Origin of the sequence: Rhizobium sp. 3T7 (assembly GCF_020166565.1) — a bacterium.
Taxonomy (GTDB): domain Bacteria; phylum Pseudomonadota; class Alphaproteobacteria; order Rhizobiales; family Rhizobiaceae; genus Rhizobium.
This window is the reverse complement of record NZ_JAIQXS010000006.1, coordinates 57672-113710: the sequence shown is the minus strand read 5'-3', so window position 1 is coordinate 113710 and position 56039 is coordinate 57672. Positions and strand designations below refer to the sequence as shown.

56 protein-coding genes (1 of these 56 only partly in view) are annotated in these 56039 nt (G+C 60.6%); 31 read left to right on the top strand and 25 right to left on the bottom strand.

Annotated elements, in window-relative coordinates:
- Positions 1–162 precede the first annotated feature (162 nt).
- A complete protein-coding gene (locus K9B32_RS11255; RefSeq protein ID WP_224561954.1) occupies positions 163–1167 on the top strand; it encodes an MBL fold metallo-hydrolase in 1005 nt (334 codons plus the stop codon).
- Here K9B32_RS11255 and K9B32_RS11250 read toward each other — a convergent pair whose 3' ends face one another.
- Complete coding sequence (locus K9B32_RS11250) at positions 1168–3126, bottom strand: elongation factor G (RefSeq protein WP_224561952.1); 1959 nt, start codon at positions 3124–3126, stop codon at positions 1168–1170. It lies immediately after the preceding gene.
- A 209-nt stretch (positions 3127–3335) separates the two neighbouring features.
- On the opposite strand from K9B32_RS11250, the gene dapF reads away from it, so the two are divergent.
- The 5 genes from dapF (at position 3336) to K9B32_RS11225 (ending at position 8412) form a co-directional block, all read left to right on the top strand.
- Entirely contained in the window at positions 3336–4241 is a 906-nt protein-coding gene (gene dapF / locus K9B32_RS11245; RefSeq protein ID WP_224562261.1) for a diaminopimelate epimerase, read from the top strand.
- Positions 4238–5512, top strand: a complete 1275-nt coding sequence (mtaB, locus tag K9B32_RS11240; protein WP_224561950.1) for a tRNA (N(6)-L-threonylcarbamoyladenosine(37)-C(2))-methylthiotransferase MtaB — start codon at positions 4238–4240, stop codon at positions 5510–5512. The genes dapF and mtaB overlap by 4 nt, the downstream gene beginning before the upstream one ends.
- 15 nt (positions 5513–5527) lie before the next feature.
- Positions 5528–7120 (top strand): signal recognition particle-docking protein FtsY, encoded by a 1593-nt coding sequence (ftsY, locus tag K9B32_RS11235; RefSeq protein ID WP_224561949.1) that lies wholly within the window; start codon positions 5528–5530, stop codon positions 7118–7120.
- Between the two features lie 63 nt (positions 7121–7183).
- Positions 7184–7828, top strand: a complete 645-nt coding sequence (locus tag K9B32_RS11230) for a septation protein A (protein ID WP_007794344.1) — start codon at positions 7184–7186, stop codon at positions 7826–7828.
- On the top strand, positions 7825–8412 hold the full coding sequence (locus K9B32_RS11225) for a DUF2585 domain-containing protein (protein ID WP_224561948.1): 588 nt from the start codon (positions 7825–7827) through the stop codon (positions 8410–8412). Before K9B32_RS11230 ends, K9B32_RS11225 begins: the two co-directional genes overlap by 4 nt.
- On the opposite strand, the gene K9B32_RS11220 is transcribed toward K9B32_RS11225, so the two are convergent.
- From K9B32_RS11220 to ccmA, 5 genes are read right to left on the bottom strand one after another with little or no spacing between them, the layout of a single operon-like run.
- Complete coding sequence (locus K9B32_RS11220; protein ID WP_224561947.1) at positions 8413–9018, bottom strand: DsbE family thiol:disulfide interchange protein; 606 nt, start codon at positions 9016–9018, stop codon at positions 8413–8415.
- A complete protein-coding gene (ccmD, locus tag K9B32_RS11215) occupies positions 9015–9182 on the bottom strand; it encodes a heme exporter protein CcmD (protein ID WP_007794336.1) in 168 nt (55 codons plus the stop codon). The genes K9B32_RS11220 and ccmD overlap by 4 nt, the downstream gene beginning before the upstream one ends.
- Before the next feature lie 2 nt (positions 9183–9184).
- Positions 9185–9946: a heme ABC transporter permease gene (locus K9B32_RS11210; RefSeq protein ID WP_224561946.1), complete on the bottom strand. Its 762-nt coding sequence runs from the start codon at positions 9944–9946 to the stop codon at positions 9185–9187.
- A 47-nt stretch (positions 9947–9993) separates the two neighbouring features.
- Positions 9994–10653, bottom strand: a complete 660-nt coding sequence (gene ccmB, locus K9B32_RS11205) for a heme exporter protein CcmB (RefSeq protein WP_224561945.1) — start codon at positions 10651–10653, stop codon at positions 9994–9996.
- Positions 10650–11297: a heme ABC exporter ATP-binding protein CcmA gene (gene ccmA / locus K9B32_RS11200; protein WP_224562259.1), complete on the bottom strand. Its 648-nt coding sequence runs from the start codon at positions 11295–11297 to the stop codon at positions 10650–10652. The genes ccmB and ccmA overlap by 4 nt, the downstream gene beginning before the upstream one ends.
- A 258-nt stretch (positions 11298–11555) precedes the next feature.
- Between ccmA and acnA the strand changes: the two genes are divergently transcribed.
- The 3 genes from acnA (at position 11556) to K9B32_RS11185 (ending at position 15982) form a co-directional block, all read left to right on the top strand.
- Positions 11556–14246, top strand: a complete 2691-nt coding sequence (gene acnA / locus K9B32_RS11195; RefSeq protein ID WP_224561943.1) for an aconitate hydratase AcnA — start codon at positions 11556–11558, stop codon at positions 14244–14246.
- 231 nt (positions 14247–14477) lie between these two features.
- Positions 14478–15215: a DUF1223 domain-containing protein gene (locus K9B32_RS11190; protein WP_224561941.1), complete on the top strand. Its 738-nt coding sequence runs from the start codon at positions 14478–14480 to the stop codon at positions 15213–15215.
- Positions 15216–15580: 365 nt separating this feature from the next.
- Positions 15581–15982, top strand: coding sequence for a DUF2794 domain-containing protein (locus K9B32_RS11185; protein ID WP_224561939.1), 402 nt, complete (start codon positions 15581–15583; stop codon positions 15980–15982).
- A 6-nt stretch (positions 15983–15988) separates the two neighbouring features.
- Here the strand turns inward: K9B32_RS11185 and K9B32_RS11180 are convergent, their stop codons facing one another.
- The 4 genes from K9B32_RS11180 to K9B32_RS11165 all read right to left on the bottom strand — a co-directional run bounded on the left by K9B32_RS11180 (position 15989) and on the right by K9B32_RS11165 (position 20811).
- Complete coding sequence (locus K9B32_RS11180; protein ID WP_224561938.1) at positions 15989–16546, bottom strand: GNAT family N-acetyltransferase; 558 nt, start codon at positions 16544–16546, stop codon at positions 15989–15991.
- Between the two features lie 110 nt (positions 16547–16656).
- Entirely contained in the window at positions 16657–17385 is a 729-nt protein-coding gene (locus K9B32_RS11175) for a Bax inhibitor-1/YccA family protein (RefSeq protein ID WP_007794315.1), read from the bottom strand.
- Positions 17386–17563: 178 nt separating this feature from the next.
- Positions 17564–20107, bottom strand: a complete 2544-nt coding sequence (locus tag K9B32_RS11170; protein WP_224561937.1) for an ABC transporter permease — start codon at positions 20105–20107, stop codon at positions 17564–17566.
- Positions 20104–20811, bottom strand: a complete 708-nt coding sequence (locus K9B32_RS11165; RefSeq protein ID WP_224561936.1) for an ABC transporter ATP-binding protein — start codon at positions 20809–20811, stop codon at positions 20104–20106. Before K9B32_RS11165 ends, K9B32_RS11170 begins: the two co-directional genes overlap by 4 nt.
- Positions 20812–20864: 53 nt before the next feature.
- Here K9B32_RS11165 and K9B32_RS11160 point away from each other — a divergent pair, with 53 nt between their 5' ends.
- Together K9B32_RS11160 and thpR are read left to right on the top strand one after the other, a co-directional pair.
- Positions 20865–21509 (top strand): arylesterase, encoded by a 645-nt coding sequence (locus K9B32_RS11160; protein ID WP_007794307.1) that lies wholly within the window; start codon positions 20865–20867, stop codon positions 21507–21509.
- Positions 21510–21577: 68 nt separating this feature from the next.
- Positions 21578–22171, top strand: a complete 594-nt coding sequence (gene thpR, locus K9B32_RS11155; protein ID WP_224561935.1) for an RNA 2',3'-cyclic phosphodiesterase — start codon at positions 21578–21580, stop codon at positions 22169–22171.
- Here thpR and K9B32_RS11150 read toward each other — a convergent pair.
- Complete coding sequence (locus K9B32_RS11150; RefSeq protein WP_224561934.1) at positions 22078–22578, bottom strand: low molecular weight protein-tyrosine-phosphatase; 501 nt, start codon at positions 22576–22578, stop codon at positions 22078–22080. The two genes, thpR and K9B32_RS11150, sit on opposite strands and share 94 nt — an antisense overlap.
- Before the next feature lie 35 nt (positions 22579–22613).
- On the opposite strand from K9B32_RS11150, the gene K9B32_RS11145 reads away from it, so the two are divergent.
- Together K9B32_RS11145 and K9B32_RS11140 are read left to right on the top strand one after the other, a co-directional pair.
- Complete coding sequence (locus K9B32_RS11145) at positions 22614–22919, top strand: 4a-hydroxytetrahydrobiopterin dehydratase (protein WP_007794298.1); 306 nt, start codon at positions 22614–22616, stop codon at positions 22917–22919.
- 50 nt (positions 22920–22969) lie between these two features.
- Positions 22970–23359 carry a YkvA family protein gene (locus K9B32_RS11140; RefSeq protein ID WP_007794295.1) on the top strand — a complete coding sequence of 130 codons (390 nt, stop codon included), beginning with the start codon at positions 22970–22972 and terminating at the stop codon, positions 23357–23359.
- Between the two features lie 5 nt (positions 23360–23364).
- Here K9B32_RS11140 and K9B32_RS11135 read toward each other — a convergent pair whose 3' ends face one another.
- Positions 23365–23925: a sigma-70 family RNA polymerase sigma factor gene (locus K9B32_RS11135; protein WP_224561933.1), complete on the bottom strand. Its 561-nt coding sequence runs from the start codon at positions 23923–23925 to the stop codon at positions 23365–23367.
- A 334-nt stretch (positions 23926–24259) separates the two neighbouring features.
- Here K9B32_RS11135 and K9B32_RS11130 point away from each other — a divergent pair, with 334 nt between their 5' ends.
- The 5 genes from K9B32_RS11130 to K9B32_RS11110 all read left to right on the top strand — a co-directional run bounded on the left by K9B32_RS11130 (position 24260) and on the right by K9B32_RS11110 (position 29128).
- Complete coding sequence (locus K9B32_RS11130) at positions 24260–24823, top strand: invasion associated locus B family protein (RefSeq protein WP_224561932.1); 564 nt, start codon at positions 24260–24262, stop codon at positions 24821–24823.
- A 228-nt stretch (positions 24824–25051) separates the two neighbouring features.
- Positions 25052–26287 carry a 23S rRNA (adenine(2503)-C(2))-methyltransferase RlmN gene (gene rlmN, locus K9B32_RS11125; protein WP_224561931.1) on the top strand — a complete coding sequence of 412 codons (1236 nt, stop codon included), beginning with the start codon at positions 25052–25054 and terminating at the stop codon, positions 26285–26287.
- 94 nt (positions 26288–26381) lie between these two features.
- Positions 26382–27335 carry an ABC transporter substrate-binding protein gene (locus K9B32_RS11120; RefSeq protein WP_224561930.1) on the top strand — a complete coding sequence of 318 codons (954 nt, stop codon included), beginning with the start codon at positions 26382–26384 and terminating at the stop codon, positions 27333–27335.
- 120 nt (positions 27336–27455) lie between these two features.
- Positions 27456–28337 (top strand): ABC transporter permease, encoded by an 882-nt coding sequence (locus K9B32_RS11115; protein WP_224561929.1) that lies wholly within the window; start codon positions 27456–27458, stop codon positions 28335–28337.
- A complete protein-coding gene (locus tag K9B32_RS11110; RefSeq protein WP_224561928.1) occupies positions 28334–29128 on the top strand; it encodes an ABC transporter ATP-binding protein in 795 nt (264 codons plus the stop codon). Before K9B32_RS11115 ends, K9B32_RS11110 begins: the two co-directional genes overlap by 4 nt.
- 13 nt (positions 29129–29141) lie before the next feature.
- Here K9B32_RS11110 and K9B32_RS11105 read toward each other — a convergent pair whose 3' ends face one another.
- Together K9B32_RS11105 and K9B32_RS11100 are read right to left on the bottom strand one after the other, a co-directional pair.
- Complete coding sequence (locus K9B32_RS11105; RefSeq protein ID WP_224561927.1) at positions 29142–29783, bottom strand: LysE family translocator; 642 nt, start codon at positions 29781–29783, stop codon at positions 29142–29144.
- 81 nt (positions 29784–29864) lie between these two features.
- A complete protein-coding gene (locus K9B32_RS11100) occupies positions 29865–30719 on the bottom strand; it encodes an SDR family NAD(P)-dependent oxidoreductase (RefSeq protein ID WP_224561926.1) in 855 nt (284 codons plus the stop codon).
- Between the two features lie 188 nt (positions 30720–30907).
- Between K9B32_RS11100 and K9B32_RS11095 the strand changes: the two genes are divergently transcribed.
- The gene (locus tag K9B32_RS11095) at positions 30908–32131 is read left to right on the top strand and encodes an argininosuccinate synthase (RefSeq protein ID WP_224561925.1); all 1224 of its coding nucleotides are present in this window, start codon (positions 30908–30910) and stop codon (positions 32129–32131) included.
- 49 nt (positions 32132–32180) lie between these two features.
- On the opposite strand, the gene K9B32_RS11090 is transcribed toward K9B32_RS11095, so the two are convergent.
- Complete coding sequence (locus K9B32_RS11090) at positions 32181–33353, bottom strand: multidrug effflux MFS transporter (protein ID WP_224561924.1); 1173 nt, start codon at positions 33351–33353, stop codon at positions 32181–32183.
- Between the two features lie 203 nt (positions 33354–33556).
- On the opposite strand from K9B32_RS11090, the gene K9B32_RS11085 reads away from it, so the two are divergent.
- Positions 33557–34198: a LysE family translocator gene (locus tag K9B32_RS11085; RefSeq protein ID WP_224561923.1), complete on the top strand. Its 642-nt coding sequence runs from the start codon at positions 33557–33559 to the stop codon at positions 34196–34198.
- Between the two features lie 2 nt (positions 34199–34200).
- On the opposite strand, the gene K9B32_RS11080 is transcribed toward K9B32_RS11085, so the two are convergent.
- Positions 34201–34632: a hypothetical protein gene (locus tag K9B32_RS11080; RefSeq protein ID WP_224561922.1), complete on the bottom strand. Its 432-nt coding sequence runs from the start codon at positions 34630–34632 to the stop codon at positions 34201–34203.
- Between the two features lie 211 nt (positions 34633–34843).
- On the opposite strand from K9B32_RS11080, the gene K9B32_RS11075 reads away from it, so the two are divergent.
- The 6 genes from K9B32_RS11075 to ppa all read left to right on the top strand — a co-directional run bounded on the left by K9B32_RS11075 (position 34844) and on the right by ppa (position 44869).
- Positions 34844–36931 (top strand): M3 family metallopeptidase, encoded by a 2088-nt coding sequence (locus K9B32_RS11075; protein ID WP_224561921.1) that lies wholly within the window; start codon positions 34844–34846, stop codon positions 36929–36931.
- A gap of 269 nt (positions 36932–37200) precedes the next feature.
- The gene (locus K9B32_RS11070; protein ID WP_224561920.1) at positions 37201–38778 is read left to right on the top strand and encodes an alkaline phosphatase D family protein; all 1578 of its coding nucleotides are present in this window, start codon (positions 37201–37203) and stop codon (positions 38776–38778) included.
- 125 nt (positions 38779–38903) lie between these two features.
- Positions 38904–40724 carry a translational GTPase TypA gene (gene typA / locus K9B32_RS11065; RefSeq protein ID WP_224561919.1) on the top strand — a complete coding sequence of 607 codons (1821 nt, stop codon included), beginning with the start codon at positions 38904–38906 and terminating at the stop codon, positions 40722–40724.
- A gap of 201 nt (positions 40725–40925) precedes the next feature.
- Positions 40926–41432: a GNAT family N-acetyltransferase gene (locus K9B32_RS11060; protein WP_007794240.1), complete on the top strand. Its 507-nt coding sequence runs from the start codon at positions 40926–40928 to the stop codon at positions 41430–41432.
- A 135-nt stretch (positions 41433–41567) separates the two neighbouring features.
- The gene (locus K9B32_RS11055; RefSeq protein ID WP_224561918.1) at positions 41568–44219 is read left to right on the top strand and encodes an AMP-binding protein; all 2652 of its coding nucleotides are present in this window, start codon (positions 41568–41570) and stop codon (positions 44217–44219) included.
- Positions 44220–44332: 113 nt separating this feature from the next.
- The gene (gene ppa, locus K9B32_RS11050; RefSeq protein WP_007794234.1) at positions 44333–44869 is read left to right on the top strand and encodes an inorganic diphosphatase; all 537 of its coding nucleotides are present in this window, start codon (positions 44333–44335) and stop codon (positions 44867–44869) included.
- Here the strand turns inward: ppa and K9B32_RS11045 are convergent, their stop codons facing one another.
- Both K9B32_RS11045 and K9B32_RS11040 read right to left on the bottom strand, forming a co-directional pair.
- On the bottom strand, positions 44870–45184 hold the full coding sequence (locus K9B32_RS11045) for a DUF167 domain-containing protein (protein WP_224561917.1): 315 nt from the start codon (positions 45182–45184) through the stop codon (positions 44870–44872).
- Positions 45181–45471, bottom strand: coding sequence for a YggT family protein (locus tag K9B32_RS11040; RefSeq protein ID WP_016556606.1), 291 nt, complete (start codon positions 45469–45471; stop codon positions 45181–45183). The genes K9B32_RS11045 and K9B32_RS11040 overlap by 4 nt, the downstream gene beginning before the upstream one ends.
- Positions 45472–45610: 139 nt before the next feature.
- Between K9B32_RS11040 and K9B32_RS11035 the strand changes: the two genes are divergently transcribed.
- Entirely contained in the window at positions 45611–46858 is a 1248-nt protein-coding gene (locus tag K9B32_RS11035) for an MFS transporter (protein ID WP_224561916.1), read from the top strand.
- 6 nt (positions 46859–46864) lie between these two features.
- Here the strand turns inward: K9B32_RS11035 and K9B32_RS11030 are convergent, their stop codons facing one another.
- The 7 genes from K9B32_RS11030 to hemC all read right to left on the bottom strand — a co-directional run bounded on the left by K9B32_RS11030 (position 46865) and on the right by hemC (position 53288).
- Complete coding sequence (locus tag K9B32_RS11030; RefSeq protein ID WP_007794225.1) at positions 46865–47350, bottom strand: RidA family protein; 486 nt, start codon at positions 47348–47350, stop codon at positions 46865–46867.
- Positions 47351–47489: 139 nt separating this feature from the next.
- Positions 47490–48248 carry a glutamine amidotransferase gene (locus K9B32_RS11025; protein WP_224561915.1) on the bottom strand — a complete coding sequence of 253 codons (759 nt, stop codon included), beginning with the start codon at positions 48246–48248 and terminating at the stop codon, positions 47490–47492.
- On the bottom strand, positions 48238–48723 hold the full coding sequence (locus K9B32_RS11020) for a TerB family tellurite resistance protein (protein WP_007794220.1): 486 nt from the start codon (positions 48721–48723) through the stop codon (positions 48238–48240). Before K9B32_RS11020 ends, K9B32_RS11025 begins: the two co-directional genes overlap by 11 nt.
- Before the next feature lie 15 nt (positions 48724–48738).
- The gene (locus tag K9B32_RS11015) at positions 48739–50331 is read right to left on the bottom strand and encodes a heme biosynthesis protein HemY (RefSeq protein WP_224561914.1); all 1593 of its coding nucleotides are present in this window, start codon (positions 50329–50331) and stop codon (positions 48739–48741) included.
- A gap of 3 nt (positions 50332–50334) precedes the next feature.
- Entirely contained in the window at positions 50335–51555 is a 1221-nt protein-coding gene (locus tag K9B32_RS11010) for a COG4223 family protein (protein WP_224561913.1), read from the bottom strand.
- 88 nt (positions 51556–51643) lie between these two features.
- Positions 51644–52351, bottom strand: coding sequence for a uroporphyrinogen-III synthase (locus K9B32_RS11005; RefSeq protein WP_224562258.1), 708 nt, complete (start codon positions 52349–52351; stop codon positions 51644–51646).
- Positions 52352–52358: 7 nt separating this feature from the next.
- On the bottom strand, positions 52359–53288 hold the full coding sequence (gene hemC / locus K9B32_RS11000) for a hydroxymethylbilane synthase (protein ID WP_224561912.1): 930 nt from the start codon (positions 53286–53288) through the stop codon (positions 52359–52361).
- A 73-nt stretch (positions 53289–53361) separates the two neighbouring features.
- Here hemC and tsaD point away from each other — a divergent pair, with 73 nt between their 5' ends.
- The 4 genes in view from tsaD to K9B32_RS10980 are tightly spaced (at most 10 nt apart) and all read left to right on the top strand, a layout consistent with a single transcriptional unit that may run on beyond the window.
- Positions 53362–54459, top strand: a complete 1098-nt coding sequence (tsaD, locus tag K9B32_RS10995; protein ID WP_224561911.1) for a tRNA (adenosine(37)-N6)-threonylcarbamoyltransferase complex transferase subunit TsaD — start codon at positions 53362–53364, stop codon at positions 54457–54459.
- On the top strand, positions 54456–55439 hold the full coding sequence (locus tag K9B32_RS10990; protein ID WP_224561910.1) for an NAD(P)H-dependent glycerol-3-phosphate dehydrogenase: 984 nt from the start codon (positions 54456–54458) through the stop codon (positions 55437–55439). Before tsaD ends, K9B32_RS10990 begins: the two co-directional genes overlap by 4 nt.
- A 10-nt stretch (positions 55440–55449) precedes the next feature.
- Positions 55450–55743, top strand: a complete 294-nt coding sequence (locus tag K9B32_RS10985; RefSeq protein ID WP_224561909.1) for a YciI-like protein — start codon at positions 55450–55452, stop codon at positions 55741–55743.
- Between the two features lie 2 nt (positions 55744–55745).
- Positions 55746–56039, top strand: the 5' portion of a protein-coding gene (locus K9B32_RS10980) for an EVE domain-containing protein (protein ID WP_007794193.1). Its footprint extends 138 nt past the window's final position; the window shows 294 of its 432 coding nt (coding positions 1–294); it begins with the start codon at positions 55746–55748; its stop codon lies beyond the right edge, outside the window.

Below are 56039 nucleotides of genomic sequence, written 5' to 3'. Positions count from 1 at the left end.
CGGTCGGTGGCTCGAGTCTTGAAGCTCGTCGCAGATTGAGCGGCGGTAAACAGGAAAAAGCGCCGGGAGTCAAGGCAACGTCGAGAAAAGATGGCGTTTCGACCTTTCAAAACCGCGCGCCCAATCCCAGATCTGCTTTCCCTTCAACGGAATCGCTGTTGCATGCCCACGGCCAAACGACGCAATCCCTACTATCAGGGGCCTGTCTCCGATCACTTCGACGGCACGCATTTCTTCAATCCGGATGGTATCGAGCCTCTCGGCTTCCGAGACCTGATGCGGTGGCAGTTCGGCGGCGGCCGCGATCGCTGGCCGAAGTCGGTTCCGAGCCCGTTCGCACCAGCAAAACCCGATCTGCGTGTGAATGGTGGCGATCTGCGGGTAACCATGGTCGGTCATGCGACACTGTTGGTGCAGGTCGCGGGACTTAACATCCTCACGGACCCGGTTTGGTCCGAGCGCGCCAGCCCCGTCACCTTTGCCGGCCCGAAGCGCGCCGTTGCACCGGGCATCGCATTCGACGATCTACCCCCGATCGATCTCGTGTTGGTTTCCCACAATCACTACGACCATCTTGATGTCGCGACGCTCGCGCGCTTGCAGGCAAAGCATCGGCCGCATGTCGTGACGCCACTTGGCAACGATACAATCATTCGCCGCGCCGTGCCCGACATACAGGTGACGGCGATGGATTGGGGCGAGCGCATATCCCTTGCGGGTATCGGGATCGATGCCGAGCCGGTGCATCATTGGTCAGCACGCGGCACTGGCGACCGTCGCATGGCGCTGTGGGCGGCCTTCGTCCTGTCGACACCGGCCGGGAAGATCTACCATGTCGGGGACACGGGTTTTCACGGCGGTGTCAACTATGGGGCGGCGCGGCAAAAGCATGGCGCCTTTCGCCTCGCCATCCTGCCTTTCGGGGCATACGAGCCGCGCTGGTTCATGAAGGGCCAGCATCAGAATCCTGCGGAAGCGGTGATGGGCATGCAGTTGGCCAATGCGGCCTATGTGGCCGGGCATCACTTTGCGACGTTCCAGCTGACTGACGAGGCGATCGATGCGCCGCTCAAGGCGTTGGAAGCGGCCATGACCGAGCGCGGCATATCGCCGGAACGGTTCCGACCGCTCAGGGCAGGCGAAGTCTTCGACGTGCCGCGGGCATGATCAGTGCGGCTGAGCCCCTGAGCCGTGCGTGTTGATGATGGTGTCGGCCTCCTTGCCATAAAGCTCCTCGAAGTGATCGAAGGTCTTGGAGAAGTGGCCGATGCCCTGGGTCGCGGATTTCAGCGATCGTGCCAACTCTTCCAACACACCGCCCGGCACTAGCGCTCGGAATATGTCCCAGCCCTTCGCGTTCTCGTCTCGGTCGAAGCCAAGCACCTGTCCTTTGAGAGAGGAGACGAGCGTCACCATACCCCCGGAGTAGACCGAGGGGATATGGATATCGACCCTGATGACAGGCTGCATGAGAACGGCGGATGCCTGCGACAGCGCCTGCTTGACGCCCATCTTCCCCGCTGCACGGAAAGCGAAATCGGAGCTGTCGACCGAGTGATACTGGCCGTCGGTCAATGTCACATCGACATCGATGACCTGGAAACCAAGCGGCCCCTTCTCCATTGCCTCGCGGGCACCGGCCTCGACGGCCGGTATATAGTTTCGCGGCACAGTGCCGCCCTTGACACTTTCGCCGAAGGTAAAGCCTTGGCCGCGTTCGTTCGGCCGGACGCTGAGCTGCACATCGGCGAATTGGCCGGCCCCGCCTGTCTGCTTACGGTGCCGGTAACGCACGTCCGAGGGCTTCGAGATGGTCTCCCGGTAGATCGGGTTCGGCGCGCGGTCCGACACTTCGACGCGGAAGACCTCAGAGAGCGTCTTGCGTAGATCGCGTAGGTGGACTGGTCCCTGTGCGCAGATCAGTGCCGCGCCGGTGCCTTCCTCCTGCATCACCTTCAGGCCGCGATCGGTTTCCGCCAATTTCGCCAGCGTTGCCGAGAGCTTGGTTTCGTCACGTTCGCTGCCGGGAACAAGGATTCTTTCGAGCATGGGTGTCGGCGGTGTCGTCCAGTCGGGCGGTTCGACGCTGGTGGACTGCGTCAGCAGGGCGGGCGCGGGCAGATGGTCCGACTTGAGAGCGGCAAAGATGCCGCCTGCTTGCACGGTGCCGCTGATCGGCTTTCCGCTGCCGGCTTCCTGCAAGGGACCTAGAGTGGCGCCGCCGAGGGAAGCGCCTTGCTTCAAGCCATCGGCAAACGCGCGTATCAGGACTGTCTTGCCGACATTGGCCTTGTGATAGGCGTGGAAACTAACGGCAGAAAGTTCCGTCTCTTGCGCGCCGGAGCTTCCAGCGAGCCTGGTCCGTAGCGCTGCTGCCGGTGGCGCCTCGTGGCGAAGAGCCTTCATCAGGCGCATGATGCCGTTGCTGTGCGAGGCGGCACCGAACAGCACGGGGATGACCCGGTTCTCCTTGAGTATCCGCGAGGAGATGGCAAACAGCGTATCACTTGCCGGCTCACGGTCTTCGATGAGCTCCTCGAGCAGCCAGTCGTCGAACTCCGAAAGCTGCTCGAGCATCTCTGCGCGCGCCTCGTGCTCGCGCTCGACCGCATCCTGCGGCAGTTCGATCAGCGCGGAAGGCTGCCCTTCCCGGTAGCGCCAGGCCCGTTCGGAAATCAGATCGCAGCTGCCGACAATCGTGTCGCCTTCGCGGATCGGGACTTGCCGTAGGACGAACGGATGGTTGGAGTAGGCCTGGAGTGCGGCGATGACATCGCGCAATCGGCCGCGCGGCTCGTCCATCCGATTGATGAAGGCCACGCAGGGCGTTCCCGAGGCCTCGATTGCGCGGAGATAGGGTGCTGCCAGAACGGCTTCATCAGGTGTCGGCGATATGCAGAGAATACAGGCGTCGCTGACGAGGAGGGCGTCCTGCGCCAAGGCCAGGGCCTCGTTTGCCCCGGGGGTGTCGATCGCACACCAAGCTTCGTCCTTGAAATCGAATTCCGTCAGGCTTGATCCATATGGAGAGGCTGACTTTCTGGGCGTTCCCTCGAGCGAGGCCAGCTTTGCGACGAGCGTCGTTTTTCCCGTCTGCGAGGGCCCAAGTACCGTGAAGCAGCGCATCGGCGATCCTCCCTGCCAAAAGCACGCATCCGAAACCAAAGAATGCCTCTAAGCGAAGAAAAGTGCCAGATAGTTGCGATCATTCTTAAATATGAGGCCTCGGTATGGTTCTCCCATGAATGTGTCGCGGTGCTCGGGTCCGTCAAGCCACTGGTAATTCCCCCGCATTTCCGCCATATACAGCCCAAACAGAGACGGACATGACACCTATGAGCGCAACGGTCGAATTCGCAAAGATGAACGGGCTTGGCAACAAGATCCTGGTCGTTGACATGCGCGGCCGTGCCGACAGGGTGACGCCTACAGCTGCAATCGCGCTGAATGCCGAGCCGGACACGCAGTTCGACCAGATCATGGCGATCCATGATCCGAAGGCAGCGGGCACGGATGCCTGGATCGATATTCTGAATTCCGACGGTTCGAAGGCACAGGCTTGCGGCAACGGTACGCGTTGTGTCGTGCAGGCGCTCGCGTCGGAAACCGGCAAGAAGGTTTTCACTTTCCAGACGGTGGCAGGCATCCTCAATGCCGTCGAGCACGCGGATGGGACGATCTCCGTCGATATGGGTAGGCCGGTCTTCGACTGGGACAAGATCCCGCTTGCCGAGGAATTCCACGATACCAGCCGTATCGAGCTGCAGATCGGGCCGATCGACAATCCCGTGCTGCATTCTCCATCCGTCGCTTCCATGGGCAATCCGCACGCGATCTTCTGGGTGGATCGGGATGTGATGTCGTTCGATCTCGGCCGCTTCGGCCCGCTGCTCGAAAACCATCCGATGTTCCCTGAGCGCGCCAACATCACGCTGGCGCAGGTGACCTCTCCGAGTTCGATCACGACGCGCACCTGGGAGCGGGGCGCGGGACTGACGCTTGCTTGCGGTTCTGCCGCCTGTGCCACGGCCGCTTCTGCCGCCCGCACCGGCCGCACGGGGCGCGAAGTCGCGGTGAAGGTCGCAAGCAGCCCCAACCAGGGTGTGCTCACGATCGAATGGCGCGAGCGTGATGGTCACGTCATCATGACAGGCCCTGCGGAATGGGAGTGGTCCGGCACGCTCGATCCGTCGACGGGTGCGTGGTCGCGGGATGCCGCGCAGGGAGCGGAAGCGCGGTGAGCGGCGTTGAGGTCATCACCTTCGGCTGTCGTCTCAACACCTACGAATCCGAAGTGATGCGAGCGGAGGCCGAAAAGGCCGGGCTCAACAATGCCATCCTCGTGAATACCTGTGCCGTTACCGGCGAGGCTGTGCGTCAGGCTCGCCAGGCGATCCGGCGTGTGCGGCGCGACAATCCTCATGCCCGTATCATTGTGACCGGCTGTGCGGCCCAGACGGAAAAAGAAACTTTCGCCGACATGGCCGAGGTCGATGCCGTCCTCGGCAACGAGGAAAAGCTGAAGAGCGCCTCCTATCGCGCCCTGCCGGATTTCGGCGTTTCGGCCGAAGAGAAGCTGCGCGTCAACGACATCATGAGCGTGCGGCAAACGGCGCCGCAGATGGTCAAGCACATCGATGGTCATGTGCGGGCTTTCATCCAGGTTCAGAATGGTTGCGACCACCGCTGCACCTTCTGCATCATTCCCTATGGCCGCGGCAATTCGCGCTCCGTGCCGATGGGGGCAGTCGTCGATCAGGCCCGCAAGCTGGTCGAAAGCGGGTACCGGGAGATTGTGCTGACGGGTGTCGATGCAACCAGCTATGGCGCCGACCTGCCCGGCGAGCCGACGCTCGGCTTGCTTGCCAAGACGCTTCTGAAGCAGGTGCCTGATATTCGCCGTCTGCGGCTTTCATCGATCGACAGCATCGAGGCCGACATGCATCTGCTTGATCTGATTGCCGACGAGGCGCGGTTCATGCCGCATCTGCATCTGTCGCTACAGCATGGTGACGACATGATCCTGAAGCGAATGAAGCGCCGCCATTCGAGCGCGGATGCCCTGGCTTTCGTTAACGACGTGCGCCGCCTACGACCGGACATGAGCTTCGGTGCTGATATGATCGCCGGCTTTCCGACCGAGAGCGAAGAGATGTTCGCCAATGCCATGCGGCTGGCGGAAGAGGCCAATATCGCCCATCTCCACGTGTTCCCTTACAGCCCACGACCGGGAACACCCGCCGCGCGAATGCCACAGCTCGATCGCGCGCTGGTCAAGGAACGGGCGGCGCGACTTCGCGCCACTGGACATCAACTGCATCAGTCCCATCTCGACGGGATGGTGGGAACACAGCAATGGCTGCTGGTGGAAAACAACGGATTGGCGCATACCGAGAACTTCACTCTTGTCGCAGCAGTAGGGCTTGCGCCCCGAAGCTTCGTGCAGGCTGTCATCACCGGGCACAACGGCAAACACCTCGACATGCAATTGACGGCCGCCGACGCGGCCTGAGCTTACGGAATCTTCATGGCGTTCAGTTTCATCAAAAAGGTCTTCACCTTCGGGCCCAAGCCGGAGGAAGAACAGGCGCCGAAGGCGGTCGAGACGAAGGTGCTCGAATCCGAGCCGGAGCCGCATTCGCGCGAGGAAAACCTTCCCGTTGCCGCCGACCCGGTCCTGGCAGAAGAGATGGAGACGGCCGGCGGGCCTGCCAATGACGTAGGCCAAGACGCCGCCATCGAGGAGCTTGCAGAGCAGGCGGAAGCGCTTGCGCCTGATGAGGACGACGTTTCCGAGGTCCTACCGTCGGAGGTGCAGGCGGGCGACATGGGCCTTGTGCCGCTCTCGCTGCTTGAAGCCGAAGCGGAGATCAATGCTCCTGTCGAAAGCGCTGCGGAAGAGCCGCTTCCTGCAGCTTCGCCCCTGCATTCGGAGATCGGCGAGCAGGCAGAAGTGGAAGATGTTGCGGAAGTAGCGTCGGCCAGCGAAACCGAAGAGACGTCCTCGGCTGCAGAGTTTGCGGCGGAAGCCGACGCGGAACAGCAGCCCGTCGCCGATCGGGCCTCTCCCGCCGAACAAGAGACTTCTGCGCCGGCGGAGAATAACGCTTCCGGCGATGCCTCCGCCGCTCCCGTTCTTCCAAAGGGATTTGCCACCGGTCCCGCGGCTTCCGAGGCCGCGCCTCTGGTGCCAGCGCCAAAACTTTCCTGGTTCCAGCGCCTGCGCGCCGGCCTTGCCCGCACTTCGTCGCAGCTCACCGGCCAGATCGCGGCCCTCTTCACCAAGCGCAAGCTCGATGATGATACGCTGCAGGATCTCGAGGATCTGCTGATCCAAGCCGATCTTGGCGTCGAGACGGCCATGCGCGTCACCGATACGCTGGCTTCCGAGCGCTACGGCAAGGACGTCACCGGCGAGGATGTCAGCCGCATCATGGCGAGCGAGATCGCCAAGGTGCTGAAGCCTGTCGCGAAGCCGTTGCAGCTTGATCTCAGCCACAAGCCGCATGTCATCCTGGTCGTCGGCGTCAACGGTACTGGCAAGACCACGACGATCGGCAAGCTGGCGGCCAAGCTTTCTGGCGCCGGGCTAAAGGTTATGGTGGCTGCCGGCGACACCTTCCGTGCCGCTGCCATCGAGCAGTTGAAGATCTGGGCCGACCGCACCAAGTCGGAGTTTATTGGTACCAAGCTCGGTGCCGATGCGGCGGGTCTTGCCTATGACGCCTTCGAGCAGGCCAAGGCGAAGAAGTGCGATGTGCTGATCATCGATACAGCCGGCCGCCTGCAGAACAAGGCGGAGCTGATGGCCGAACTCGAGAAGATCGTTCGTGTTCTCGGCAAGCTCGATCCGGATGCGCCGCATACGGTGCTGCAGACGCTTGACGCGACGACGGGGCAGAACGCCCTGTCGCAGGTGGAGATCTTCCGCAACGTGGCCGGGGTCAACGGGCTGATCATGACAAAGCTCGACGGCACGGCGCGGGGCGGCATTCTCGTGGCGATCTCCGCCAAGCACAAGCTGCCGGTCTATTTCATCGGTGTCGGCGAAGGTGTCGAAGATCTGGAGCCTTTCGAGGCGGAGGATTTTGCCCATGCCATTGCCGGCCTCGGTCAATAATGCCACAGATATGCCGACAAGCGCGGGCAAGCGTCTCGTGTTCACAAACGGATTTGAGATAGCATGACGACAGAGAGCGATATCACCCCAAGCGCGGCCGACCGGCATCACCCGATGCTGAAGCTGGCGCTGGAGCTTGGCCCGCTGCTGATCTTCTTTTTCGCCAACCTGCGCGGCGCGTGGCTGGTCGAGCGGTTTCCGGCTCTGTCGGAGCTCGGCGGACCACTATTCGTGGCAACGGCCCTCTTCATGGCGGCAACCGTGATCTCGCTGATCGTCTCGAAGGTCGTGCTCGGGCATCTGCCGATCATGCCGTTCGTCTCGGGGATCGTGGTCGTCATCTTCGGATCGCTATCGATCTATCTGCAGAACGAAACCTTCATCAAGATGAAGCCGACCATCGTCAACGCGCTGTTCGGCGTTGCGTTGCTTGGCGGCCTAGCTTTCGGCAAATCGTTGCTCGGCTATGTCTTCAACGCGGCCTTCCAGCTTGATGCCGAGGGTTGGCGGAAGCTGACCATCCGCTGGGGCGTCTTTTTCCTTTTCCTCGCGGTGCTGAATGAGGTCATCTGGCGCAATTTCTCTGATGATTTCTGGGTTGCCTTCAAGGTCTGGGGGACAATGCCTATAACCATCATCTTCACGCTTGCGCAGATGCCGTTGATCATGAAGCATACGGTCACACCGGCGGGAGAGACCGAGAGTTGACGACACTGGATACGGCAGACAGAGCGAAGCATCAAACATTCTGGTTCGCTGCGTGCATTGCGGTTCTGCTGATCCAGATCATCGCCGAATACATGATGGGCCGCACCCCCATCTGTACCTGCGGATATGTCAAACTATGGGAAGGCACCGTCAATTCCAGCGGTAACTCCCAGCATATTTCCGATTGGTACACGCCGTCCCACATCATTCACGGCTTCATTTTCTACGGCATCGCGCACCTTGTTCTGCGCGGAAAGCCGATCGCCATGCGGCTGCTTTTTGCGCTGATGATCGAATCCGGCTGGGAACTGCTGGAAAATTCGCCTTTGATCATCGACCGCTATCGAACGGCGACGATCTCGCTCGACTACTATGGCGACAGCATCTTGAACTCGTCGATGGACACAGTCTTCATGGTCGTCGGGTTCTTCTTCGCCTCGCGGGCGCCCGTTGCACTGACGATCGCGATCGCGATTTTCTTCGAGTTGTTCACCGGTTATGTCATTCGCGACAACCTGACACTCAACGTACTGATGCTGATTTGGCCAATTGAGGCGATCAAGACCTGGCAAGGCGGGATCTAGTCAGGACGCCGGCTTGGCCAGCGCCTTCTCCATGGCCGGGAAAAGCCCTTCCTTCAGGCTGACTTCGTCGAACGGGCCGACCCGCTTGTAGAGGATCGTGCCGTCGGGAGCGACGAGATAGCTCTCGGGGATACCGTAGACACCCCAATCGATGGCTGCCTGCCCCTTGAGATCGACACCGATTGCGGCAAAGGGATTGCCAAGTTCGCCGAGGAAGCGAAGTGCGTTGTCGTTTTTGTCCTTGTAGTTGATGGCAACCACGTTGAGGCGGCCGTCCTTTGCCAGCTCCTTCAAGATCGGATGCTCTTCGCGACAGGGAATGCACCACGAGGCGAAAACGTTGACGAGCGTCAGTTTGCCCTTGATGGCACTGTCGGTCAGTGCCGGAAGGTTGGCGCCCTCGAGTGGCGCGAGGTTCAGCGCCGGCGCCTTCGTGCCGATCAGGGCCGACGGGATTTCCGAGATATCCTTGCCGTGGACGTCCTGATCGTAAAGCATCTTTGCTGCGGTGGCTGCGATGCCGGCAAAGACGATCAACGGGATCAAGGCGACGGCGTAGCGCCCAAATCCGCGCTTGGCGCGGCTCGTTTCTGGTGCGGTGCTCATTCGCCGTCCTTTGCGCGCGCCGAGCGGCGACGGATACCGGAGGCTTCGAGGGCTGCCAGTTCCTGACGGCGCGCGCGGCCGTCAGCCCAAGTCCAAAGGGTGGCCGCTGCCGTGACAAGGGCGGCAAAGCCGTAGGCGCCGTAGACATAGAAGGCGTGTGTCATGGCTATCCCTCGCGGCTCGCCAAGCGTGCCGCCATACGACGCTGGGCGATGACGCGGCGGCGCCAGATTTCGTTGCGCATGGCCATGATGTGCAGCGTGAAGAAGAGCGCGGTGAATGCAACGGCCATCACCAGCAGTGGCCGCAGGAACTCCGGATCGATGGCTGGACCGTCGAGGCGCAAAACGCTCGCGGATTGATGCAGGGTGTTCCACCAATCGACCGAGAACTTGATGATCGGGATGTTGACGAAGCCAACGAGGATCAGGATGGCGTTGACGCGGGCCGCCTTCGATGGGTCGTCGATCGCGCGATTGAGGGCGATGAGCCCGAGATACATCAGGAACAGAATGAAGACGGACGTGAGCCGGGCATCCCAGACCCACCAGGTGCCCCACATCGGCTTGCCCCAGAGGGAACCGGTCACAAGGGCAATCAGCGTGAAGGCGGCGCCGAGCGGGGCTGCGGCCTTTGCCGATACATCCGCTAGCGGATGGCGCCAGACCAGTGTGCCGATCGCCGAAATGCTCATGATCGTATAGCCCATCATCGCCAGCCAGGCGGCCGGCACGTGGATATACATGATGCGAACCGTTTCGCCCTGCTGGTAGTCGCCTTCGGTCGTGAAGCTGAGATACAGCCCCACGATAAAACAGAGGGCCGTGAAACCGGCCATCCAGGGAAGGATGCGCACAGCCAGCGCCAGAAACCGCGCAGGGTTGGCGAGGTCGCTGAATTTCGTGATGGCAAGGCTCGTTTCGCTCATGTCGTTTCCTTACCGCGATATGCCTGATGCCGCAATCGAGCGCTCCATCAATCCGACGTGTTGCGCAGCGCCAATGCCGCCGCCGCCGGACCGATGACGGCGAAGAACAGCGTGAGCGCGATCAGGATGAGGAAAGGCGGCAGAAAGGGCGATGGCCCCTCGACCGCCGCATAAGTGGCGCTGACGCCGAAGATCAGCACGGGGATGGTCAGTGGCAGCACCAGGATCGAGACCAGCAGACCACCACGCGGCAGGGCGACGGCAACGGCTGCACCAACCGCGCCGATGAAGGTAATCGCGGGCGAACCAACGAGCAGCGTCAGCATCGTTGCGCCGATTGCCGTCTCGCTCATATTCATGAACAGGCCGAGCAGCGGCGAGGCGATGACCAGCGGCAGGCTGGTGGCGATCCAGTGTGCCAGGCACTTGACCAGCACCGTCAGGACGAGCGGCGTCTCCTGCATCAACATGAGATCGAGCGAGCCATCGTCGCGTTCGGCCTGAAACAGGCGGTCAAGGCCGAGAAGTGCGGCAAGCAGTGCGCCGATCCAGACAATTGCCGGGCCGATGCGGGACAGCAGCGCTAGATCGGGCCCAACACCGAAGGGTATGACTGCGACAACGGTCAGGAAGAAGAGAACGCCGATCAGCGCACCGCCGCCGGCGCGAATGGAGAGGTTGAGATCGCGCAGGAGAAGGGCTGTCATGCCCACACCCCCGGTCCGGCGTGGGCAAATCCCGCCATCCGCAATTCCCGCGCGCCTTCCAGTCCTAACGGCTGGTGGGTCGCCGCGAGCACGATTCCGCCTTTGCGTCGATGCGCTTCGATAAGCTCTGTAAAGAGGCGGTCGCCGTTTGTGTCCAGTGCAGCGGTCGGTTCATCGAGGATCCAGAGCGGCCGGTGGGCGATAAGCAGCTTGGCGAAGGCAAAGCGGCGTTGCTGGCCAGCCGAAAGGTAGCCGAAAGGGAGGTGCGTGATCCCTGCGAGCCCGACGGCCTCGGCAGCCTCGTCTATGGAAACGGCCGAAGCGCCGTGCGTATCTCCAAGAAAGCGGCGCCAGAAGTCGAGGTTTTCGGTGACTGTCAACTCGCTTTTCATCGCATTGCGGTGGCCGAGATAGTGGCTGATTTCGCCGACGCGCCGGAGAGTGTTGCCATGCGAATCAGTGAAGCTCACCGAACCGCTTTCCTGACGCAGCAGACCGGCGACGACACGCAGCAAAGTTGACTTTCCCGATCCATTTTTACCTGTCAAAACTAGCGCTTCGCCTGATTCCAGGCGAAAGGACACGCCCTCGAAAATCAGGTCTTCCCCGCGGCGCGCGGCCAGATTGGCCGCCTCGAGATGCATGACTTTTCCGTGGTTTAATTTTTCAGTCATCGCAATGCAAAAAAATCCGAAATGGGTCACGCACTCTCTGGCACCTTTCTTAGAAATTATCTATAAGACCCGCAACCACGCCAGCGGTCGGCGTGAATTTCATCCTTGCGCCGAACATGGGCTTGGCTCCACGTGCGGACAGCGGAAATGGCCGTACCCGCATCCTGATGTGCATTACGTGCATAGGCGTCCGCACGATTGTGTTCGCTATCAGAAACGGGGTCTCTCGTGTCTAAATCTCTTGACAGCTTCAATTGTCGTTCCACGCTCACCGTGAACGGTAAGGACTACGTCTATTTCAGCCTGCCCAAGGCTGAGGCGAATGGCCTGCCGGGCGTTTCGAAGCTCCCTTACTCGATGAAGGTTCTGCTCGAGAACCTGCTGCGCTTCGAAGACGGTCAGTCAGTGACCAAGGAACACATTCTGGCCGTTGCTGAATGGCTCAATAACAAGGGTGCTGTCGAAAACGAAATCGCCTATCGCCCGGCGCGCGTGCTGATGCAGGACTTCACCGGCGTTCCCGCCGTCGTCGACCTTGCCGCGATGCGTGACGCGATGGTTTCGCTCGGCGGCGATCCCGAGAAGATCAATCCGCTGGTTCCCGTCGACCTCGTCATCGACCACTCCGTCATCGTCGACGAATTCGGCACGCCGCAGGCTTTCGCCAGGAACGTCGAGCTGGAATACCAGCGCAACGGCGAACGCTACCGCTTCCTGAAGTGGGGTCAGCAGGCGTTCAAGAACTTCCGCGTCGTTCCTCCAGGCACCGGGATCTGTCACCAGGTCAACCTCGAATATCTCGGCCAGACCGTCTGGACCAAGGAAGAGGACGGCGAGACGATCGCTTATCCAGATACCTGCGTCGGCACCGACTCGCATACGACGATGATCAATGGTCTCGGCGTTCTCGGCTGGGGCGTCGGCGGTATCGAAGCCGAAGCCGCGATGCTCGGCCAACCGGTCTCGATGCTCCTGCCTGAAGTCATCGGCTTCAAGCTTACCGGCAAGCTCAAGGAAGGCGTCACGGCGACCGACCTCGTGCTGATGGTCGTGCAGATGCTGCGCAAGAAGGGCGTCGTTTCCAAGTTCGTCGAATTCTTCGGCCCGGGCATGGACAACATGCCGCTCGCCGACCGCGCAACGATCGGCAACATGGGTCCGGAGTACGGCGCGACCTGCGGTTTCTTCCCGGTCGATGGCGAAACCATCAACTACCTCAACATGTCGGGCCGCGCCAAGGACCGTATCGCTTTGGTCGAAGCCTATTCGAAGGCGCAGGGCATGTGGCGCGAAGGCGACGGTTCGGACCTCGTCTTCACCGATACGCTGGAACTCGACCTCGGCGACGTCGTGCCTGCCATGGCCGGCCCGAAGCGTCCGGAAGGCCGCATCCCGCTCGAAAATATCGCCTCCGGCTTCGCTGGCTCAATGGACACCGACTACAAGAAGCCCGGCCAGCTTACCAACCGCTACGCGGTGGAAGGCACCGATTTCGACCTCGGCCATGGCGACGTTGCCATTGCGGCTATCACGTCCTGCACCAACACCTCCAACCCGTCGGTTTTGATCGCCGCCGGCCTTCTCGCCCGCAACGCTGTTGCCAAGGGCCTGAAGTCCAAGCCGTGGGTCAAGACCTCGCTTGCACCGGGATCGCAGGTCGTCGGCGAATACCTGGCCAAGTCCGGCCTGCAGGCTGACCTCGACAAGCTTGGCTTCAACCTCGTCGGCTTCGGCTGCACGACCTGCATCGGCAATTCCGGCCCGCTGCCGGCGCCGATCTCGAAGACGATCAACGACAAGGGCCTCATCGTTTCGGGCGTTCTGTCGGGCAACCGCAACTTCGAAGGCCGCATCTCTCCCGACGTTCAGGCGAACTACCTGGCGTCTCCGCCGCTGGTCGTCGCCTACGCGCTTGCCGGCACGGTCCAGAAGGACCTGACCAAGGAGCCGATCGGTGAAGACCAGGACGGCAACCCGGTGTTCCTCAAGGACATCTGGCCGACGTCGCGCGAAGTTCAGGACTTCATCCAGAAGTACGTTACCCGCGAACTCTATGAGACGAAGTACGCTGACGTCTTCAAGGGCGACGAGAACTGGCAGGCGGTGCAGGTTCCTCCGGGCCAGACCTATGCCTGGGACGACAACTCGACCTACGTTCAAAACCCGCCTTACTTCGTCGGCATGGGCAAGAAGGGCACTGGCACTTCGGATATCAAGAATGCCCGTGTTCTCGGCCTCTTCGGTGACAAGATCACAACCGACCATATTTCCCCGGCCGGCTCGATCAAGGCAGCATCGCCTGCGGGTTCCTACCTGCTCGGCAACGGCGTCGCCGTTGCGGACTTCAATCAGTACGGCACGCGTCGCGGCAACCATGAAGTAATGATGCGCGGCACCTTCGCCAACATCCGCATCCGCAACCACATGCTCGGCCCGAACGGCAAGGAAGGCGGTTACACCATCCACTATCCGTCGAAGGAAGAGGAATCGATCTACGACGCGGCCATGCGGTACAAGGCCGAAGGCGTTCCGCTCGTCATCTTCGCCGGCGTCGAGTACGGCAACGGCTCGTCCCGCGACTGGGCTGCAAAGGGCACCAACCTTCTCGGCGTCAAGGCTGTGATCGCCCAGTCCTTCGAGCGTATTCACCGCTCGAACCTGGTCGGTATGGGCGTCATCCCCTTCGTCTTCGAAGAGGGAACGACCTGGGCAAGCCTCGGTCTCAAGGGCGACGAACTCGTCACCATCGAAGGCCTGGAAAACATCAAGCCGCGCGAGAAGAAGATCGCCAAGATCGTCTATGGCGATGGCACCGTGAAGGAAGTTCCGCTGCTGTCGCGTGTCGATACACTCGACGAAGTGATCTACCTCAACAATGGCGGCATCCTGCAGACGGTTCTGCGAGATCTCGCTGCCTGATTGTTAACAGACTTGCATGACAATGACCGCCGGAAAGAGATTTCCGGCGGTTTTTGTTTGAGCGCAAGGTATTGGATGTCTGCTCACGACGATGTGTTTCAGCTTGGCTTCCACGAAGCTTTGCCTCACCCGTTCGTGACTTTCCGTTTCGACCGAGAAACACTATCTCTACGCTCAGACATCGGACCTGCGGCCAAACGTGGCGGTAGGTGCGGAAGAAAAGGTGCATGAATGTCCCCGCGGTTTCTGATTTCTCTGGTTGCAGGTGTGGCGCTTGCCGGCCCACTTTTTGCCCAGGACGCGCCGAAAGGTGTGGTTGAACTTTTTACCTCGCAGGGATGTTCGTCTTGTCCTCCAGCTGATGCAGCTTTCCGTAGGCTCGTCGAGGCCGGGGGCGTTATCGCTCTTGCCTATCACGTTGATTACTGGAACTACATGGGATGGGCCGACACGCTGAGTTCCAAGGAAAATACCGAGCGGCAGTATGGTTATGCGCAGGCGATGGGCCGTGCCAACGTCTATACGCCGCAGGTCATCATCAATGGCCGCGACCACGTAGCAGGCGCCGATCTCGGCGCGATCAATAAGAAGATCGATGGCTATGCAGCTGAAGGTATGGGGTTGTCAGTGCCGGTGAAGGCACAGATGCGCGGCGACCAACTCGAGATTAAGATCGGCGCGGGACAGGGCAAAGCCAATGTCGTCATGGTCTACTTCAACCGTGAGAAAACCATTGATGTCGAGAAGGGCGAAAACAGCGGCAAGAAGATCGCCTACCTAAACAGTGTTGCAGACGTGGAAACCGTCGGCATGTGGGAGGGCAAGGAAACGAGCTTGACGCTGCCGGCAAGCGTGATGCAGAAGCCGGATCTTGAGGGCTGCGCGATTTTGCTTCAATCCTCCACCGCCGATGGCAACCCATCTGCGATCCTCGGAGCGACGGTCGTCATGGCCGGGAAGAACATCTGACCATTTCATCTGCTTGCGCGGATGAAAACGGGGCGGCCCGGCTGATCGTATTCGGGGCTGGGGTTAAGGTCGATACGGTCAGCCGGGCCCTTTGGCGCGCTGGCGCCAAACTCGCACGCAACCTTTTCAGCAGACCGAATCTGGCAAAAAGATCATGCGCAATTCGTGTGCAACGCGGGCCCGAACGGCCCCGCGGCGCAGTCGTGAGGGAATTTCCCTTGCAAATGAGGCGCTGTTTTGACTGAATTGCGGCACTCGGGAGATTGCACAGACTATGATTAATGTGACTGATCGCCTGCTTGCAATTTATAAACGCTAAGGCAAACTGTCATTCACCTGTCACAAGCGGAGGCACAGGGAGACTGATGACAGATCAGCAGGATTTGCGGCACGGCGAGAGCCGGTTAGCCGAGAGCAGTTCCTCAGTCGTCGTAGATCTCAAGGAATATAAGCAGAGTAGGGACCCAGCGCCGGTCACGTTCCACCGACGCGAGCTCGATGCGATTTTGTGGATTTATGGCCGCATGGTTGGCGAGGGTGACTGGCGCGACTATGCGATTGATCACCTGAAAGACCGCGCCATCTTCTCGGTTTTCAAACGATCGGGCGAAATGCCGCTCTTTCGTATCGAGAAGAATCCGAAGCTCGCCGCCAAGCAGGGGGCCTACTCCGTTATCAATACGCACGGTGTCATCTTGAAGCGCGGACACGAGCTGCAGCAGGTTTTGAAGGTCTTCGATAAGGTTCTGAAGCTCGTTGAGAAGTGAACCCTGTTACACCTTGAACAGCGTGCCTGGGTAGACAGAGGGATCGGGGTCGGTGGCCGCGCCTTCGCCCAGAGCGCGCTGCATGATCATTGTGTCAAGCCAACGGCCGTGCTTGTAGCCAGTTCCTTTCAGGCGGCCGGTTTCTTCAAAGCCCAGTGCCCGATGCAAGGCGATCGAGGCCGGATGCGCGCCGCCGATCACGGCCACCATCTGGCGAAAGCCGAGATCCGTGCAGCGTCGGATCAGTTCGGCGAGCAACAGCCTTCCAATTCCCCTGCCGCGCGCTTCCGGTCCCAGGTAAATCGAATCCTCGACCATCCAGCGGTAGGCTGGGCGTGTGCGGAAGGCTGAGGCATAGGCGTAACCGAGCAAGTTGCCATCCTCACCAGTCGCGGCGATGTAGGGATAGCTCTGACCCGTGATTGCGGAAAATCGTGCCGCCATCTCGCTCTGCTCCGGCGGGACGATCTCGTAGCTTGCGACACCATTCAGGACGGATTCGCGATAGATGGCCGTGATGGCGGAGAGGTCGGATGAGGAAGCGTCGCGGAGGAAGATGGGCATGCGGTCGGCCGGGCGGATATGAACAATGGACTCTTCCAGAAATCATTCTCCGCATGACCAGGCAACAAAAAAGGCGGCCGAAGCCGCCTTTTTCGATACATCCCCGTTCCTTACTTGCGGTCGCCCATGAACTGCAGCAGGAACATGAAGAGGTTGATGAAGTCGAGATACAGGGTTAGTGCACCCATGATCGCCTTGCGGCCGGCTACTTCTGCGCCGTCGGCTTCGTAATACAGTTCCTTGATGCGCTGCGTGTCGTAGGCGGTCAGGCCTGCGAAGATCAGCACGCCGATCACAGAGACCGCGAACTGAAGGGCGGACGATGCCAGGAAGATGTTCACAATCGACGCGATGATCAGGCCGAAAAGGCCCATGATCAGGAACGAGCCCATCGCGGAGAGATCACGCTTGGTCGTGTAGCCGTACAGCGAGAGCGCGCCAAAGGAGGCTGCGGTCACGAAGAACGTCTGTGTTATGCTCGACTGTGTGTAGACCAGGAAGATGGACGCGAGCGAGAGCCCCACCAGCGCGGCGTAGACCCAAAAGGTCGTCTGCGCGGCGGCAACGCTCATCCGGTTAATCCTGAAGCTCAGGAAGAACACGGCAGCCAGCGGTGCAAGGATGACCACCCAGCGGAGCGGCGACTGGAAAAGCAATACGCCAAACTGCGTCAGTTGGCCGTCCTGGACGGCGAAATTGAAGCCCAGATAAGCGGCTACACCCGTGATCGCCAGACCCAGCGCCATCAAGTTGTAGACCTTGAGCATATAGCTGCGTAGGCCCTGGTCGATCATCTCGCCGGTCTGAACGCGGCCTTGGTAATTACGAAGGTCAGCCATAGTTTCCTCTTACAAGCTCCGGTGTGGACACGGTGGCGGGCGCGAAACCCGGGCGCCGCTGCGGAGCCCAGCATGCCTGCACACAATATGAGCCTTTCGGCTTTCGCAAACAAGGCCCTTGCAACCCGGGATCGGGTTAAATCGCCGTAAGGTGAAGGAAATTTCTCTGTTTGGTCAATCAGAGTTCGCGCAAAACGGGTGCCGCCTTCTGCCCCAGGATGCGCCAGGTTCCGATGAGACCGATACCGACGGTCAGTACCAAAGCAGTCACGAGCGTCAGGCCGGCGACATCGGGCAGGAAGTGCGAGGAGATGCGCATGATCCGGGCGGTGATGAACCAGGCCGCGACGCCGCCGGCGAAGAGGGCAAAGACTGCGGTCGCAGCGCCAAGGATAAGGTACTCGTAGCAAAAGGCGCGGATCAGCATTCGCCGCGTCGCGCCGAGTGTCTTAAGAACGACCGCATCATGGGTACGAGCGCGGTTGCCAGCAGCCAGAGCGCCGGCAAGAACAAGCACCGAGGCGATAAGCGCAACGGAGGCGGCGGCGCGGATCGCCGTCGCCAGCTGCGCCACCAGTGTGTTGACGATGTCGATCGCATCGTTGACGCGCACGCTGGTGATTGTCGGATAGGTATTTGTCACGGATTTGAGGATCGTGGCCTCCTGGCTAGAGGTCGCCGTCGGGTCAGTGAGCGTCGCCAGCCAGGCGTGCGGGGCGCCGCGGAACGTATTGGGCGAGAATACCATCACGAAGTTGATGGAAAGCGATTCCCACTCGACCTTGCGCAGATTGGCGATCTGGGCGGTGATGTTACGCCCAAGCACGTTAACGGTGACGGTGTCGCCGATCTTCAAGCCGAGTTCTCCGGCCTCCTCAGCTGAAAAGGAGACAAGCGGCTCGCCGCTGTAATCCTTCGGCCACCAGGAACCTTCGGTCAAGGACGCATTCTCCGGCAATATTTCCGAATAGGTAATGCCGCGGTCGCCACGCAGCACCCACTGGCCGCCCGGCGAAACCTTCCGCTTCGTCACGTCCTCGCCGTTGAAGGCGAGGATGCGGCCGCGCAGCATAGGCACTTCGACCAGCTTGCCATCCGGGGAACCGGTTTTTACGACGCTACGGAATTTCTCGAGTTCCGATCCCTGGATGTCGACGAAGAAGAAATTCGGTGCGCCAGCGGCCATGCGTCCGGTTAGTTGCTGACGCATGTTTCCGTCGATCAGCGTGAGGGTGACAAGCAGTGCAAGGCCAAGACCGAGCGACAGGACGACGGAGGGCGTCAGTGCGCCGGGCCGATGGATGTTACCGATTGCGAGGCGCAAGGCTGGCGAATTGACGCGTGGACTGCGACGCGCGAGCCAAGCAATGCCGGCCGCGACAAGCCGCAGGATCACAAAGGCGAAGGCGATTGCCCCGACAAAGACGACCGCGATGAAGCGATCATAAGCCGTTATGATAGCGAGACCGGCGAGTGCGAGGAGAAAGACCACTGCCAGAAGAATATAGGGCCAGGATGGCAAGCCCCGCGCTTCGAAACCCTGCTCGCGGAAGAGCGCAGTTGCCGGAACCTCGCGGGAATGTCCGAGCGGCATGATGGCAAAGGCCAGTGTTGTCAAAATGCCGAAAACGACCGCGAGGGCCAAGGGCTCGGGATAGAACGTCACATCGGTGGAAACAGGCAAGAATTGCGCAAGAAATTGCGACGCCACGATTGGTGCCAGCGCTCCGATGATGAGCCCGATGACCATGCCGCCGAGCGCAATGATGGCGATCTGGAAGAGGTAGATCAGAACTACGGTCGCCGCCGGCGCGCCAAGGCATTTGAAGGTTGCGATCGTCGTCCGCTTGGAATCGAGGAAAGCTCGCACGGCGTTTGCGACCCCGACACCACCGACGATCAGGGCCGTCAGTCCGACCAGTGTCAGGAACTGCGAAAATCGTTCAATGTTCTCGGTCAGCGAAGGGGCTGCCCGGTCGCTGGTGCGGATCGACCAGCCGGCGGACGGAAATTCCTTCGCAGCCCGATCGCGGATCGTGGATCTCTCGGCGGGGTCGTCCATGCGAATCTTGTAAACGTGCTCGACCAGGCTGCCGGTCTGGATGAGGCCGGATGCCTTGAGCGCGTCCCTGCTCACGAGGAGGCGGGGTGCGAAGCCGAAGCCTTCCGAAACCGCGTCAGGTTCGGTCTTGATCGTGCCGGTGACGTTCAGAATGACATTGCCGAGGAGGATCTCGTCGCCAATGGAAAGCCCAAGTCGCTCGAGCAGAAGCGGCGCGGCGACTGCGCCATAGGTACCGCTCTGCCCGGACAGAAGCGCGTGCAACGGATAGTTCGGTTCGGCCTCGAAGGTACCGTAGAGTGGGTAGGCGCCGTCGACCGCCTTGACTTCGACTAGAGCCTGATCCGAGCCGTCGGGCTTGCGTGCCATCGAGCGCAGGCCAGTTGCCGTCGACACCTTTCCGAACTCGCGCAGGAAATCCATTTCGGCTTCCGTTGCCTCGCGGTTGTTAAGCTCGAAGCGTACGTCACCGGCAAGGATCTCCTGACCCTGCGTGGCGATCGTGTCGGTGATCGACTGCGAAACCGAGTTGACCGCCGCAATGGCGCCGGTGCCGAGGGCGATGCAGGCCAGAAAGATGTAAAAGCCGCCGAGCCCGCCGCGAAGTTCGCGAAGCGCGAGACGAAAGGCAAGGGAGACGCGCGGGGTCAGCAATCTCATGCAATCGCAGCCTCGGGCTGCGCTGGCGCACTATCGCCCTCAATTTGGCCGGAACGAACCCGAATCTGCCTGGAGCAGCGTTTGGCAAGGGCGGTGTCATGGGTGACAAGCAACAGCGTCATGCCACGCTCAGCCTGCTTCGAAAACAGAAGATCTGCAATCTGGCGGCCGGTGTCGGTATCGAGGTTGCCGGTCGGTTCGTCGGCAATCAGCAATGCCGGCGAGGGTGCGAGGGCGCGTGCAATTGCCACGCGTTGCTGCTCGCCGCCGGACAGCTGGCCAGGATAATGGTTCAATCGATCGCCAAGACCGACGGATTTCAATTCGCGGCGTGCGATTTCGAAGGGATTGGAAAGGTTGGCAAGCTCCAGCGGCACGGCGACGTTTTCCAGCGCCGTCATGTTGGCAATCAGGTGGAAAGATTGGAAGACGATGCCGATGTTACGCCCACGGAAGTCGGCCACTTCGTCTTCACTCAGAGCATGCAATGGTGTGCCGCTGACATTGATCTCGCCACTATCGAGTTTCTCAAGCCCTGCAAGCACCATCAGCAATGTCGATTTGCCGGAGCCCGACGGCCCTAGGATGCCGACCGACTCCCCGGCGGCAATCGTCAGATCGATGCCTTTCAGCACATGGACGGAGGCGGCTGCGCTGCCAAGCGTCAAATCGGCGCGCTTCAACTCGATGATGGTTTTTGCCAACAGTATTCGCCCTATATAGATGCCGATCGTCTTGCCAATCTAGGGAAAGCGGAATGAGATTTAAAGTTGCCGGCCTTCACATCGCCGTCATTGTTGCCTCGCTGATGTTCTCGGTCACAGCCAATGCAAGGACAATCAGCCTTGTCGGCTTTGGGGACAGCCTGATGGCAGGCTACCAGCTTCCTCCCGGCGACGGGTTTCCAGAAAAACTGCAAGCCGCTCTGAAGGCCAAAGGGGTCGATATATCGATCGCCAATGCGGGGGTCTCCGGGGACACGACGACCGGCGGTCTTGCACGAATCGACTGGTCGGTTCCCGATGGTACCGATGGCGTAATTCTCGAACTCGGCGGCAATGATGCACTGCGTGGCATCCCTCCCGAAGAAAGTGAAAAGAATCTCGACCAGATGATTGTCCGGCTAAAGGAACGCGGCATTGCCGTTCTTCTTGTCGGTATACTGGCGCCGCCGAACATGGGTGGTGACTATGCCGCACGCTTCAATGCGATCTACCCGAAACTCGCGCAAAAACATGGTGTTGCGCTCTATCCCTTCTTTCTCGACGGCGTCGCCCTTGCGGCTGGTTTGAAGCTCGAAGATGGGATGCACCCCAACAGCAAGGGGGTCGATGTGATGGTCGAAAAGATGGAGCCGGCTATCACGCAATTCTTGGGAACGATTTCTACTGTGAAGAATTAGGGGCTTGCACAGGTGCCCAATGCGTGATTCCGTGTGAGCACCTGCAAAAGATTCGGGGAGTGCTCGTTATGCCGAGACTGTTTACCGCCCTCGAAATTCCGCGCAATGCCGCGATGAGCCTCTCATTGCTGCGCGGTGGTCTCCCTGGTGCAAGATGGATTGATGTGGAGAATTACCACATCACTTTGCGGTTTATCGGCGATGTCGATGGACGGACGGCAGACGAAATTGTCGATCGGCTTGACCGCATCGACCGCCCCGAATTCCAGATCCGCCTTGATGGTATCGGCGCATTCGGATCCAAGAAGCCGCATTCGGTCTGGGCCGGCGTCTCGCCCTCGCCGGAGATGTATGCGCTTCAAGCGGAAATCGAGCGGATCTGCCAGCGCATCGGATTGCCGCCGGATCCTCGCAAGTTCACGCCGCATGTCACGCTGGCGCGGCTGAAATCGTCGCGGGTCGATGATGTTGTCCACTATCTCGCCGGTCGTGGAAATTTCCAGACTTCGGCCTTCACCGTTCCCCGCTTCGTCCTGCTGTCGTCGAGGGAATCGGTCGGTGGCGGTCCTTATCTGACGGAAGAGGTCTTCCCGCTCCACGAGGCATTGTCTGTGCCCAGCGCGTCCAGCAGCTTCCTGCAGCCAGTAAAGAGCCTGGCGTAGACAAGTTCGAACTCGTCCCGGCTGCCGTAGTATGGGTCGGGTATATCCTCGCCGGATTCGAGCGCAAACTCGCTGAACAGGCGGATGTTTGTGGCTTCCGGGTGCATCCGATGCAGTTCGGCGATATTTGCGCGATCCATCGCGAGTATCAGGTCGAAGTGGCTGAAATCCTCCGTCGTTATCCGACGGGCGCGTTGTCGGGAGATGTCTATCCCGTGACCTCTGGCCGTTGCGATCGAACGCCGATCCGGATGCTCGCCCTCGTGCCAGCCACTGGTGCCGGCCGAATCGATTTCGAAACAATCAGCAAGACCAGCAGCGTCGACAAGATGCGAGAAGATACCCTCGGCAAGGGGCGAACGGCAGATATTGCCCATGCAAACAAACAGGATGCTAATGCGTTTCATCTGTGGTCCATGATGGATAGAGGAGGGACAATCGCATGAAACGGGAAAAACTGGAACGGCAAGCCATCGCCGCCGAACTTGCCAAGCTTGACGGCTGGTCGCTCAATGACACTGGCACGTCGATATCGCGAAGCTTCAAGTTTCGCAATTTCGTCGAGGCTTTCGGCTTCATGACGGAAGCGGCGCTTGCCGCAGAACGGCTCAATCATCATCCGGAATGGTTCAATGTCTATTCGCGCGTCGAGGTGAAACTCAACACCCATGATGCCGGCGGCCTGACCGAGCTTGACTTCCGGCTGGCGGCAGCGATGGAGAAGGCGGCAGCACGCCGGCTTGATTGATTCCGGTACAGCCATCACATATGTGCGCGTGAACGAAAGGACCAATCGGGATGGACGACGTCAAATTCGGTGAGATCCTTCTGCCGGGCGACGATGATACGCAGAGCCGGCGCGAACAGACTGTGCGCAAGAAATTCTGGCCGACCTTCAAGAAGGCCGTGCGGCAGATTCCCTTCGCGCGCGACGTCGTCGCCGCATTCTACTGTGCGATGGATCCGCAGACGCCGACAAGGGTGCGCGGCGTGCTTCTGGCTGCGCTTGCCTATTTCGTCATGCCGATCGATATGATCCCTGATGTTTTTGCCGTGATCGGGTTTTCGGACGACGTGGCAGTCCTCTCCGCCGCCTTCGCAATGGTCAGCAGGCACCTGCAGCCGAGGCACTATGAGGCAGCGGACCGTGCGCTCGCCGACAAGCCTGAAGGCATGAAGACGATCTAGCCGCGTCAGGCGCTTTCAGCCTCAAGAGCCTTCCGGAGCTTTCCGAAGGCAAGCCGGATGCGGGACTTTACGGTGCCGAGCGGCAAGCCCGTCGCCTCAGCAATCTGCGAATGGGATTGGCCGAGAAAGAACGCGGCGCGGAGCATTTCGCGTTGCTCTTCGGGGAGCTGGCTGACGGCTGCGCGCACATGGGCGTCTCGATCGTCGTTGGCGAGAATTTCGTCGGCGGCAATTTCTGCGACCGGCTGCAACGCCGGGTCTGCACCATCCAGGATGCGGGTCCTCGCGCGGCGCTGAAGATCGATCCGGCGATTGCGGGCAATGCGAAACAGCCAGGTCGACAGCGATGATCTCGCCGCGTCGTAGAGCTCAGCCTTATGCCAGAGCACGATCATCACTTCCTGAACGAGTTCTTCTGCCTCGCTGCTAGCCATCCTTTGGCGCAGTAACCAGGATTTGAGGCGCGGCGCGAAGTAATCGAACAGCACGGCGAATGCCTCTTGGTCACGGCGGTCCGCAACGGCCCTGGCGAGGTCGGCGAAGCGCTGTTTCTCCTCGGCATTCATGTCCCGTCCAAAGTCCCCTAACCCGGCGAATTCTCCAACGGTTTTCCAGTGCTTATTGACGTACAACGGTTTCTCAAAAGGTCAAACTCTTGCCTGAATCTTTATGTCTTAAATTCATTCATGACGATGGTCTGCGTGCGCACGCGGTATCACGTCATCACGGGCGAGGCGCCAGCGCTCGACGTTGACACTTGGGCGAAAATGGCACAGGCAGGGACTTCTCGCAGTCCCTGTTGACGCTTTGGTAACCTGAATTAAGTCAAAATAAAGCAGATCGTGATTATGCGCCGCCCGTTCGCTTCGGGCTCGAATCGCAAGAACCGGCAGGATATCCATGTTTCTTAGAAGTACCGCAATCGCCCTTTCCCTCGCTCTAGCCGGCGCCGGCATTGCATCCGCTCAGACCAGGAAGTCGCAGCCTGCGGCGCCGGCAGCGCAGCAGCAGGCAACGCCGGCTTCGACAGCGCCGACACGCATTCAGCAGTTCCAGGCTTGGGGCGCTTACTCCTACAAGTCCGGCGCGAACACCGTCTGCTACGTTCTGTCCGTGCCGACGGAAAAGAAGCCAGCCGGCATCGATCACGGTGATAACTTCTTCATCGTTTCGCAGCGCCCCGGCCAGAACATTTCCTACGAGCCGCAGGCGATGATGGGTTACACCGTCAAGGAAAACTCGAAGATCGATGTTGTCATCGACAACAAGACCTTCGTGATGTTCACCAAGGACAAGGCCGGCTGGGTCGAGAATGCGGCTCAGGAGCCGGCGCTCGTCGCGGCCATGAAGAGCGGCCACGCGATGACCGTCAACGCGACATCGCGCAAGGGCACTTCGACCTCCTACAGCTATTCGCTTTCCGGCATTTCCGCCGCGCTGAAGCAGGTCGAAGGCTGCAAATAAGCGGTTCGGGATTGTTCTTTGAATTCAAAGGCCGGCCTTGCGCCGGCTTTTGTCGTTTCCCATCTATAGTGACGCGCGGCAAAAATGATGCTAAAGGCCCGCGCAACAGCGGATAGATCGCGGTCCTTGCCGTATGCTCCGCATTCAATTTCTGCCACCATGCCCTTCGTACCCGCAAGTCATCCGGCTTTCCGGGACGGTAGCATGTTGAATTCGGGATTAGAGACTATGTCCGTCATGGATGCGATGACCGTTACCAAGCCTTTGGGCGCAGTGATCAGCGGTGCTGATGCTGGGCTGAAGCCCTCGCTGATCGGCCTCAGCCGCGAGGAGATGGGTGCTGTGCTGCGCGAAAGAGGCGTGCCGGACAAGCAGATCAAGATGCGCGTCGCCCAGCTCTGGAACTGGATCTACGTGCGCGGCGTCTCCGATTTCGATCACATGACGAATGTCGCCAAGGACATGCGCGAGATGCTGAAGCAGCATTTCACCATCGCGCGTCCTGAAATTGTCGAGGAGCAGGTTTCCAACGACGGCACCCGCAAGTGGCTGCTGCGTTTCCCGGCGCGCGGCGCGGGGCGTCCGGTTGAGATCGAGGCCGTCTATATTCCGGAAGAGGGTCGTGGGACGCTTTGCATCTCAAGCCAGGTGGGCTGCACGCTGACCTGTTCCTTCTGTCATACCGGAACGCAACGTCTGGTGCGCAACCTGACGGCGGAGGAAATTCTCTCGCAGCTTCTGCTGGCTCGCGATCGGCTCGGTGACTTCCCGGACCGCGAGGCGCCACAAGGTACCATCATGCCAGCGGAAGGCCGCAAGGTCAGCAACATCGTGATGATGGGCATGGGTGAGCCGCTCTACAATTTCGATGCCGTGAAGCAGGCGTTGCTGATCGCCACCGATGGCGACGGCCTGTCGCTCTCCAAGCGCCGCGTCACGCTGTCGACGTCAGGCGTCGTGCCTGAAATCTTCCGCACTGGCGATGAAATCGGCGTGATGCTGGCAATCTCGCTCCACGCCGTGCGCGACGACCTGCGCGACATCCTGGTGCCGATCAACAAGAAATACCCGCTGAAGGAACTGATCGACGCCTGCCGGAAGTATCCCGGCTTGTCGAACGCCCGTCGCATCACCTTCGAATATGTGATGCTCAAGGACGTCAACGACAGCCTGGAGGATGCCAAGGGTCTCGTTCAGCTGCTGAAGGGCGTGCCGGCGAAGATCAACCTCATTCCGTTCAATCCGTGGCCGGGCACCAATTACCAGTGTTCGGACTGGGCGCAGATCGAGAAGTTTGCCGATTTCATCAACTCCGCCGGCTATGCCTCGCCAATCCGGACGCCGCGCGGCCGCGACATTCTCGCAGCCTGCGGCCAGCTGAAGTCGGACTCGGAGCGCATGCGCAAGACCGAACGATTGGCCTTCGAGGCGATGATGATCGCCAATCACGGCGCGGACGACTGATCAGCAAGTTTGATCCGTTCAGTGTTTTCTAATGATTGATTTCATGACCTGCTTTTCCTAGAAGCAGGCCAAAATCATATCAGGAGGATACCCAATGCGTTCCATTTTGCTTGCTGTCGCGGCGACGCTGGCCTTGACTCTGCCCGTCAAGGCCGAAGATGTGACCGTCGCGGTCACGGCCATCGTCGAGCATCCGGCACTCGATGCCGCACGCAAGGGTGTCCTCGATGTGTTGACGGCGGCAGGCTACAAGGAAGGCGAGAACCTGAAGTTCATGTTCGAGTCTGCCCAGGGTAACCCGGCAACCGCAGCGCAGATCGCCCGCCAGTTCGCCGGCGAAGGCCCTAACGTCATCGTGCCGATCTCCACGCCTTCCGCACAGGCTGTCGTTTCCGCAACACGTGACATCCCGGTGGTGTTCACCGCTGTATCCGATCCGCTCGGCGCGCAGCTCGTCAAGGACATGGAGAAGCCGGGTGGCAACGTTACCGGCCTGTCCGACATGTCGCCGGTTGCCGAGCACCTTGCGCTCATCAAGGAAATCCTGCCGAACGTTAAAACGATCGGCTACCTCTATAACTCAGGCGAAGCCAACTCGGTGTCGCTGCTCGCCGTTCTGAAGACGGAAGCCGAGAAGGCCGGCTTGAAGGTTGTCGAGTCGGCTGCCACCAAGTCCGCGGAGGTGCAGGGTGCCGCCCGCGCGCTCGTCGGCCGTGCCGATGCCATCTACATCCCGACCGACAATACGATCATTTCCGCGCTCGAAGGTGCCGTCGCCGTTGCCGAAGAAAGCAAGCTGCCGCTCTTCACTGCGGATACGGACTCCGTCTCGCGCGGTGCAATCGCTGCGCTCGGCTTCAACTATTACGATGTCGGCAAGCAGACCGGCGAAATCGTCGTTCGTATCCTTAAGGGCGAAAACCCGGGCGATATTCCGGTAAAGGTTGCCGCTGGTAGCGATCTGGTGGTCAATAAGGGCGCTGCTACGAAGATGGGCGTGACGCTGCCGGAAAGCGTCTTGAAGCGCGCGACGAAGACGATCGACTGATCGCCGCGTATTTTTGAGAAACTTGCCATGCAGCCGCTCCCGTTTTCCGGGGGCGGCTGATGGTATTAAAAGCCTGGGTCCCGCAACAGTCGGGACGAGTGAGAAGAGAGGGCAAGAGCCTTGAGTCAGATCGCATTCTGGGGAGCCGTGGAGCTGGGGTTGGTCTATGCCTTCGTAGCGCTCGGCGTGTACCTCGCATTTCGTGTGCTGGATTTTCCTGATCTGACGGTTGACGGCTCCTTCCCGCTGGGCGCTGCGGTAACGGCGGTTCTCATTATTGCGGGAGTCAATGCCTGGCTTGCTGCGCTCATTGCCATGGTCGCGGGTGCTGCGGCCGGTATTGTTACCGCGATGCTCAATGTGCGGTTCAAGATCCTCAACCTGCTGGCGTCGATCCTGACGATGATCGCGCTCTTCTCGGTCAACCTGCGTGTGATGGGCAAGCCGAACGTCGCGCTGATCAATGCGGATACGATGATCAGCCCGTTCTTCGGTCATGGGCTGCGTGATTTCTACGTTCGCCCGCTCTTCGTCGGCGTCCTCGTCGTTGTCGCCGTAATCCTCGTCTGGCGCTTCCTGGAAAGCGACTCGGGTCTGGCGATGCGCGCGACCGGTGCCAATGCCCGTATGGCCCGCGCGCAGGGTGTGGACACGAGCCGCCAGATCTATCTCGGCATGGCGATCTCCAACGCGCTGGTCGCTTTCGGCGGCGCACTGTTTGCGCAGACGAACGGCTTTGCCGATGTCACCTCGGGTGTTGGTACGATCGTTGTCGGCCTCGCGGCCGTCATCATCGGCGAAACGCTGCTCGGCCGGCGCGGGCTGCTGATCGCTTTGATCGGCTGCGTGCTCGGCTCGATCCTCTATCGTATCGCCATCCAGCTCGCACTCTCGACTGACGTTATCGGGTTGCAGGCTTCGGACCTTAATTTCGTGACGGCGGTGCTGGTGACGATCGCGCTCATTCTTCCCCGCCTTCGCCGCGGAGGTACCGCATCGTGATTACACTCAAGGATATCAAGGTCGTCTTCGGCAAGGGAACGCCGCTGCAGAAGCTGGCGCTGAACGGTGTCAGCCTTACGATTGAGGAAGGCTCGTTCGTCACCGTCATCGGTTCGAACGGAGCGGGCAAGTCGACGCTTCTCGGCGTGCTTGCCGGCGATGTGCTTGCCAGCGAAGGCCAGGTGCTGATCGGCCATGCCGATGTCACGCGCAAGTCCACGGCTGCCCGCGCCGGCCTCGTCGCCCGCGTCTTCCAGGATCCGCTGACGGGAAGTTGCGGCTCGCTTTCGATCGAGGAGAATCTTGCGCTTGCGGCGCGTCGCGGTGAGCAGCGTGGTCTCGCCTCGGCGCTGGGTCCGAAACGGCGCGAGCTTTTCCGCGAGCGTATCAGCGAACTTAATCTCGGACTCGAGAACCGGATGCGGGATCGCATGGATTTGCTTTCCGGCGGCCAGCGGCAGGCGGTGTCGCTGGTCATGGCGACACTTGCCGGTTCCGAAGTGCTGCTGCTCGACGAGCATACGGCGGCGCTCGATCCTGGCATGGCCGAGTTCGTGATGGGCCTCACGCAGAAAATCGTTTCGGAGCGCAAGCTGACGACGTTGATGGTCACCCACTCCATGCGTCAAGCGCTCGACTATGGGCACCGCACGATCATGCTGCATGGTGGCGAGATCGTTCTCGACGTCAGTGGCGACAGCCGCAAGACGCTGCAGGTCGAAGACTTGATTGCCATGTTCCGCAAGATGCGCGGCCAGACCTTGGATGACGATGCGCTGCTGATCGGCTGATCCGGCTACCGGATCAGCGCGCCTGGGTCAGCAGGATTTTTGCCGCGAAGACGGAGAAGACGCCGGCGAAGGTAAAATCCATGCCGCGCAGAATCTTCTTGTTGTTCTGCAGCCATCCGGCCAGCCAGTCGGCCGTGAAGACGACGGCAGCGTTCACCGGCATGCCGATCACGATGAAGCAGAAGCCGAGAAACAGTAACTTCTGCGTCACCGCCGGGTCGCCGGCGCTGACGAACTGCGGCAGGAACGTCATGAAGAAGATGATCACCTTCGGGTTCAAAAGGTTGACCCAGAACCCCGAGGAGATGTTGACAAGCGGCGTGCCCATTGACGCTTCCACCTTGTTGACCGAAAACTTCGAACCGTACCGGATCGCGTGGACGGCAAGCCAGAGCAGGTAGGCTGCACCGCCCGTCTTGAGGATCAGGAAGGCTGTCGGCGAGGCTGTAATAAGCGCCGAAACACCGAAGGCGACCAGCATGGTGTGGACCACGATGCCGAGGCTCGTGCCAAGGACGACGAACAGTGCCGCCTTCTTGCCCTGCGCCAGCGCGCGGCTGATGGACAGAGTCATGTCGGGGCCAGGCGTCGCAGCAAGCAGAAGGGTCGCTGCTGCGAAGGCGAGAAGCGTCGGAAAGCTGGGCAGGAAGTCCATGGGTACACTCTGAAAGCCGAAAAACGTCGACCGTTTTTACCCGGCTCCCAGAAAATGTCTAATCAAACCTTCTAATACGACCTATTCCTTCCGCTCGAGATAGGCCTTGAATTTGTCGGCATAATCCTTGTGCCAGCGCGACAGCGGCGGGCGGTTCTCGATGATGTCACCCATCGCCCAAGCCATGCGGCGTTCGTCCACCGCGCGGGCGACGTCGTTGTCCGGGCAGAGGATATAGAAGTCGCCACGCTCCAGGCTTTCGATCATGAAGTCGACCGTCTGTTCGGGAGTCCATGCGGCGGCCGGCTTTTCGGCACGATCGCCCTTGGTGAGGCCGGTGAAGACGAAGCCGGGAATCAGCAAGTGGGCAGAGATCTTCGAGCCTTCGGTGTTGCGCAATTCATGCTCGAGCGCTTCGGTGAACACCTTCACGCCGGCCTTCGAGACGTTGTAGGCCGGATTGCCGGGCGGCGTGGTAATGCCCTGCTTGGAACCGGTGTTGATGATGAGACCGGGTTCGCCGTGCGAGAGCATCTGCTGGCCGAAGGTCCGCGTTCCGTTGATGACGCCAAGCAAGTTGACGCCGACGATGCTGTCCCAATCGGCCTGGGGGCTGAAAATCGACGTCCCGGGGCCGATGCCGGCATTGTTCATGAGAATATGCACTCGGCCGAAGCGCTGGATCACCGTCCGCTCGAGCGCTTCCAGCGAGTCCTTCTGCGCAACGTCGGTTTCAACGGCGAGCACGTTCTCTTCGCCGGAGATCGATTTCAGTTCCTTTGCCGCCTCCGCAAGCCGGTCGCCGCCTAGATCGGCAATGGCGACGCTCATACCCACCCGGGCAAAGTGCTTCGCCGCGGCAAGCCCGATGCCGGAAGCACCGCCGGTGATGACGGCGACATTGGATTTCTTGATGATGTCTTGGATTTTCGTCACGGCCAGCCACTCCCTCAGCATTGTGCGGACGCTGGCAGATATGGGTTGCGCTTTCGGCCTGTCAAACTATATCCGCGCCGCCCGTGGTCGCCGTTGCCCTTGCGTCCTGCGCCGATCTCGCTAAAAGTGCCCAGCCATACCGGGCTTTGCGGGCTTGCCGCTGCCCTTTTGCAACGGACCTCATCATCATGGCATCGCACAAAGACGTAAAGAAAGTTGTCCTCGCCTATTCCGGCGGCCTCGACACCTCGATCATCCTGAAGTGGCTGCAGACCGAACTCGGTGCAGAAGTCGTGACATTCACGGCCGATCTCGGTCAGGGCGAAGAGCTGGAGCCGGCGCGCAAGAAAGCCGAGATGCTCGGCATCAAGGAAATCTACATCGAGGACGTTCGCGAAGAGTTCGTCAAGGACTTCGTCTTCCCGATGTTCCGCGCCAATGCCGTCTATGAAGGCGTCTATCTGCTCGGCACCTCGATCGCGCGTCCGCTGATCTCCAAGCACCTGATCGATATCGCCCGCAAGACCGGCGCCGATGCGATCGCGCATGGCGCCACCGGCAAGGGCAACGACCAGGTTCGTTTCGAACTCTCCGCCTATGCTTTAAACCCGGACATCAAGATCATCGCGCCATGGCGCGACTGGGCGTTCAAGAGCCGCACCGATCTGCTGGCCTTTGCCGAAGCGCACCAGATCCCGGTTGCCAAGGACAAGAAGGGTGAAGCGCCGTTCTCCGTCGACGCCAACCTGCTGCACTCGTCGTCCGAGGGCAAGGTTCTGGAAGATCCCGCTCAGGAAGCGCCCGAATACGTGCACATGCGCACGATCTCGCCGGAAGCCGCGCCTGACAAGGCGACGATCATCAAGGTCGGCTTCGACAAGGGTGACGCGGTTTCGATCAATGGCGTCCGTATGAGCCCGGCGACGCTGCTTGCGACGCTCAACAATTACGGCCGCGACAACGGTATCGGCCGCCTCGACCTCGTGGAAAACCGCTTCGTCGGCATGAAGTCGCGCGGCGTTTACGAAACGCCCGGCGGTACGATCCTGCTTGCCGCGCATCGCGCGATTGAATCCATCACGCTCGACCGCGGTGCCGCGCACCTCAAGGACGAGATCATGCCGCGCTACGCCGAGCTGATCTACTACGGCTTCTGGTTCTCGCCGGAGCGCGAGATGCTGCAGGCGCTGATCGACAAGAGCCAGGAGCATGTCGAAGGCGAAGTGACGCTGAAGCTCTACAAGGGCAACGTCATGGTCATCGGCCGCGAAAGCTCCAAGTCGCTCTACTCCGACAAGCTCGTTACCTTCGAAGACGACCAGGGCGCCTACGACCAGAAGGACGCCGCGGGCTTCATCAAGCTGAACGCGCTGCGCCTGCGCACACTCGCCAAACGCAACCTCTCGAAGTGATCGAGAGCAGTGCGCAAGAGATCAAAGGCCCGCCTCGTGCGGGCTTTTTTCATTCGCCTGTTGTGGCGTGGCGCTGTTGCGAGGCGCGCACGAACCAGACGTAGCTTACGATCGAAATCAGCGCCATGATCGGGATCACCGTTCCGAAGGCGAGGAGCGGCATGCCGATCAGCGAACCCGCGACGCCGCCGGCAAATCCGCCGCCCATCTGAATGAATCCCATCATTGCCGAGGCCGAGCCGGCGGTATGCGGGAAGGGGTAGAGGCCCGATGTCGTCATGTGTGGCGTCAGGAAAGCCAATCCGAAGGCCAGGAACGCGATCGGCCCCATGATCGAGAGATAGGAGGGCGTAACGAAGTGGACGGACAGCGCAATCATGATGCCGGCGAGCCCGAGTAGCCCAAGCCCGACGCGCACGGAACCGTCGCCGCCCAAGCGCGGCGCTGCATAACGCAGGCAGACGGAGCCCAGGAAGTAGGAACCGGACTGCATCAGCATGCCCAAGCCAAAGGCTGTCGGTGAAAGGCCGACGACCTTGATGAGGATAAAGGGGAGCAGCGTCGCCTGTGCGTAGAGTGCGCCGATCGAGCCACCGAGCACGAGCGAGGCGGAGACGAAGCGGCTTTCGCGTGCAAGCTCCAGATAGGCGCGAAACAGCGGAACCGGGAGCGCGCGGCGCGGATCCGGCACGCTCGTTTCGCGCATGAACACGATCACTCCAAAACAGATCAGGAGTCCGAAGCCGATCAGAAGGAAGAAGACGGATTGCCAGCCGAAAGCGGCAAGTGCCAATCCACCAATCGTCGGTGCGGCCGCCGGTCCAATGGCGATCATGATGCCGATCAGGTTCATGATGCGCGAGGCTTCGGTTCCGGTGAACTGGTCGCGCACGATGGCGCGGGCAACCGTAATTCCGACGGAGGCGCCAACGCCCTGGATCAGGCGGCCAGCGAGCAGCCATTCAATGCCGGGCGCAAAGGCGGCAAGCAGGCTGCCGACGACGTAGATGCCGACAAACAGGAGCGTCGCTGCCCGGCGCCCGAAGGCATCCGAAAGCGGGCCAGCGAGCAATTGTGCCACCGAGAAGCCGGCGAAATAGACGGAGAGCGTCATCTTGATTGCCGAGTCGGACGTCTGGAACGCATGGACGAGTTCGGGCATCGCCGGCGTGTAAATCGACATCGAGATCGGGCCGATGGTTGCGAGAAGCGCACCGAGCATGCTCGTTCGCCGTTCGCTCATCCGGAATGGGGGCATAGGGGTACTCGGTCTTTGGTAACATGCGCGATCCGCACGAGGGCGGCCGCTTTCCTTCTGTCGGAAGCTGCGTGATCCGGCAATTCAAAAATCTCATGGGTCGCCGTGACAGCTTGACGCCTGTCTATTGGCGCATAAGCTGCGGCGGTCCCTTCTGGAGTTTGTTGATGACCCAATCCCTGCTCGCGGGCGCCTTTCTGGCAGCTCTTCTCTACGTGCTCATTCCAGGGCCTGCCTTCCTCGCGCTGCTTGGTATCGGTGCGGGGCAGGGACGCCGCGCCGGCGCGCTGTTCGTCGGCGGCCATCTGGTCGGCGATCTGCTCTGGGCGTCGCTGGCACTGATCGCGATCATCGGCGCCAAGACGATCGGCACTTTTGTCTTCGACGCCCTCGGGCTTTTCTGCGGTTTCTACCTCGCCTGGATCGGCTGGAATGCGGTGCGCGCAAAGCCGAAGGGTGAGGGGCAGGCATTGATGGTCGTGGAGCGACCGTTCCGTCGCGGCCTGATCTTCGGCGTGACCAATCCGAAGGGATATCCGGTCGCGCTCGCGACGTTCACTGCGCTCGTTGCCGGCTCGGCAAGCGCACTGCAGTTTCACACGCTGCCGGTTCTGCTGGCGGTTTCGTTCCTGGGCTTCATCGTGGCGGACATGATCCTGATCACCGTCATTGGCGCGGGAACCGTCCGGCGATTCTATCGATCGCACGAGCGGTTGATCGTCCGCTGCTCCGGCGTCCTGTTCATGGGTTTCGCAGCGCAGGCCCTTTGGCATGCGACGCCCGGCCTGCTCGGGTGGCGGAAAGCCTGAGATCAGACGTCGAGGAAGCTGACGACGGAATTCAGCCGTTCCACTGTTTCCGGGTCACCGATCGATGTCGCGATCTGCAGCTGGTCTTTGTAGTAGTCCCGGAAATTGAAGCTCGTCGCGTCGGTAATGGCGGACAGGTCGAGAATGTTGCCTGATGGATCGATCGTTCGCATCGGCAGCGGCTCGGAAATGGCGGCGAATGTATCCTGATCGATTGCGCCGGCATCGAAGCCCTGCCTTGCATACTGGCGCAGTTCATTGGCGCTGATCGCGGAAAAATCAGGCGTACCTGCGCTCGTTTCATCGATATGGAACGCCGTCGAAGCCTTCGTTGTTGTGTCGAGCCGCGCTTCTAATTCGTTGTAATTGCTTGGATTATCTTGGTTTCTTCTGAAAAGGAAATTCGGCGAAGACCGCACAGAAAGGATTTCCATGGCGCGTATCCACTGCAAAAGGATGATCGTGAAACTACCGCGCGTGGCGAACGTGCGTCAATCGTTAACGATTAGTTAATTCTTATGCATCATTTCTTGCCATGTACTTTTTCGCAGTCGGGCCGGGAGATGTGCGTCTGATCGGCAATACCAATTGCGGGCGCGCCTCCCTATATTGCCTGTTCAGTTGCCTGCCACAAAGGATCTCCGCATGCCTTCCACACCAGAATTCAACCCCGCACTCGTCGAATGGAACGGTCTCCACGGCCTGCCGCGTTTCGATGCACTCAATGACGGCGACTTTGCTCCCGCCTTTGATGCTGCGCTTGCCGCGCATGAGAAGGAGATCGACGCGATCGCGGGCAATCCGGAGACGCCGACATTCGAGAATACCGTCGTTGCTCTCGAGATCGCGGGCGATGAGCTGTCACGCGTATCGGCATTGTTCTGGAACAGGGCGGGTGCTCACACCAACGATACGATCCAGGCGGTGGAACGGGACATCTCGCCGAAGATGTCGCGCCATTACTCCAAGATCGGCATGAACGCGGCACTCTTTGCCCGCATCGATGCCCTGTGGGAAGCGCGTGAAAGCCTTGGCCTGACGCTGGAGCAGACGCGCGTGCTGGAGCGGCACTGGAAAGGCTTCGTCAAATCGGGTGCGAAGCTGCCGAAAGCCGAGCAGGAGAAGCTCGCGGGCATCAACGAAAGGCTTGCCGGTCTTGGCACCCAGTTCGGGCAGAACGTGCTCGCCGATGAAAAGAACTGGGCGCTCATCCTTTCCGACGGGGCCGACCTCGAGGGCATCCCCGAGTTCCTGAAGGATGCGATGGCGGCGGCTGCGCGCGAGCGAGGCGAGGAGGGCAAATTTGCCGTTACCCTGTCGCGCTCGATCATCGAACCGTTCCTCACCTTCTCCGAACGGCGGGATCTGCGTGAGCAGGCCTTCAAGGCTTGGGTTGCGCGCGGCGAGAACGATGGCGCGACCGACAATCGCGGCATCATCCGCGATACACTTGCGCTTCGCGACGAGGTGGCAAAGCTTCTCGGTTACGGCAACTTCGCGGAATTGAAGCTCGACAACACAATGGCGAAGACACCGGATGCCGTGAACCACCTGCTTCAGGAGGTATGGACGAAGGCAGTCAAGCGCGCCGGCGAGGAAGAGGCAGACATCGCCAGGCTGATTGCGGACGAAGGCAAGAACCACGACGTCATGCCTTGGGATTGGCGGCACTATGCCGAGAAGATCCGGGGGCAGCGGTTCAATTTTTCCGAGGCCGAGCTGAAGCCCTACCTGCAGCTCGAGAAGATTATCGACGCCTGCTTCGACGTCGCCGGCCGGCTGTTCGGCATTCGCGCTGTCGAGAAGAAGGGCGTTCCGGCCTACCATCCTGATGTTCGCGTCTTCGAAATCCGCGACCGCGAGGACAGGCTGGTGGCACTCTTCCTTGGCGATTACTTTGCCCGTAGCTCGAAGCGCTCCGGCGCCTGGATGAGCTCGTTCCAATCGCAGCACAAGCTGCCGTTGAAGAACGGCCGCAACGGCGAATTGCCGATCATCTACAATGTCTGCAATTTCGCGAAGCCCGCCGAAGGCAAGCCGGCGCTCCTTTCGCTCGACGATGCGCGCACGCTGTTCCACGAGTTCGGTCATGCGCTCCACGGGATGCTCTCGAACGTCACCTATCCGTCGGTATCGGGCACGGGCGTCTCGCGTGATTTCGTAGAGCTTCCATCGCAACTTTATGAACACTGGCTAACGGTGCCTGCGATCCTGAAGCAATATGCCGTGCATTTCGAAACCGGCGAGCCGATGCCGCAGGCGTTGCTCGACAAGGTTCTGGCCGCACGCACCTTCAATTCCGGTTTCAATACGGTTGAATTCACCTCCTCCGCGCTCGTCGATATGGCGTTCCACACTCGCGACAAGATCGAGGATCCGATGGCTTTGCAGTCCGAGGTGCTGTCCGAGCTTGGCATGCCGAAGTCGATCGTCATGCGTCATGCCTCGCCGCACTTCCAGCACATCTTCTCCGGTGGTTATTCAGCCGGCTACTATTCGTACATGTGGTCCGAGGTTCTCGATGCGGATGCCTTTGCCGCCTTCGAGGAAACCGGCGACGCGTTCAATCGCGAGATGGCCGCGAAGCTCAAAGACAACATCTACTCCGTCGGCGGCGCGATCGATCCCGAGGATGCCTACAAGGCTTTCCGTGGCAAGCTGCCGAGCCCGGATGCAATGCTGGTGAAGAAGGGGCTTGCGACCTTCGAGGAACTGTCCGGCAGTGATGCCTAACAGGTCCTGGATTGCGCCTCTTCGGCATCCGGATCACGACGCAGCTGGCGCTCCTCTGCTAAGCCTGCTGCGTCCCAGCGGGCTGGCCGCGGAGTAACGATTTTCTCGCAGGACGCATTTCGGCTCTCCTGCCGGGCCTCTCGCTTAACAAAACTGTAGCGGAAGTTTCGAAAAACCGTCATGCCGTCTTCAAGAAGATGACATGACCACCGCCATAGGTTCGGCGCGGGAGGCTCTCTCCCGCTCGAGCAAGCCGGACACACCTTGGCATGAAACTGACCGAAACGACCCGCCGGCGCTTCCTATCGTCCATGGGAGCCGTCGGCGGATTTTCACTGGCAGGGCTGGCGATGCCCTATTATGCGCGTGGTTCCTCCAGCCGTCCGGTCTTCACATCCGGCGTCCAGTCCGGCGATATCGATGCCCGATCCGGCGTGATCTGGACGCAGGTGGACCGGCCCGCGCGACTGCATGTCGAATACTCGACGAGCGACAGGTTCGCCAATGCGGTACGCATCGCGCCCATAGACGTCACGCCACAAACCGGTCTTGCCGGGAAGCTGCTGCTTCGGGATCTTCCGCCTGACCAGGACATATTCTACCGCTTCCGTGCGGCGGACCTGCAGGACATCAACGATCTTTCGGAGCCCATCCTGGGGCAGTTTCGAACGGTGCCGTCGGGTAAGCGCAGCATCCGCTTCGCGTGGTCGGGCGATACGGCCGGTCAGGGCTGGGGCATCGACGACGAGGGCATGCGCAGCTATCAGACGATCGCCTATCACCGTCCGGATTTCATGATCCACTCCGGCGATACGATCTACGCCGACAACCCTGTGCCCGATGAGATCAAGCTGCGAGATGGCGGTATCTGGAAAAACAGGATTGTTACGGAAACAAAGCGCGACATCGCCCAGACGCTTGACCAGTTTCGCGGGCAATGGGCCTACAATCTCCTCGATGACCATGTGAAGGCATTCAATGCGGTGTGTCCCGTCTTCTATCAATGGGACGATCATGAGGTGCTGAACAATTGGTCGCCATCGACCGACCTTCGCGACGACGACCGCTATACGGAAAAATCCGTCACGACACTCGCCGGTCGCGCCAGCCGCGCCTTTCACGAAATGACACCAATCCGCTATGTCGCCGATGAGCCTGGCCGCATCTACCGCAAAATCTCCCATGGTCCATTGCTCGACGTCTTCTTCGTGGACCTGCGCTCTTATCGCGGTCCCAACAGCCTTGGCGTTGATGCCACCTTCTCTGACAGCTCCCGTCTGCTGGGCGAGCGCCAGGTGGCATGGCTGAAGCGCGAGCTGGTTCGCTCGACGGCGACCTGGAAGGTGATTGCCTGCGATCTGCCGATCGGACTGGTGATCTGGGACGACTACGGCCACCGGAGCGGCAACGAGTCGATCTCGAATGGTGATGATGGCGCCCCGCTCGGCCGCGAGGTGGAGTTTGCCGATTTGCTGCGGTTCATCCGCGATGCCACCATATCCAACATGATCTGGCTGACGGCTGACGTACACTATACCGCTGCGCACCACTACGATCCCGGCAAGGCGAAGTTCCAGGAGTTCCTGCCGTTCTGGGAATTTGTGGCAGGTCCTCTCCATTCGGGAACCTACGGTCCGCAGCAACTCGACATGACCTTCGGGCCACAGGTGAAGTTCATGAAGGCAGCGCCTGGCGGCTCGGAGCAGAACCTGCCGCCGTCGGCCGGCATGCAGTTCTTCGGGCTCGTCGACATCGACGGGCAGACCGAGCAACTGACCGTGAGGTTGATGGACCGGAACGATACGGAGCTGTGGCGGATGACCCTCGACCCGCAGATATCGAGCTGACGTCATGCGTGGCAGGCAATCCGGCGTCCCCCCCTTTCGCAAAAGCGAAAAACACTGTATGAGCCGCCCAAATGAAATTGGCGCCTTCTCCCAGCGCGGCGCCCCAGCCTCAGAGATATAGACATATGGCACTTCGCAACATCGCGATCATCGCGCACGTTGACCATGGCAAGACGACACTGGTTGACGAGCTCCTGAAACAGTCCGGCTCGTTCCGCGAGAACCAGCGTGTCGCAGAACGCGTCATGGACTCCAACGACCTGGAAAAAGAGCGCGGCATCACGATTCTTGCCAAGGCGACCTCGGTTGAGTGGAAGGGTGTCCGCATCAACATCGTCGACACCCCCGGCCACGCCGACTTCGGTGGCGAAGTCGAGCGTATTCTCTCGATGGTGGATGGCGCGATCGTTCTCGTCGACGCGTCCGAAGGCCCGATGCCGCAGACGAAGTTCGTCGTCGGCAAGGCGCTGAAGGTCGGCCTTCGCCCGATCGTCGCGATCAACAAGATCGACCGTCCCGACGGCCGCCACGAAGAAGTCATCAACGAAGTCTTTGACCTTTTCGCAAACCTCGACGCGACCGATGAGCAGCTCGACTTCCCGATCCTCTACGGTTCGGGCCGTGACGGCTGGATGAACGTCAACCCGGAAGGCCCGAAGGACCAGGGTCTGGCGCCGCTTCTCGACCTCGTGCTCGAGCATGTTCCGGAGCCGACGGTTCACGAAGGTCCGTTCACGATGATCGGCACGATCCTCGAAGCCAACCCCTTCCTCGGCCGCATCATCACCGGCCGTATCAATTCCGGCTCGATCAAGCCGAACCAGGCCGTCAAGGTTCTGCACGCCGATGGCAAGACGATCGAAACCGGGCGTATTTCCAAGATCCTGGCTTTCCGCGGTATCGAGCGTCAGCCGATCGAAGAAGCGCATGCGGGCGACATCGTCGCCATCGCCGGCCTTTCCAAGGGTACTGTCGCAGACACCTTCTGTGATCCCTCGGTCACCGAGGCGCTGCAGGCGCAGCCGATCGACCCGCCGACCGTCACCATGTCGTTCATCGTCAACGACAGCCCCTACGCTGGCACAGAAGGCGACAAGGTCACCTCGCGCGTCATCCGCGACCGTCTGTTCAAGGAAGCCGAAGGCAACGTTGCGTTGAAGATCGAAGAGTCCTCCGAAAAGGACTCGTTCTTCGTCTCCGGCCGTGGCGAGTTGCAGCTTGCCGTTCTCATCGAAACGATGCGCCGCGAAGGTTTCGAACTGGCCGTGTCGCGTCCGCGCGTCGTCATGCACAAGGACGAAGCGACCGGCGAAATGCTGGAGCCGATCGAAGAAGTCGTTATCGACGTTGATGAAGAGCATTCCGGCGTCGTCGTCCAGAAGATGTCCGAACGTAAGGCTGAGATGGTTGAACTGCGTCCGTCGGGCGGCAACCGCATCCGTCTGAAGTTCTTCGCGCCGACGCGCGGCCTGATCGGTTATCAGTCGGAACTGCTGACGGATACGCGGGGGACGGCCGTGATGAACCGTCTGTTCCACGACTATCAGCCGTACAAGGGTGAAATTGGTGGTCGCGTCAACGGCGTGCTGCTTTCCAACGACAATGGCGAGGCTGTCGCCTATGCTCTGTTCAACCTGGAAGATCGCGGCCCGATGATCATCGACGCGGGCGAGAAGGTCTATGCCGGTATGATCATCGGCATCCACAGCCGCGACAACGATCTCGAAGTCAACGTCTTGAAGGGTAAGAAGCTGACCAACATCCGCGCAGCCGGCAAGGATGAAGCCGTCAAGCTGACGCCTCCGATCCGCATGACGCTCGATCGCGCGCTCTCCTGGATCCAGGACGACGAATTGGTCGAAGTCACGCCGAAGTCGATCCGCCTGCGCAAGATGTACCTCGACCCGAACGAGCGCAAGCGCATGGAAAAGGCGAAGTACGCTTAAGCGACTGAAGTCTTTCAAGCTTCAACCCCGGCCTTCGTGCCGGGGTTTTTTATTTGTGCAGTTTGCCGAATCTTGCTTGTCGCAGTAGTTAAAAAAGCGTTAAATTTCAGCCGTCGTCCACATTTTAAGCCTGTGGGCAAAGGGCCTGAATGCGCGGCGCGCATATGGTTAATTGCCGACAATCGGACCAGAGTAAGCGTTATGAAGACGTTGTCGATCGATGTTCGGCGGGCCGAGCCGCACGATTCCCGAGCCATATCGGAAGTGCATCGGCTTGCGTGGCAACACACCTATGCGGGGATCATTCCGCATCGTGCGTTGCGGCAAATGATCGAGCGTCGCGGTGAGAATTGGTGGCGCAAGGCCACCCGCGGACCCGCAACGCTTCTCGTTCTCGATGTCGCCGGCACGGTCGCAGGCTACGCAACACTCGGCCTCAATCGTGCCCGTGCGCTTCCCCAGGAAGGCGAGATCTACGAACTATATCTTCGACCGGAGTACCAGGGGATTGGCCTCGGACACCTGCTTTTTGGTGAGGCGAGGCGCCTTCTAAAGTCGCTCGGTTGCAATGGACTGGTTGTCTGGTGCCTCGAGGAAAACGAGACGGGCGCTCAGTTCTATCGCAGCCACGGCGGTGTTGACTATTGCGAAGGCATGGAAACTTTCGACCAAAAGCAGCTAAAGAAAATCGGCTTTATCTGGGGTTGAAGCGCCGAGCTTTGAGCGGGGCTTTTTCACTGAAATCGCTTTGCCTGACAGCAATTGTCGGTCGCTAAAACTTGCAAATCATATTCAACTTATATAAGTCGCGGCTCACGCTCTGGTGCGCGTGGGAGAACAAGCATGTTGGATGGCTTTTGGACGCGTATCGACCACGTGGGCGATAGGCCGGCCCTCTTGTTGTCGTCCCGACCTGCAATCACCTATCGCGAACTCGCAGATCGTGTTGCGTCGCTAAGCCGTGCATTAGGCACCAGCAAAAAGCTTGTCGCGATAGAGGCGGCACAATCCGAGCATTCGATCATCGCCTATCTCGCGGCCCTTGCCGGCGGGCATGCCGCGGCGCTGTTGCCGCCGGAGGACGGCGTGGCCTGGTCGTCCTTCATGGAGCGATTTGCGCCCGAGATCGTCTACCGCCGCGAGGGCGGGCGCTGGCGGCTCACCGAAACAAATCTCGGTTCCCGTGATGTGGCCATGCATGCTGATCTCGCCCTGATGCTTGTGACATCAGGGAGTACGGGCAGTGGCAAGGCCGTGAGATTGTCGAAGACGGCCGTTGCTGCCAATGCAGAGCAGATCGCCGACTATCTTGGCCTGCATCCGGGCGATATTGGCGCCCTGGTCCTGCCGTTTCATTATTCCTACGGATTGTCGGTTCTCAATTCCCACCTTGCGGTCGGTGCCGCTGTCTGGATGCCCGGGACATCAGTCCTGGAGCCGACATTCCTGGATGATTTCAGGGCAGCGCGATGCACGAATTTTGCAGGTGTCCCGCATTCCTACGAGCTCTTGGAGCAACGTGGATTTCGCAAACAGCGTTATCCTGATCTTCGCTTCATGACGGTTGCCGGAGGACGCATGGAGCCGGAGGCGGTCCGACGTTATCATGGCTGGCTGCAGGGTGCGGGGCAGCGCTTCTATGTGATGTACGGGCAGACAGAGGCGACGGCGCGAATTGCTTATGTCCCTCCTGAGCGTCTGCCAGGTAGTGCCGATCGGATCGGGATTGCGGTGCCGGGCGGTGAACTGTGGCTGGTCGACGACCAGGGAGGGACGATCACGGGCACCGACGTTGCCGGGGAACTCGTCTATCGCGGACCGAACGTCATGCTCGGCTACGCCGAGACGCGTCAAGATCTGACGGGAGGCGCTGATATCGAGGAGCTTCGGACCGGCGATCTTGCTACGCGCGATGAGAACGGCCTGTTTCGAATCGCGGGCCGCCTGCGGCGGATGTCGAAGATTGCCGGTGTCCGTCTCGGTCACGACGCGCTCGAAACGGCGCTGGCTGCGAAAGGTATTGCTGCCGCTATTGTTGGCAACGACCAGCAATTGCTTGCGGCCTTTACGGGTCCGCAAGACGAGAAAGATGTTCGTGAGGCGCTGGCGATGATTGCAGGCATCGGCTTGCCGCAGGTGCGTGCGATCGCCTTTAGGGAATTGCCACGGCTGGCCAACGGCAAGATCGACTACGAACAACTTCGCTTGCGCATGGAAGAGCCGCCGGCACGCGATAAAGCAACGGTCATAGGCCTGTTTCGCGAGGTTTTCTTCCCGCTGCAGGTTTCGCCCCAGGACAACTTTGCAGAGCTTGGCGGAGACTCGTTGCGTTATCTCGAACTTACGGTCGGTCTCGAGCGACTGCTCGGCACAGTGCCGGATGGCTGGGAAAAGATGAGTGTTGGCGCTCTGTCGGCTTTATCGCATTCGACGAGCGCCCGACGAACGATCGCCAGCGATATCCTCCTGAAATCGATCGCAATTCTCCTGGTCGTGCTGCATCACGCGACGCCGTGGCCGATTCCGGGCGGTGCCGGCACAATGCTCGTGCTGTGCGGATACGGACTGGCACGCTTCCAATCGAGTGCGCTTTTCGCCGGCGATCTGAGGCGCTTCCTGCGGCCGCTCGGCCTCGTTCTCTGGCCTTACTACCTCGTTGTCCTTGGCTTCAGCATTGCCTGGGGCGCAATACCATGGGCCTCGGTATTCCTTGTCGGAAACCTCGGCTTCGCCCAGCCGGAGCGACACGAGATGCTGCCTTATCTCTACTGGTTCGTGGAAGCCTTCGCGCAGCTTCTGCTGCTTTGGGGGACGCTGTTTGCGGTGCCGCCGGTTCGGCGTTTCGCTGTCAGGGATCCGTTCCGTTTCGGCATGCTGCTGCTGGCCTTTGCGGTGCTCGCACACTTCGTTATCCCAGCGCTCTGGCCAGTTGGCCAAAGGCAGATATTCACTCTTGCTTGGGTGCTGCACCTTGCGGTTTTCGGGTGGTGCGCGGCTTTTGCGAATTCGAGGGGACGACGGCTTGCAGTTATCGCCGCCGGGTGCGCGGCAATGCCGCTCATGGCCTATACTGGTGGAAACTGGGCAGGCTCCTGGATCCTTTACGGCATGCAGGTGCCGGTGCTTGCGGTACTTCTCTATCTGCCTCGGGTCAGGCTGCCGGCACTGTTTGCTGCCGTGTCCGTTTCGATCGCAACGGCGAGTTATCACATCTACCTGCTGCATCGTATCCTGCCGGAAATCATATTTGATACCGGCAATCCCGAGATCTTCACGGCGCCGCTGCCGGTCGCGATTTCGGTGGCATCAGGCCTCGTGACCGGCATACTTGCTTACCGGCTGCAGCGTCGAATGATGCTTGGCCACCAGTTGTGGAGAGGGTTGAGGCAACTCGCCCGTCGCCTGTGCTACGTGCCATCAGGCCGACGAGGAACGCTGCTCGGAGCCGGTGCGGCGTTTGCGCGGGAACAACACGCAAGCCGCGTATCGCCCTGAACGTCGGCCTGCCGACGCCCGCAGGCGGATCTCAAATCGACACTGGCGTGTTGCGTTGCGGGATGATTCCCAGTATCTGGCAACCATCGACTTAACCTTTAGAGGGAAGCTCTATGCGCATTGACGCGATTTCCATCGGCAAGAACCCGCCGGAAGATGTCAACGTAATCGTTGAGGTGCCCGTCGGCGGCCACCCGATCAAGTACGAGATGGACAAGGAAGCCGGTACGCTCGTTGTCGATCGCTTCCTCTATACGCCGATGACCTATCCGGGCAATTACGGCTTCGTGCCGCACACGCTTTCCGAAGACGGCGATCCGATCGACGTCCTGATCGCCAGCACGCGTCCGCTTGTTCCGGGCTGCGTCATCAACGTGCGCCCGATCGGCGTTCTGAAGATGGAAGACAATTCCGGCAAGGATGAGAAGATCATTGCCGTGCCGTCGCCGAAGCTGACGCTGCGCTACGAGAAGGTAAAGGACTTTACCGACCTTCCGGAGATCACGCTGAAGCAGATCGAGCACTTTTTCGAGCACTACAAGGATCTCGAGCCCGGCAAGTGGGTGAAGATCTTCGGCTGGGGTGATTCCAAGGAAGCCGGCGCCCTGATCCTCGAGGCGATCGAACGCGCCAAGAAGGAAAAGGCGTAATCAACTCTCCACGAGAGCACTCAATTTCCTGATCAAATCCTCCGGCTCGCCATCGATCCGGAGGATTTTTTTGCGCGACGTATCGCCGGAGGCGATCCTGACGGATGACTTTGCGACACCAAGCGACTTGGCCACCAGCGCGACCAGTGCCTTGTTCGCCTTGCCCTTCTCGGGAACGGCCGTCACTCTGACTTTGAGGTGGGACTTCCCCTCGGCGTCTATTTCCACGCCGTCAATTGCGTCGCGTCCGCCATTGGGGGTCAGACGAACTGCGAGAGACATGTGATCGTTGAACGCAGCCCAGGGCTGGCTCATGCCACCAGCGGGAAGATCGAATTCCACATCAGCGAACGCACAAAGAAAATGATCAGCAGCAGGATGATCGGCGAGATGTCGATGCCGCCGAGGTTCGGCAGCACGCGGCGGATCGGCCGCAGCAGCGGTTCGGTCACGTTGTAGAGGAACATGCCGACCGAATTGACGAACTGGTTGCTGGAGTTGATCACGTTGAACGCATACAGCCAGGAAAAGATAGCGCTGGCGATCAGCACCCAAGTGTAGAGATTCAACGCCAAATCAATGGTTTGAAAAAGCGCAAGCATTGCCGTCTCCAGTTCGTTGTTGACAGACATGTAGACATTGGCGACTAAACGAGCAAGTGCTGTCTCGAAACGCATTGTAAATCATGTTTAACAGCGGCGTCGCGCGTTGGCGTCTGGCCTGTTGTCTTGGAAAGCCTTCATGTCCTTTTCGCCAACCGGAGATCGTTTTGCCGCGTTCCGGCATTCGTCCTACACCCGGTTCTTCTTCGCACGGTTTCTGCTGTCTTTTTCGCAACAGATCGTCAGTGTCGCCGTCGGCTGGCAGATGTATGACCAGACCGGCAGCGCGATCTATCTCGGCCTGATTGGCCTCGTGCAATTTCTGCCGTCGCTGGTCCTGATTCTTGTCACCGGATCCGTCGCTGACCGACACAATCGACGTGCGATCGCCGCCATTTGCTCGCTCGTCAGCGCGTTGTGTACGCTGGCGCTGCTATTGATGACGATAGCCGGCACGTTCTCGCCGTTGCCTGTGTTTGCCGTTCTGCTGGTTTTCGGCATCGAGCGCGCCTTCATGTCGCCGGCAGTGCAATCGCTGGCCCCGAACCTTGTGCCGCCGCAGGATCTGTCGAATGCCATCGCCTGGAATTCGTCTTCGTGGCAGCTCGCGGCGATCACGGGGCCGGTTCTCGGCGGGCTCCTCTATGGCATCAGCCCTCATACGGCTTACACCGTCGCTGTCGTCTTCGCTGCCCTTGGCGCAGCGCTGCTCTATATGATCCCCAAACCGCCGCAGAAGACGACTGGCGAAGCCAAGAGCTGGGATATGATCCTCGGCGGCTTCCGCTTCATTCGCGCCGAAAAAGTCGTGCTCGGCGCCATATCGCTCGACCTCTTTGCAGTGCTGCTCGGCGGCGCGACGGCACTGATGCCGATTTTCGCGCGCGATATCCTGACACTCGGCCCTTGGGGGCTTGGCCTCCTGCGCTCGGCGCCCGGGGTTGGCGCGATCGCCATGGCGATTTTTCTCGCTGCCTATCCGCTGAGGCACAGTGCCGGCATTGCCATGTTCATCGGCGTCGCCCTGTTCGGCATCGGCACTGTCGTCTTTGGGTTTTCGACCAGTACGGAACTGTCGATTGCAGCGCTGGCCATCATGGGGGCGGCCGATATGATTTCCGTCTACGTGCGGGAGAGCCTGATTGCGCTCTGGACGCCGGACGAACTGCGCGGCCGGGTCAATGCCGTCAACATGGTCTTCGTGGGTGCCTCCAACGAACTCGGCGAATTCCGAGCAGGCACAATGGCTTCGATTTTCGGCGCCGTCCCCGCTGTTGTGATCGGTGGCGTTGGAACACTTGCCGTGGCGGCAATTTGGGCAACGAGCTTTCCGAAGCTGCGCAAGATCGACACGCTTGATGCGCCGGAGCGGCGAGGGCAAGTGTGACGGCCTTCAGGTCGAGACGATGAGCTCTGCTTCGATTTCGACCGGAAAGTTTAGCGGCAGCCCGGCAACGCCGATCGCGGATCGGGAGTGACTGCCCACCTCCGGTCCGAACACCTCGATGATCAGCTCGGTGAAGCCATTGATTACGGCGGGCGGATTGGCAAAGCGCGGCGCGCAATTCACCATACCGAACACGCGGCACCAGCCGGAAATACGATCAAGGCTGCCCAACTCCCGCTTCAGGCTGCCCAACATCGAAAGAGCTACTTTCCGAGCGGATGCCTTAGCCTCCTCAATGGAGATGTTTTCGCCAACGGCTCCGAACGGACCGGCGGGCGTACCATCGGTATTCTGCGGACCATGGCCTGAGACGAACGCGCGATTGCCGCGCACGTTCACCCACGGAAACGGAAGGACCATGTTGGAAGGCAGTTTCAGGGGCTGTGGTAGAACCAATCCCATCGCGGCAAGTCTCTGCTCGTAGTTAGCCATGGAATTCCTCCGGAGATAGCTTGCTGGTCATTGCTCGGGCACGGAGATTTCCAAGATCTGATCCTGGATCGGAAGGCATTGTTGCTGGTGAATATCGCCAGACTGGATTCTAGCACGACGCGGTGCGGGGCGCACGCTGCTAAGCGGGAAGGGCGGCCTTGGATGTCGCGACGGACTTGGTCGCCTTGCCTTCGAAAACGATGTCAAGGAACTCGTTCAGCCATGCTTTCAGCGGCGCGTCGAAGAGCATTCGTCCTTCCAGATGTTCACGACCCTGCTGTGCGTTCGGAAGAATGAAGCGATGGGCGCCGTGAACCACCCAGCGGTGCATCATGGCGCGCGTCAGCTCTGCGTGGAACTGCAGACCCCAGGCATGGCCGCCGTAGCGAAAGGCCTGATTGGGATAGGTGTCTCCCTCCGCCAGCAGCTCCGCGCCGTGCGGCAGGTCGAATCCTTCGCGGTGAAAGTGATAAACCATCCTCGGCCAGTGCATCAGCCGTCGGCCTTTCTCGGTGGGGCGTAGCGGATACCAACCGATCTCGGTGGAGCCATCGGCGTTCGCCTGAACCTTGCCGCCGAGTTGCCTGACCAGCATCTGTGCGCCAAGGCAGATGCCGAGCAGCGGGCGCTTCTCCCTCAGCGGCACATCGAGCCAGTTGATCTCCGTCTTGACGAAATCATCCGTATCGTTGGCGCTCATTGGTCCACCGAAGACAACGGCTCCTGTGTGCCCGGCAAGCGTGGAGGGAAGCTTGTCGCCGAGAGCCGGGCGCCGGATATCGAGCCGATACCCCTTCTCGACCAGCAGCTGACCAACCCGGCCAGGGCTCGAGCGTTCCTGATGCAGAACAATCAGAACCGGAGGTTGGATGTGCTCGGGTAAGCGGTCAGTCGGCATCGTCCTGTACCACCTCGGTATCCGTGACCCGTCGTGCTGCCTCCTGCCGCTTCTGGATCCGCTCACGCGCGGAAACGCCGAGAAGTTCGGCGATCCGCCAGATCGCGTCATCCTCCATTTCGCTGCGCTCGCCATCGGCATAGACAATGTCCCAGAGGACTCCGATTAGTTCGAGCCGCTGTTCCGTGTTGAGGTGGCGCTTGAGATCCGAGGTGAAGCGGTAGTAGTCGACGGCATCGCTCTCTGCCTCCTGACCGGCGGCCATCAGCGCATCGAGCTGCTTGCGGTCTAGCCCATACTGGTCTTTCAGCAGCTTGCGAAGTCGCTTCGTCTCACTGTCCTTGACCTGACCGTCGGCCTCCATGACCTGCATGCAGAGCGCGGCCACAGCGATGCGCGGATCATCGGGGGCGAAGCCTTTCTTTGCATTGTCGGAAGTCAGATTCTGAAAGAATTCCTGGAAGCGTTCGAACATTTAGGTCCTGTTTGTCTAGAAAAGGCGAAGCCGTGTCTTGGGTTCTGGCTCCGCCGCTGGATTGCGAACGCCGGGATCGTCCGGCAGGCCACCAAAGAAGGGGCGCGGTTCGGGTGAAGTTGCAGCTTCTGCCGCCTGCTTGCTTGGTGCCGGCGGTTTCGGAGATGGACGCGCCGCCTCGGCTATCGTGGCAGCCCGCTCGAGTTCGATGATACGGTGATCGCTGGCCAGGCTTTCGGAGCGAGCTTCGCGCACAGGCGGCAGCGTTTTCAGCGCGCTGTCGATGGAGATCGTCGTGCTTTCATCGACCGCTTTGTCCACATGGTCGAAAGGCGCCTTCCAGACAAAGGCATCCAGTCGACCCGTGACGGGTGAGAGTGGTAGCCATTTGTCGGAAACAAAGCCATCCGCCACCCACGCCGGATCGCGCGGCGCCTTAAGGGCCTGCGCAAGCCAATGGCGAATACGACCCTGATCGCCGGTTTCAGCCTCCTCGATATCCGCGAGCAGCAGGAAGGCGGCTTCGCGTGGCTCGATGCGGGCAGCGGCTTCCGCCTTGGCGCGGGCTTTGGCAAAGTCCTGGGTGTCAAGAGCGGTCTGCGCCACGAGAAGCAAGGATTCGACGTTGTTTGGCCGCATCCCCTCCAGGCGCTCGGCGCGCTTCAGGCGGTCAGCGGCAGAGTCGCCGCTGCGGGCGCGAACATAGGTGCGGCCGATGTCCGGGTGCGGCGCGGACTTCCACGCCTGCTCGAGGATGGACGCCGCCTTGCGCAGCTTGTCTTCGCGGAACAGAGCCTTCGCGGCGATAATTGCGGCAGGCTCGAAGTCGGCGGCGAGCTTGAGCGCATGCGTGGCGTCGTCGCGCGCGCCCGCTGGATCGTTTTCTAGTTTTTCGGTGGCGCGGGCGGTCAACAGCACGGCGCGAAGCCGGTCAGCCTCGGCCCTTTCGATGACGCGGCCTGCCTTTTGCTGCTCCAGCAGCCGCATCGCATCATCCCAGCGGCCTGCCTGGCTGCGATACTCGAGCGTTGCCTGGGCAGCCCAAGGCAAGTAGGGCGCGTTGTCGGCAGCCTTTTCCGCATACTGGCGCGCTGCCTCATTGGCGCCGAGCCGCTTGGCTTCCAGATACAGTCCGCGCAGCCCGAGTTCGCGGGTCTCGGGATCGTTGGTCATCGCTTCGAACTTGGCGCGGGCTTCGTCGTGGCGACCCTCGATCAGCGCTGCCTGTGCCTCGAGGAGAGCGATCAGCGGCTCCTGATCGGCGCGAATCAGACCGCGGGAGCGTGCGGCCATCTTGCGCGCCATCAGCGCATTGCCGGCACCCGCGGCTATCAGGCCTGTTGATAGTGCCTGATAGCCGCGATCGCGCTTGCGGGCACGAAAATACCGGGTGACGGAATAGGGCGACATCCAGAGCGTTCGCAGCAACCACCACAGGACCATCACGGCCGCAATGAGTGCGATCAGGGCGCTTGCCGCAACGATCAGCCGGGTCTGGTAGAGCTGTCCTTCCCAGATCAGCGAAAGATCGCCCGGGCGATCGGCCAGCCAGGAAAATCCGTAGCCGAGTGCCAGGACGAGGAGGGCAAATATGACGAGCCTGACCATGCCTCAGCCCTCCTTGCCGGCGTTGGAAACGGCCTTGGACAAGGCGCTGCCCACCAGATCTTCGACACGGATGCGAGCTTCCAGCGATTGTTTGAAGGCGGCGGATGCCTGTTTCGCCTGTGCCGGCAGATTGGCCCATTCGGATGCGGCGCCCTGCAGGTCGCCGTTCTTCACCTTGTCCTCCATGCGTGCGGCGATCGCCTCTACGCTCTCGCCCTCGATATTGCCGACGGGACGAACCTTCACCAACGATTTGGCACTCGCCATCAATCGGTCGGACCAACTCTGGTTGGAGTCGGCCTGATTGACGGAATCGACGATAGCCGTTGCGACGTCCGGTACCTGGCGGACCAGCTCGGCACGCGAGGGAACGCCGGTCTCCGCGAAATTGCGCAGATCTGTGGTAGCGGGATCATCAGGGGAGACGGCGGCAAACGTGTCGAGTTCGGCAACGAACGGCCCGCCGCGATCGATCGCCGCCTTCAGCGCGGCGGCCGCGATCGCCTTGGCGACGGCGACATCCTGCCGCGGTTCATTGAGCTTCTTTTCCGCTTCAGCCAGACGTTGCTCCATTTCGGCGCTGTCGGAGGTTTTTTGTTCCGATGCCTGAGTGACGGTGCCACGCAATTGGTCAATCTGGCCGGTCAAGTCGACAATTTTCTGATTGAGAGCATCGACTGCCGGCGTGTCGGTGGCAGCAGCGGGCGGGTTCTTGGCGGTCGCTTCCAATGCCGCAATGCGCTGCTCCAGCGCACTGTTATCTGATGTGGAGGGGGCGGCGGCGAGATTGGCGACCGATTGCTTCAGCCCGTCGATTTCGGCGGAGAGATTGGTGACATCGGTAGATGGTACAGCGGGAGCGGACGGGCTGGGCAGGTAGCCGGCATATTGAATGGCCCCGGCGCCGACCAATGCTATCAGACCACCAACAATACCGGCGGCGACCAAGGACGACGTGCTGCCCCGCTGCGAGGCGGGCGGCGCCGGGGGAACCGGCTCATTAGCCACGGGCTCAGCAGCTGTTGGCGCTTCATGAGGCGGCGGCTCATTGGGCGTTTCGGCCTGCGCTGCGGGTTCATCTGAGGGGCTCGCGTCCGGTTCATCGGTCGGCTCCTCGGCTTTCGTTTCGGCATCCTTGGCAGAAGCAAATTCCTGCGCGTCCAGATCGATAGTGACCGGCTCTTCGGTGCTCTTCGAGTGGCGAGGCGGATTTCCTGGTGCCATGAGATCCTCATATTTATGCAATGCAACGAAAGTAGTCAGTGATGCCAGTCAAGGAAAGAGGTTAGATAAAATTTGGGCGAGCAAGCGTTCAAAGGAGCGACAAAAGGCTGCGCTCTTCCGGCATCCTCGCAATGCTTGTGGCGCTCTGCAGCGGCGCGGGGACTGCCTCTGCTACGGATTTGCTGAGGCAGAGAAAGCGCATTCCAGCTAGCCCGTCGGGACTCATATGCGCCTTGATCGTGCGGAAGAAGTCTTCGGCTGTCTGGCGCGAGTAGAAGAGGATCGCATCCGGCCGTTGGGGTGCAAAGATCGTTTGCAGCGTCTGCGGTGCGATCCGTGTCGGCTCCATCCGGTAACATTCCGCGACAGTGATCTCCAGGCCGATTTCGCGCGCTCGCTTCTCGAAGGTCCCGGCTCTTGGTAGGCCCGCCAGATAGAGAACGGGGCCGTTTGCCCTTTCTCCGATTGTCTCGGCGAGCTCGTTGCCGCTGCCGCCGGATGCCGTGACTGAAACGAAACCGATCGCCCGCGCTTCCTCGGCCGTCGCATCCCCGACTGCAAAAACCGGCCGCGTAAGGTGCACCGCGATCTCGGCGCTACGCGTTGCGAGCGCCCTGATCGTTTCCGCACTGGTCATCGCAATGCTGCCTTCGGTCGTCTCCAGGTAATGCAACGCCGCATCGCCATCGTGAACCGGCTGCGACAGGGGCAGCAATATCGGTTCGTGTCCCAGCTCGCGAAGACGCTTGGCGGTGCGCTCGCCCGAATGCTGAGGACGGGTCACGAGCACGCGCATCGGGACATCAACTCCAGTCATCGAAGAAGCTGCTGCCGGCGCGTGCGCGGATTTCCTGCCCGGCCCGCGTGCCCAATGCAGCAGCATCGCGCCGGTGGCCATCGACGCTGACGGCATGCTGATTGCGACCGTCCGGCGTGATGATCAAGCCGGAGAAGCGGACTTGATCGCCTTCACAGATGGCATAGCCGCCGATCGGCGTGCGGCACGAGCCGTCCAAGGCGGCCAGAAACGCTCTCTCGCAGGAAACCGCATCGAAGGTTGCCGCATCATTGATGGGTCCAAGCAGGTCATCGATGCGGGCGTCGCCGATCCGGCTTTCGATGCAGATCGCCCCCTGTGCCGGCGCGGGCGGAAAGGTTTCCACGGCGAGGATATCTGTTATCACGTCGACCTTGCCGAGGCGCTTCAATCCGGCAAGCGCAAGCAGCGTCGCATCGACCTGGCCCTCCTGCAGCTTTCGCAACCGTGTATCGACAAGTCCACGAAAGGTAATAACGTTGATGTCGGGGCGCAGGCGACGGATCAACGCCTGTCGGCGAAGCGACGAAGAGCCGACGGTCGCGCCGTGGGGTAGGTCGATCAGTTTCGGCGCCGTGCGTCCGATCACCGCGTCGCGGACATCTTCGCGGGGCAGGTAGGTGGAAAGACAGAGCCCTTCGGGAAGCCGCGTCGGCATGTCCTTGGCGGAATGCACGGCGATGTCGAGGTCGCCGCTCGCAAGCTGCTGCTCCAGCTCTTCCGTGAAGAGGCCCTTGCCGCCGATCTCGGCCAGCGAGCGGTCGGTGATGCGATCGCCTTTGGTGCTCAGCACAACGATTTCGAACATCTCTTCCGGCAGCCCATGCGCCGCCATCAGCCTGTCACGTGCTTCGTGAGCCTGGGCGAGCGCCAGCGGGCTGCCTCGAGTGCCGATCCGGAAAGGTTTTGTTTGCATCCGCATTGATCCGTTGTTACCGGAGTTCCTCGTAAACAGGTTTAAGACCCATCGCAATCAACGATCAGGTTTCATGGCGCCCTTTCTACGCATCCTCGGCATCGAAACAAGCTGCGACGAAACCGCGGCGGCAGTGGTCGAGCGAGCTCTTGACGGGCAGCCGACGGTGCGTTCGGACGTCGTCTTGAGCCAACTCGAGGAGCACAGCGCCTATGGCGGCGTCGTGCCGGAGATCGCCGCGCGCGCCCATGTCGAAGCCCTCGATACGCTGATCGACGAAGCCTTGAAACGTGCCAATGTGTCGCTCTCGGATATCGATGCCATCGCGGCAACCTCGGGGCCCGGCCTCATCGGCGGTCTGCTCGTCGGCCTCATGACCGGAAAGGCGATCGCCAAAGCATCCGGAAAACCGCTCTATGCCGTCAACCATCTCGAGGGGCATGCATTGACGGCGCGGCTGACGGACGGGCTTGCCTTTCCTTATCTGATGCTGCTCGTTTCGGGCGGCCATACCCAGCTTATTCTTGTCCGCGGTGTCGGGCAATATGAACGCTGGGGCACGACGATCGACGACGCGCTCGGCGAAGCCTTCGACAAGACGGCGAAACTGCTGAGCCTGCCTTATCCCGGCGGTCCGGCGGTCGAGCGCGCGGCCAAGAGTGGTAACCCGGATCGCTTCAATTTTCCGCGACCTTTGGTGGGAGAGGCCAAGCTCAATTTCTCGTTTTCCGGTCTGAAGACGGCGGTGCGCCAGGCGGCGACAGAAATCGCGCCGTTGACGGAGCAGGATGTCGCCGACATCTGCGCCTCATTCCAGAAGGCGATCTCGCGGACGCTGAAGGATCGCATCGGCCGTGGGTTGGAACGCTTCAAGGCTGAATTCTCAGATGTCGACGGCGGGCCGGCCCTCGTGGTTGCTGGCGGGGTCGCTGCCAATCTGGAGGTTCGCAGTACCCTGCAGTCGCTTTGCGGCAAGCATGGCTTTCGTTTCGTCGCGCCGCCGCTGCGGCTGTGCACCGATAACGCCGTGATGATTGCCTGGGCTGGCTTGGAGCGGATGGCGACAGGCGTCGAACCGGATGATCTCGATGTGCAGCCGCGCTCGCGCTGGCCGCTCGATTCCAACGCCGAGACATTGCTTGGCTTCGGCAAGCGGGGAGCGAAAGCATGAGCGAGAAGATTGCCGTCATCGGAGCCGGTGCTTTTGGAACCGCACTTGCCGCGGTAATCGCCCTGACGGATCGCAACGCGGTGACACTCGTCGGTCGGGATCCTGAATTGATCGCGGACCTGAAGGCCGAGCGTTTGCACGATGCGGTCTTGCCGGGCATCGCGTTGCCGGAGTCCCTTGCCTTTTCCGCCGAACCAGATGCGATCGGCGATGCCGACATGGTGCTCTTCGCGATGCCTTCACAGGCGCAGGCGGATGCGGCGAGGCAGTACCGGCCCTATCTCGGAAGCGATGCCATCGTTGTCACCTGTGCCAAGGGCATCGAGAGGGCAACAGGCAATCTGCTGACTGACGTGCTGGAGCGCGAAATACCGGGTCACGCGATCGCTGTCCTGTCTGGACCCGGCTTTGCGGCCGATATCGCGAAAGGATTGCCGACGGCCATGGCGATCGCGGCAGCGGATATGGACGTTGCCGAAAGGCTGGCCCATGCCATTTCCGGACGGACGTTCCGGCTTTATGCATCGTCTGACCGGATCGGCGTGCAGCTCGGCGGAGCGCTGAAGAACGTCCTGGCGATCGCCTGTGGTATCGTCGAGGGAGCCGGCATTGGCGACTCGGCGCGCGCGGCACTGATTGCACGCGGGCTTGCCGAAATGTCCCGTTTCGTCGTTGCCAAAGGCGGGCAGGCGGATACGGTGCGCGGGTTGTCCGGCCTCGGCGATCTGGTGCTGACAGCGACCAGCCATCAATCGCGTAACCTACGCTTCGGCATCGCGCTCGGTCGCGGCGAGAGCGTCGATCCCGCCCACGGCGAGCTCGTTGAAGGCGCCTTTGCGGCCGCTGTTGCATCGCGTCTGGCGCAGTCGCTGAATGTCAGCATGCCGATCACCGATGCCGTTTCCGCTATCATCGAAGGCAAGCTCGGTATTGCCGAAGCCATCGATCAGCTCATGACGCGTCCAATTACGACTGAATAGGAGTTCCGATATGCTTTTTGCTTTCCTCTGCACGGATAAGCCCGATCACCTCAATGTGCGCATGGAGGCACGGCCCGCCCACGTGGAACATCTCAACAAGCTCAATGCTGAAGGCGTTTTGAAGATGGCTGGACCGTTTCTCGACGGCGAGGGCAAGCCCTGCGGCAGCCTCGTTATCATTCATGCCGACACAATCGAAGCGGCCAAGGCCCTGGCGGACAGCGATCCCTACGCAAAGGCCGGACTTTTCGAGAGCGTCGACATCAAGCCCTTCAACTGGGTCTTCAATAATCCGGAGGCATGAGCGTGGCGCACTGGCTTTACAAATCCGAACCTGCTTCCTGGTCCTGGGAGCAGCAAAAGGCGGCCGGCGAGAAGGGCACCGAATGGACCGGTGTCCGCAACTATCTCGCCCGCAACAACATGCGGGCGATGCAGCTGGGTGACAAGGGCTTCTTCTATCACTCCAACGAAGGTCTCGAGATCGTCGGTATCGTCGAAGTCTGCGCTCTGTCTCATCCGGACTCGACGGCAAAAGGCGACGACCGCTGGGATTGCGTGGATATTCGCGCTGTCTGCGATATCCCCAAGCCGGTCTCG

Coding starts and splice junctions, on each gene's coding strand:
- K9B32_RS11190 (WP_224561941.1), top strand. CDS start 14,478: ATGTCCCCGCGGTTTCTGATTTCTCTGGTTGCAGGTGTGGCGCTTGCC.
- ccmD (WP_007794336.1), bottom strand. CDS start 9,182: ATGACACACGCCTTCTATGTCTACGGCGCCTACGGCTTTGCCGCCCTT.
- K9B32_RS11005 (WP_224562258.1), bottom strand. CDS start 52,351: ATGCGCGTGCTCGTGACCCGTCCTCAGCATTCGGGCGAGCGCACCGCC.
- K9B32_RS11015 (WP_224561914.1), bottom strand. CDS start 50,331: ATGGTCAGGCTCGTCATATTTGCCCTCCTCGTCCTGGCACTCGGCTAC.
- K9B32_RS11060 (WP_007794240.1), top strand. CDS start 40,926: ATGAAGACGTTGTCGATCGATGTTCGGCGGGCCGAGCCGCACGATTCC.
- K9B32_RS11085 (WP_224561923.1), top strand. CDS start 33,557: ATGACCCAATCCCTGCTCGCGGGCGCCTTTCTGGCAGCTCTTCTCTAC.
- K9B32_RS11185 (WP_224561939.1), top strand. CDS start 15,581: ATGACAGATCAGCAGGATTTGCGGCACGGCGAGAGCCGGTTAGCCGAG.
- K9B32_RS11140 (WP_007794295.1), top strand. CDS start 22,970: ATGGACGACGTCAAATTCGGTGAGATCCTTCTGCCGGGCGACGATGAT.
- typA (WP_224561919.1), top strand. CDS start 38,904: ATGGCACTTCGCAACATCGCGATCATCGCGCACGTTGACCATGGCAAG.
- K9B32_RS11255 (WP_224561954.1), top strand. CDS start 163: ATGCCCACGGCCAAACGACGCAATCCCTACTATCAGGGGCCTGTCTCC.
- ppa (WP_007794234.1), top strand. CDS start 44,333: ATGCGCATTGACGCGATTTCCATCGGCAAGAACCCGCCGGAAGATGTC.
- ccmA (WP_224562259.1), bottom strand. CDS start 11,297: ATGCATCTCGAGGCGGCCAATCTGGCCGCGCGCCGCGGGGAAGACCTG.
- K9B32_RS11025 (WP_224561915.1), bottom strand. CDS start 48,248: ATGCCGACTGACCGCTTACCCGAGCACATCCAACCTCCGGTTCTGATT.
- K9B32_RS10990 (WP_224561910.1), top strand. CDS start 54,456: ATGAGCGAGAAGATTGCCGTCATCGGAGCCGGTGCTTTTGGAACCGCA.
- K9B32_RS11090 (WP_224561924.1), bottom strand. CDS start 33,353: ATGCTCGGTGCGCTTCTCGCAACCATCGGCCCGATCTCGATGTCGATT.
- K9B32_RS11045 (WP_224561917.1), bottom strand. CDS start 45,184: ATGAGCCAGCCCTGGGCTGCGTTCAACGATCACATGTCTCTCGCAGTT.
- K9B32_RS11075 (WP_224561921.1), top strand. CDS start 34,844: ATGCCTTCCACACCAGAATTCAACCCCGCACTCGTCGAATGGAACGGT.
- ccmB (WP_224561945.1), bottom strand. CDS start 10,653: ATGACAGCCCTTCTCCTGCGCGATCTCAACCTCTCCATTCGCGCCGGC.
- K9B32_RS11055 (WP_224561918.1), top strand. CDS start 41,568: ATGTTGGATGGCTTTTGGACGCGTATCGACCACGTGGGCGATAGGCCG.
- K9B32_RS11130 (WP_224561932.1), top strand. CDS start 24,260: ATGTTTCTTAGAAGTACCGCAATCGCCCTTTCCCTCGCTCTAGCCGGC.
- K9B32_RS11150 (WP_224561934.1), bottom strand. CDS start 22,578: ATGAAACGCATTAGCATCCTGTTTGTTTGCATGGGCAATATCTGCCGT.
- K9B32_RS10985 (WP_224561909.1), top strand. CDS start 55,450: ATGCTTTTTGCTTTCCTCTGCACGGATAAGCCCGATCACCTCAATGTG.
- K9B32_RS11250 (WP_224561952.1), bottom strand. CDS start 3,126: ATGCGCTGCTTCACGGTACTTGGGCCCTCGCAGACGGGAAAAACGACG.
- K9B32_RS11180 (WP_224561938.1), bottom strand. CDS start 16,546: ATGCCCATCTTCCTCCGCGACGCTTCCTCATCCGACCTCTCCGCCATC.
- K9B32_RS11030 (WP_007794225.1), bottom strand. CDS start 47,350: ATGGCTAACTACGAGCAGAGACTTGCCGCGATGGGATTGGTTCTACCA.
- K9B32_RS11035 (WP_224561916.1), top strand. CDS start 45,611: ATGTCCTTTTCGCCAACCGGAGATCGTTTTGCCGCGTTCCGGCATTCG.
- ftsY (WP_224561949.1), top strand. CDS start 5,528: ATGGCGTTCAGTTTCATCAAAAAGGTCTTCACCTTCGGGCCCAAGCCG.
- rlmN (WP_224561931.1), top strand. CDS start 25,052: ATGTCCGTCATGGATGCGATGACCGTTACCAAGCCTTTGGGCGCAGTG.
- K9B32_RS11070 (WP_224561920.1), top strand. CDS start 37,201: ATGAAACTGACCGAAACGACCCGCCGGCGCTTCCTATCGTCCATGGGA.
- thpR (WP_224561935.1), top strand. CDS start 21,578: ATGCCGAGACTGTTTACCGCCCTCGAAATTCCGCGCAATGCCGCGATG.
- K9B32_RS11210 (WP_224561946.1), bottom strand. CDS start 9,946: ATGAGCGAAACGAGCCTTGCCATCACGAAATTCAGCGACCTCGCCAAC.
- K9B32_RS11095 (WP_224561925.1), top strand. CDS start 30,908: ATGGCATCGCACAAAGACGTAAAGAAAGTTGTCCTCGCCTATTCCGGC.
- K9B32_RS11135 (WP_224561933.1), bottom strand. CDS start 23,925: ATGAATGCCGAGGAGAAACAGCGCTTCGCCGACCTCGCCAGGGCCGTT.
- K9B32_RS11145 (WP_007794298.1), top strand. CDS start 22,614: ATGAAACGGGAAAAACTGGAACGGCAAGCCATCGCCGCCGAACTTGCC.
- K9B32_RS11010 (WP_224561913.1), bottom strand. CDS start 51,555: ATGGCACCAGGAAATCCGCCTCGCCACTCGAAGAGCACCGAAGAGCCG.
- K9B32_RS11040 (WP_016556606.1), bottom strand. CDS start 45,471: ATGCTTGCGCTTTTTCAAACCATTGATTTGGCGTTGAATCTCTACACT.
- tsaD (WP_224561911.1), top strand. CDS start 53,362: ATGGCGCCCTTTCTACGCATCCTCGGCATCGAAACAAGCTGCGACGAA.
- K9B32_RS11170 (WP_224561937.1), bottom strand. CDS start 20,107: ATGAGATTGCTGACCCCGCGCGTCTCCCTTGCCTTTCGTCTCGCGCTT.
- K9B32_RS11175 (WP_007794315.1), bottom strand. CDS start 17,385: ATGGCTGACCTTCGTAATTACCAAGGCCGCGTTCAGACCGGCGAGATG.
- K9B32_RS11080 (WP_224561922.1), bottom strand. CDS start 34,632: ATGGAAATCCTTTCTGTGCGGTCTTCGCCGAATTTCCTTTTCAGAAGA.
- K9B32_RS11120 (WP_224561930.1), top strand. CDS start 26,382: ATGCGTTCCATTTTGCTTGCTGTCGCGGCGACGCTGGCCTTGACTCTG.
- K9B32_RS11020 (WP_007794220.1), bottom strand. CDS start 48,723: ATGTTCGAACGCTTCCAGGAATTCTTTCAGAATCTGACTTCCGACAAT.
- K9B32_RS11230 (WP_007794344.1), top strand. CDS start 7,184: ATGACGACAGAGAGCGATATCACCCCAAGCGCGGCCGACCGGCATCAC.
- K9B32_RS11220 (WP_224561947.1), bottom strand. CDS start 9,018: ATGAGCACCGCACCAGAAACGAGCCGCGCCAAGCGCGGATTTGGGCGC.
- K9B32_RS11160 (WP_007794307.1), top strand. CDS start 20,865: ATGAGATTTAAAGTTGCCGGCCTTCACATCGCCGTCATTGTTGCCTCG.
- dapF (WP_224562261.1), top strand. CDS start 3,336: ATGAGCGCAACGGTCGAATTCGCAAAGATGAACGGGCTTGGCAACAAG.
- K9B32_RS11105 (WP_224561927.1), bottom strand. CDS start 29,783: ATGGACTTCCTGCCCAGCTTTCCGACGCTTCTCGCCTTCGCAGCAGCG.
- hemC (WP_224561912.1), bottom strand. CDS start 53,288: ATGCAAACAAAACCTTTCCGGATCGGCACTCGAGGCAGCCCGCTGGCG.